This is a genomic window from Streptomyces sp. NPDC002896 (assembly GCF_040295225.1).
Taxonomy (GTDB): domain Bacteria; phylum Actinomycetota; class Actinomycetes; order Streptomycetales; family Streptomycetaceae; genus Streptomyces.
The window spans coordinates 55609-111761 of record NZ_JBEOVA010000024.1; the positions used below are offsets into that span (position 1 = coordinate 55609).

The following is a 56153-nucleotide window of genomic DNA, read 5'->3' on the forward strand; positions in this document are numbered from 1 at the left end:
CTGTTCGGATTATCCCGGTTGGTGTCCGCCAAACTCCCTTATGACAACCGTCAGCGTAACCGCCGCGGAGGAGTCGCCCCATACAAGGTCGTGTCTCGTGTCGTGATCCATTCGTCGTGGAGCTCGGCAAGGACCGCGTTAGCGAGGCGGACGACCGAGTCACGGTTCGGGAAGACCTGGACCACGTCGGTGCGGCGTTCACAGCAATCTAGCGGTCGGGCTGCGCGGTGAGGCCGAGCGGACACAGAAGCGGGCCCGGCCCGCACTCGGATGGGGATGCCGCGGGTACAGCCACTGGTGCTTCGAGCCTGCCTGCAAGCACACTGCTCTGCTCTTCGAGTACACGCCTGATGATGTGCGATCCGCATGGGAGAGCTCCCAGCCGCGGACGAGCGGCTGTCCGGTCAGATGACCTCGTGCTGCCCTTGATGGGGCTGCTCTAGCTGCTGCTCGCGTTTACGCTGCTCCACCCGCAGCGTCTCGACGTTTTCGGCCAGCCGCTCCAGATTCGCCGACTCCTCAGCCTGACTGTACGGCGCGATAGCAAGGTCGTAGGCGGTGACGTGCTGCTCGATTGCGTCGGCGGTCTGCTGGAGGTTGAACGCCCGCTCCCGGTACTTGAAGTAACCGGTCACGGCCGTGGTGAAGGAGACGAACGCGCCCAACCCGATCAGGATCGCCTTGCCAGGCTGCGGCGGGTCGTAGATCGCAGTCGGCGTTGCTCCCCGCGATCTTGCGAGCCTGCTGCTCGAAGGCTGCCTCCTTCTCCCTCCGGTTCTCCTCGTCGAGATGCCGAACCGACTCGCGCTTGCGCTCCTCCATACCGGCGTCACCGTCGAAGACCACATGGCAGGGCACGCCCATCGCCGAGAGGATCGCGTGGCTGAGCAGCAGGTTGTCCCTGCCGGTCACGTCGACGAAGGTGATTCCCTCGGCACCGAGGTTGACCCCGTTCCGCTCAGCACAGCCCTCGAGCAGCGCGCCATCGGTCGCTCCCTCGCCCAGCACCGCCGCATGGGCGAAGAACGCCTCGGCGAGTGAGCCCGCCATCGCGACCCCAGTGCGCCGCCGGACGGCCCCCTCCTTCACCAGCCCCTCCAGCGACCGGCACAGCTCGTCCTCCGTCACCTGCCTCACCCTGGTGACCGGGTGCTCGGCTCCGGCGTCACGAGTGAGCCGGCGGACCTGGTGGTAGCTGGCGGGGTCGATGAAGACCGGGCTGTGCGTCGCGTACATCACCTGCGTACGCCCCTGGGGAGACGAGGTCACTAGCTCGCGCAACACCTTCGCAAAGGTCCGCGCCTGCGGCGGATGCTGGAACAGCTCCGGCTCCTCGACCGCCAGGCACAGCGTCCGAGTCCCGCTCTCCGGCCGCCTGCGGTCGGCCAGATACTTCAGCGCCGCGATGATCAGTGCCCGCTGGAATCCGTGCCCCTGCCGGGACACGGAGGTCTCGGCCCCGCCGTCCTTGATGCTCACCTGGAACGCGGTCCTGGCCGGCCTCGGCGCCCGTACGGTCGGGGTCACGATGACCTGCCGTCCGGTGGTGAGCTTGGCGACCTCGGCGGAGAGTGCGGCGGAGACGTCCTTGAGGGCCGGTCCGTAGATGTTGTCGTGGACCAGCTGGCGGGCGCGCTGAGCGTTCTCCTCGATCTCGCCGAGCTGCGCGTCGGCCTCGGTGCGGTCGACGGCATGATCAAGGATGCGGGCGATGGCGGAGGCCTTCTGATCGTCGGCCTCCTCGTACGCGCGAAGGTCGGCGGAGACGAAGACGAAGTCGACGAGTTCCGCAAGCTTGCTCTGCCCGGCGAACCCGAAGAAGTGGGTGTCCTCGATCTTGGCCTCGGTGAGCTGGTCCCGATGGTCCCGCTCCCAAGCCAGCATGGCCTCATTCATGGCCTTCTCACTGCCAACGCTCGGTAGGCCGAGGCCGGGGTCGCTCACCTGAAGCGCGTTGTACGCCCTGCGCTTCGGCATAGCGCCACCGGCAACGCTCCGGATCTCCTCGAAGGGCGCGTACGCTAGGGCCTTGCCGGTGATCTTGTCCTCGCCGTTGTCCCAGGTACGCCAGATGCTGACGGTGCTAGCGTCGTCGGGGGCATACCGGCCAAGAGCGGTACGGTCGAATTCGGTCAGACCGTCGAACTCGACCTCGACCGAGATGCGCTCGCTGCCGTCGGCCGCCACCGCCGAGTGCATGTCCTCGGTGGTGAGGGCGACCGATTTTTCACCATTGAAGAACCAATCGAGTGCGCGGAGCACAGTGGACTTGCCCACGCCGGTCGGGCCAATGAACGAGGTGATCTCATCGAAGGCGATGTCCACCTTGTGCAGACAGCAGAAGTTCTCGATGCGTACGCGCTTGATCTTCACGGTCGTCCTGAAGCATGGTGCGGGCGGGCCCGTTGGGCTCGCTGTGACGAATCAAGGCTAGCGATGCGGGTGACGCCACATCAGATATTTTCTTGTTCACGGGAATTCACCAGATGATGGCGTCTGAGCAGATCGAGATCTGCCAGACGAAGACGACATGCTCGACGCCGAAAGGCGCCTCGCCGTCACGGCCACCTTCGGACAGACCTGGCCCGGCCTCGCGCCCAGCCGGCCAACGGCAACGAACCCCGACCATCTGGCCGCCGAGTCTGCGCAGGCGTTCCTCGCCGACTGCCCACAGACACGTCTGGGACTGGTCGCCGCAGCGTCCGGTGCCGAGGCGTTGACTGCCGCGGGCTGGACCGGACCTGCAACTACCAAAACGGCACAGCGAAGTTCTCCGCGGTCGTCCCCGACTGGGAACACCGGTTCGGCACCCGTGTCATCGCGGTCGGTTTTTCCACGCTGCACCTCAGCGTCGCCTCGCCACCGGCGAACGAGCATGAGCCTCTTCTGGAGCGGTTCTGCGCCGCCGGGTGCACCCATGACTGGCACCAGCCAGTCCGGAATCCGCCCGGTGGATTCGGGCTGAACCGCAGGGCGTCGAGCCGTAGACTTCGGCAGTCAACGCCGACGACGTCCGGCCGTTGCGTGCGCCTGCGGGGAGGAGATCGCATGCAGGATCCTTCGGACTCGATGGAGACCGCCGAGCCTGAGGAGAACGGCCGGAGCAGTACCACCGACTCACCTGTTGTGGACGATCCGACGTCCAACTCGGACATCGACTCGACGACGGCGTCGACGGTCCTGGTCGAGGTGCTCCCAGGGGTGGCTCTCGTCGCCGGTGAGGTCCCTCCGGAGCTGAAGCCCGACCTGATCGACTTCGGGATCGTGCCGGCGGCCGACCGCAAGCAGATCTCAGCGATCCTCGCCTCGATCGGGAACGCGGCGACGGTGGTCGGCAATCTCGGAAACGCGTTCGCCAGCGTGCAGGGGCTCTACAGGATCGGCGACACGGCACAGGCCCTGCTGAGGAGCGGCGCGACGCTCGCCGTCAAGGACGGCGGGAACCTCGGAGCGGTGATGGTTCCTGGCCGCATCCTGCATCAGGCCCGCTTCTACTCCGCGAATGCGGTGAGCAAGGCGCAGACCGCGGCCGCGCTCGGGCCGGCGCTGGCCATGGTCGCCCTTCAGATGATGCTGAGTGAGGTCTCGGGCCTCGTCAGGACCAACCTCGCGGTGACAAGTCAGGTCCTCACCACCATCCGCAAGGATCAGTGGGCCGAACTGACGGGGCTCGTCGCCGCCATCGATCGCGCGGTCGACCAGTCGCGAGAGATCGAATCGGTCCCGACGTCCTTGTGGGAGGACGTCGCGGGCAGTGGAGCGCTGCTGCAGAAGCAGCTTGAGCTCTACCAGGGGAACGTCCGCGACCACGTCAGGCAGATCGGTCGGCCCGACGCACGCAGCCACCGTGAGTATCTGCAGACGAACGCCGAGGCGATCGTCTTCGACGCCTACGCCCTCCTGTCCTCCGTCAAGGCATGGACCGGGTATCACGCGCTCCGCGCTGCAAGGGCGAGAGCCGCTGGACGCGAAGACGCCGCCGAGGCGCAGTACGCCGAGGTCATCGCGCGCGACACTCGCGCGGAGTTCGACTCCGCTCTCGCCGAGACGACGAGCCTCGTCGACGCGCTGACGCGGGAGCTGCGGATCATCGCCGAGCTCCCCGGACCCGACGCATGGCCGTTGCCGGGGAAGCGGAAGGACGTGAAGGCAGCCCGCGAAACCTCCGCCCGTCTTCTGGAGACGATCGAGCCTCTTGCCGATGCTCTCCATCCGCCGGCCCCTCCGCTCGAGGCTCCGGGCGTCGTCTGCGCACCCGAATCGCTGGATCTCGAGCCGTACCTTCGCATCCTGCGATGGCTCCTCGAGGACGGTGAGACCCTACGTGTCCTCGGCTTCCCCGATCAGCTCGATGCCCTCGGTCCCTTTTCTGCGATCCTCGGCGGAGCGAAGGAGAAGTTGGCGGCAGCAAGGGACAAGGCCGCGGTAAAGGCACTGGTCGCCGTCACGGATCGCCGCATCATCACGGCCAAGACGAACGCGTTCCTTGAGCAAGGCGAGATCGGTCAAGACATCCCGATCGACCGAGTGCGATACGTCCGAGCAGCGACCACACAGGACAGAAGTGCGCGCTTGGCGATCGACCTCATCACGCGCGACGAGAACATCCGGTGGCTCTTCCACGCTGACATCGACAACACTCAAGTGGACGCGCTCGCCGCCGTGCTTGCCGAGTCGATGACGATCCCGGACGTTGAACGCGATGAGCTGCAACGGCGGCGCTACGCCCCCATCGAGGCGGGCAAGAAGAGCGAGAGTACCGGCACGAGGTCTACAAAACCGACTGGATCCGAGGCCACGACCTGCGAGGCCGAATAGGCCCCGAGCCGATTGACAGTTCGTGGCCAGGGCCGATAGGGAAGCAGCCACCGCGTGATCATCAGAGGTTGCGTGGACTTCTGAAGATGGTGCGGTGGCCGTGGGCCAGCGCGCCTTGCGGCAGCTGGCGCACGCCGTGGCTCAGACGCGCCCCTGACCAAAGTCTACGAGGACTGTTCCTTTAGGGAAGTTGAGGCGTCGTACTCGGGGATTGCCTTCGTGACCAGGCCGGTTGGCAGTGCGTGGTGCCTCATCAGCGGCACCAGGAGGGAATCGGCCACTCCCCCGGCTGCTGGGGCGTCCGTATGAGACTCCGGCGCGGAATCGCGATCGCCGTCGTCGCCGCAGGCGGCGCTGTGACCACAATGCTGGTCGGGCTCGTCACGAACGCCGTGTCCGATGAGTCGATGGCCAGGCTGGCTGGGGTGGTTACAGGAGCACGCCTGGTTCTCGTTCGTCGTGTTGGGCGTGACGATGGCAGGGCTGACGGCCCTGCTCGCCGGGCTCTCCGAGACTCGGCCTCCCACCCCACCGGGGCGACCGGAGAGCGGCAGCCGGGCCGCCCACACGGGCTGGAAGCCAGCTCGCCCGCGGGGTACTTGCTGCAGGTAGGAGTCACCGAACGATCTCGATCGGATACTGCGGGTGCGATGACTGAGCGAGTTGCCGCCCTTGGTGAGGGTGGGGCCACGTCGGTGCTCGTGGAGGGGCCGGGGTGGAGCCGCCCGGGGCTGGACGTCGCCGCGGGCCGTTATCCGCTCTCGGTGGAGCGGCACGTGATGCGTATGGTCGACCATCTCGTGCCCGGGGTGTCGGTGTGAGGTCTCGAGAGATGCTTAACCATTCGTGCTACTGGACATAGTTGACGTGACGGGCTGATCGTTGGTCCTCGCTCACTGGCGAGGCTGGCACGTTCCGGTGGGCGCGATGGATCCGCAGCAGTTGGCCGAGTACCGCTACCGCGCTGTCCGTGAAGTGCTCGGCGGCTCACCGATCGGTGAAGTGGCTGCCCGGTACGGGACCTCCCGTCAGACACTGCACACCTGGCGTCGGCGGTTCGAGCAGGAGGGCATGCCCGGTCTGACGGACCGGCCTCGGCGGCCACGGACCAGTCCCACACGGCTGTCGGCCGAAGTCGAGACCATGATCTGCCAATTGCGTCGCAGCACCCCCGGTGGGGCGCCCGCCGCATCGCCCACGAGCTCGCCGGCCGCGGGCTGGATGCGGCGCCGTCCCGTGCGACGGTGCACCGGGTGTTGTCTCGCAATGGCCTGGTCCGCCCGCAGGAACAACAGCATCCGCGCCAGTACCGCCGCTTGCAGCGCCAGGCGCCCATGCACCTGTGTCAGCTGGACCTAGTGTCCTGCGCCTGAAATCGCAGGCTTAAGTCTGTAGCCTGTTTTCATGTCTCGGGGTCCTCGTGCTGTCGAAGTTGTGCTGTCCGATGAGGAGCGCGCCGAGTTGCTGCGCTGGGCGGGCGGGGCGGTGGCACCCCGTCTCGTCGAGCGGGCACGCATCGTCTTGGCGTGCGCGGACGGGAAGCCGAATACACGTGTGGCGGCGGAGTTCAAGGTAACCGCGGACACGGTGAGGAAGTGGCGCTCGCGGTTTACTGCTGGGCGGATGGCCGGACTTACGGATGAGCCGCGGTCGGGCCGGCGCAAGTCGGAGCTGGTGCTCAGCGATGACGAACGGGCTCTGCTGACGCGTTGGGCGAGGCGCGCGAAGACCGCGCAGTTCCTGGCTCTGCGCGCGAGGATCGTGCTGCGGTGCGCGGAGGGCGGGACGAATAAGCAGGTGGCGGCCGAACTCGGTGTGAGCGAGCGGTCGGTGAACCGCTGGCGAGCCCGGTTCGTCAAGCGGCGGCTGGACGGTCTGGTCGACGAGCCGCGGCCCGGTCGGCCGCCGTCCATCCTGCTCGACCAGGTTGAGGACGTTGTCGTCGCGACGCTGGAATCCACCCCGGGCCAGGACACGCACTGGTCGCGGGCCTCCATGGCCGCCCGCACCGGGCTGTCGAAGTCCACCATCGGGCGGATCTGGAAGAAGTTCGACCTCAAGCCGCACCTGCAGGATGCCTTCAAGCTCTCCACCGACCCGCAGTTCGTCGCAAAGGTCGTCGACGTCGTCGGCCTGTATCACAACCCGCCCGAGAAGGCCGTGGTGTTGTGCGTGGACGAGAAAAGCCAGATCCAGGCGCTGGACCGCTCCCAGCCGGTGCTGCCGATGATGCCCGGCATGCCCGAACGCCGCACCCACGACTACCTGCGGCACGGCATCACCAGCCTGTTCGCCGCGTTCAACATCGCCGACGGCACTGTCATCGGTGAACTGCACCGCCGCCACCGGGCGGTCGAGTTCAAGAAGTTTCTGCTCACGATAGACAAGGCGGTTCCCGCCGGGCTCGATGTGCACCTGGTGTGTGACAACTACGCCACCCACAACACCCCCGAGATCAAGACCTGGCTTGGCAAGCACCCCCGCTTCCATGTCCACTTCACTCCGACTGGCTCCTCCTGGATCAACCAGGTCGAGCGGTGGTTCGGCCTGCTGACCGACAAGCTCATTCGCCGCGGCGTCCACACCTCGGTGAAGGCGCTGGAGGACGACATCAGGGCCTGGATCGACTCGTGGAACGAGAACCCCAGGCCCTTCACCTGGACCAAGACCGCTGACGAGATCCTCAAATCCCTCGCCGACTACCTCACCAAGGTCACTCCACCAGCCACCCAGAATCAGCAAGAGACTTAAGCCTGCGATTTCAGGCGCAGGACACTAGTGCCGCATCAGGCAACGTTCGCCCTGTCGTGACGCATCGCTCGATTTGCTGCGCTGGGCGGTGTCGGACGGCCAGAATGATCACGTGGCTGAACGTGTGCGGGTCCGGGAGATTGACGACGACGAGGGCAGGCGGTTGCTGCGGATCATCCGAAGAGGCAGCGGTTCAGTGGTGACCTGGCGGCGGGCCCAGATGGTGCTGTTATCCGCCCAGGGCATGTCCGTGGCGAAGATCGCCGAGGTGACATTCACCAGCCCGGACCGCGTCCGGGACGTGCTCCACAACTTCAACGCCGACGGCTTCGACTCGCTCTACCCCAAGTACAAGGGTGGGCGGCCGAGAACCTTCACCCTCCCAGAACGTCGGGAGATCAAGAAGATCGCCAAGTCCAAGCCGGCCGAGCACGGCCTGCCGTTCTCGACCTGGAGCCTGGCCAAACTGGCCGACTTCCTGGTCGCCGAGGGGGTGGTCGACGACATCAGCCACGAGGGCCTTCGGGTCCTGCTCCGCGAGGAGGGCGTCTCCTTTCAACGCATAAAGACCTGGAAGACCTCACGCGACCCGGACTACGCGGCCAAGAAGGCCCGCGTCGAGCATCTCTACGCGATCGCCGACGGCGAGGTCATACCCGAGGAAGGCGAGCCCGAAGTCGTTTTCTGCATGGACGAGTTCGGGCCGCTCAACCTCCAGCCCCACCCCGGCCGGCAGTGGGCCGAGCGCGGCGGCCGGCACAAGGATCCCGACCGGGAACCCAGACCACGCCGGCGGGCGACCTACACCCGCCCGCATGGAGTCAGGCACTTGTTCGCCGCCTACGACCTGGGCAACGACAGGCTCTACGGCCACATCAAACCGAAGAAGAACAGGACGAAGTTCCTGGAATTCTGCCGCTACCTGCGCAGCCTCTACCCGCCCAAGATCCGCATCGCGATCGTGCTCGACAACTTCTCCCCGCACCTGACCACCAAGAAGGACACCCGGGTCGGCGACTGGGCCACAGGCAACAACGTCGAGTTCGCCTACACGCCGACCAACAGCTCCTGGCTGAACCGGATCGAGGCCCAGTTCACTGCCCTGCGCTACTTCGCGCTGGACGGCACCGACCACGCCAGCCACAAGGAGCAGGGAAGCATGATCCGCCGCTACATCATCTGGCGGAACAAGCACGCCGCCGACGAACGACTCCGCGAGATCGTGGACAGGGCGAACGTTGCCTGATGCGGCACTAGTCGGCGGGGTGCCGCTGGCCGACGCGGACGGGGAGCACCGTGGATGGCCGCTGGGTCCGGTGGCAGGCCCCCCGGGGTCCACTCGGGCGGCGTGCAGTTCGACGCCTTCGCTGCGCAGGTCCATCATGGGGTTCTGCCCACGTGGACGTTCTGGAGTGGCGGAGACGCCAGCAGCGCCAAGGGGCGCTCCTCTTCTGGCCGCATGCTGCCCCCTCCGCGTTGCAGGACGTGATCTTCGAGGTTTCCGATGGGCTCGCGCAGAAGGTGGTGACTGCCCTACGGCGGGGGCTGCATGCCGAGAGTCGTGCCGACATCCGCGCGTAGCTCGTACCACAAGCCGCTTCGGCGAAAACTCGTTGATCCCGGCACAAGACCGTGCCAGCCGAGCAGCCGGGGAGGCATCAGCGGGAAGGGGGCACACATACCTCAATCGACGACGGGCAGTGCAAGACGCCCGCGGGACAGGTGGCACAGCGATCAAAAGAGGGGGCTGCACAGCGCATCACTGAGCGATGATGTTCGCAGAGTGACCGAGTCGATCGGGGGATCTGGCATGCATCTGAGCCGTGTCGAGGTGAGCGGTCTGCGCGCGAGCGCAGAGACTCCAATGAGCTGCGACCTTCCCGGCAGATTCAGTGTGCTGATCGGTGCGAACGGCGCGGGCAAGACGACACTCACAGACGCGCTCTACCTCGCACACCCAGGGAGCCGGTTTCCCGTGCTACCGAGGCCGACTTCAGCTGTCCTGGCATCACCTGATGCCGGCATAGAGCGCAGCGTCGATATCACCTATGCGCTGGGAGACGACCTCGACGCGGAGGGGCGGCTTGGCCGCGAGCTTCACACCACGGGGCACCGGCGCCTCGGTGGAGACGCTGAATCCTGGAGTGTCTCCCTTCACCGACAACTGGGGACGGTCACCTCCCGCCTGACCAACAGCCACGGAGTTACGCGGAAGCTTGACCAGTTCAAACTGATCTACCTTCCCGCCTGGCGTCATCCGCTGGACGAACTGGCTCGACGCGAGGTACGCATCCTGGTCGAGCTGCTACGGGCGCGGCAGCAGGAACTCCACGGCAGCCGCAACCTGGTGGCTCTACGGGCCCGTGCCTCTCAGCTGTTGGAGGACCTTGCAAAAGATAGCTTGATCGACGCCGTCGAGGCACGGATCGGCGAACACTTGGGCAGGTTGTCTGCCGGAGTAAGTCGGCAATGGCCTTACGTCCGCGGCCAGGTCATCGACGACACCTACCTCGCGCGCGTCCTGGAAATTATGCTCGCCGTCATCGAAGGCCGCTCGGCAGCCCGTCCCCTGGAAGTTTCCGGGCTGGGGTATGTCAACCTCCTGCATACTGCGGTGACGTTGGCTGCAATACCCGACTCCAACGAAGTCCCCCTCGCTTCGCCGAACTCGCCGGAAGGAACCGGCGATCACGGGTCCCTCTCCGAGGAGGAGCAGGCGAGGCAAGCCTTCGAGAACCTGGCCCAAGCACAAGCCGAAGCGGCTTCCGAGGAAGACTCCTTCTTCTCCACGGCACCCTTCCACGCAACGGTCATCATCGAGGAGCCCGAGGCGCACCTCCACCCCCAGCTACAGCACTCACTGGTCCGCTACCTGCGCAGAACCGTCAAATCGCGACCCGAGCTGCAGGTGATCCTCACCAGTCACGCGACCGACATCATCACCGCCTGCGACCCTGCGGAGCTCGTCGTCGTGCGTCGCACCAGCCACGGAAGCATCAGTCGCTGCGTCAAGGACGTCGTCCCGCCCCAGCATCGCGATGCCACGCTGCGCATGGCCAGACTGCACCTCGACGCGAGCCGTTCATCGGCACTCTTCGCCGAGCGCCTGCTTTTGGTCGAAGGAGTGACGGAAGGCGCCGTGGTGCGAGAGTTCGGCCGCGCCTGGGCAGCCGACGACGAAGCGAAGCAAGCCTTTATTGATGCCCTGAGCATCGTCCCCGTGGGCACCAAGGTAGGCCAATGGGCCGCCCATCTCCTGGCTACACCGGGGGCGGAATTGTGCACGAAGCTGGCCATCCTCCGTGACAGCGACAGCGACCTCCCCTTCGACAGCGCGCGCGATACGCCCAAGTGGCTGGCCGAGCACGATGCCTCCGTTGTCCAAGCCTTCATCAGCCACCCCACCCTCGAGCCGGCGATCACTCCGGGCAACGAGCACCTCGTCGAGGAAGCCCAGCGAACAATTGACCCGAAGCCCTCTCTGACAGCCTCGGCTGAGACGCCCGCTTTGCCGGGTTAGGCTGGAAGGGCGAGACAGGAGTACACCCCGGCATGGCCAGCACCACCCCCCGTAGCTCCGGATCGGATCCGGCGCCCCGTCCGAAGCGGCGGACGTTCTCCGCGGAGTACAAACTGCGGATCGTCGCCGAGTACGACGCCGCCCCGACCGGGGAGAAGGGCGCGATCCTGCGGCGTGAGCGGCTGTACCACTCGCACGTGATCGAGTGGCGCCAGGCCCGCGAGGCCGGCGCCCTGGACGCCCTGACCGACCAGCGGACCTCTGTCGCCCGTCCGAAGAAGGCGGCCGAGCAGGCCGAGCTGGAACGGCTGCGCAAGAAGGTCGCCCAGTTGGAGAAGGACCTGGCCCGCCGCGACGCAGCCCTGGAAGTCATGGGAAAAGCCAACGCGCTCTTGGAACTGCTCTCCGAGAGCGCGGACTGAAGCACGCCGCCGCGCCGGTGATCGACGAGGCGTTCGCGGTTGTCCAGGGCCAGTTGGGGACCACGGCTGCCTGCCGGCTGACCGGTCGGTCGCGCGCCACCCACTACCGTCACCTCAACCCGAAGCCGAAGACCGCACCGTCCCCGAGAAACCGGCCGGAGTACGTCGACCTGCCGCCCGCCCAGGTGTGGGCGCGTGAGCTGGACGCGGGGAACTACTGGTGTTCGGAGCGGACGATGTACCGGATCCTGGCCGCTGCCGGGCAGAACGGTGAACGCCGCCGGCAGGCCACCCACCCGCCCAGGACGATTCCCGAGCTGGTCGCGAACGGGCCCTCGGAGGTGTTCACGTGGGACATCACGCGGCTGCCCGGCCCGGCCAAAGGCATCTGGTACCACGCCTACGTGATCATCGACATCTTCAGCCGCTACATCGTCGGGCACACCGTCGAACTGGTTGAAACGGCCGAGCGGGCCGAAGAGTTGATCCGCGAGACCATCGAGCGCAACGGCATCGTGCCCCACACCGTCCACGCGGACCGCGGCACGTCCATGACCAGCAAGAAGGTCTCCCAGCTGCTGATCGACCTCGGTGTCACCCGGAGTCATTCCCGTCCCCGGGTGAGCAACGACAACCCCTTCAGCGAAAGCCAGTTCCGCACCACCAAGTACGCACCCGACTACCCCGAACGCTTCGACTCCCTGGCGCACGCCCGGGAATGGATGGAGGCGTTCATCACCTACTACAACCACGACCACCGGCACTCCGGGATCGGCCTGCACACTCCCGCCTCGGTCCATTTCGGCACCGCCCAGGAGGTGAGGGACCAGCGGGCCGTCGCCCTCGCCGAGGCCTACGAACGCCGCCCCGAACGCTTCGCCCGACGACCGAAACCACCCGAGATACCCGGCCAGGTCTGGATCAACGACCCCAACAAACGAGCGCAACTCGAACCACAAAGCTCATAGCGATGTAAACGTCTCATTTGACTTGACAACTACCGTAGTCCTTGCACACAAATGGAAAACTCTGTGGGACTCCGATCCACACGTCCTTCCCCTCGCCATCAAGCCTCGCGTTGGTCAGGTCCAAGAGGCGATATGCACCCTGCTCCTCAACGAGATCACTCAGAATGCGCTCGGCCTGCAGGCAGTGTTCCTGCACGATGCTCTGGTCACACTCGGCCTGGAGAAGGAAAATCTAGCGACAACCCTCCGCCCCTGCCTGCAGGAAGCCGTCACTCACCTCAAAGGCGGCACCCCGCCATCGCTGGTGTGGGAAAGCCTGACAGACACCCTGGCCGACCGCATTCCGGCGGTCGCTGCGCAACAGCACGCGCGCAAGCCGCTCCGCGCACTGGCTCGTCTACAACTGCGGCTTGGAGATGACCAGCTAGTGCCTGGCCTGACCTGTCACCAATCCAAGGGGCGCGAGTGGAACACAGTAGGCATAAGGCTGAGCGGGGCAGACGCATCGGCCCTGGCGCTCGGCCTCGACCCTGCACAGGCCGACCATCGCGCCCTCTACGTCGCGCTCACGCGTGCTCGCCTCGACACGCTGGCCCTCATATGAGCAGCGTCTGCTGATAGGCACCGGGTCCGAATCCGGGAACGGCTGGACCTGGGTGCTCGCGCGGCGATGAGGACGCGCTTCCGGCGACCTTACGTGTTGATGCCGACGCAGGGCACTTCAACTGGCCGATCGGACACGGCGGGCACGCGCACCATTCATGTTCAAACACCAGGTCAACGTGCGCCTGCCGATTCCGAACTGGAGCATCGCTGCCTCAGGGCTGGTCCCACGCCTGACGATGGACCACTCCGCCTCGTTAGTGATGAAGAGATTACCGGCCAGCCAGTCGGCCTCTTCTTCGATCTCCCCGTCCCAGTGCCTGCAACCGCAGATCGCGCCGGGCCTGCTGATGCGCACAGGCAATGCCGAGGCTCTGGAGCGGGAGGCGGCGAAGCTGGAGCAGCTGCTCGGTGAGCCCGCCCAGGCCCCGCGGCGCGGATCGGCGACCGTGGGCGGGGAATTACGTAACACCCGTGGGACGGCGGACGGGCTGCGGGCGGAGGCGGCACGCCGCGTCGGCGAGGAGGAGCGGCTGCTGGAACTGCTCCGGAACCGGGAGCAGCAGGCGGCCGCGCTGGATCTGCCGCTGCCGCTCCTGGAAGGCGTCTGGGCGGCCGACGAGGACGGCGTGGGCGTCCTGGGGCGCTGGGAGGACAGGGCAAGGAAGGTGGCCCGGACCAGCTGGTGGCTGCTCGGCCCGTGGCGCCGGGGACGGGCACTCGGCGCGCTGGTCTCGGCCGGGGCTGATGTCCCGGACGGGGATCGGCCGTCGTGGCCGGCGTGGGCGACCGAGCGGCCGGTGCCGCCCGAGCTGCTGGAGTCGCTGGCGGACGCGGTGGCCGTGGAACAGGAGGTGCGGGAGCTCGTACCCCGGCACACGGGATAGGACGAGGACCGGCTGAGGCAGTCGCGGCTCGCGACGGCGGAAGCACTGTCCGAACTGTCGGCGGAGCTGTCCCGGGCAGTGTCGGCCGAGGCGTTGGCGAGGGCACGCGGGCTCATGGGCCAGCGGCTCCAGGCTTTGCGGGGACGCTCGGGCTACCAGCGGAGCCAGAGGAACCTGATGGCCCACATCAAGGGGTGGGCCATCAGCACCCATTCGGTGCGCCAGCTGGAACTCACGCCAAAACTCTTCGACCTCGTCGTCATCGACGAGGCGAGCCAGTGTTCCATCCCGTCCGTGCTGCCGCTGCTGTTCCGGGCGCGCCGAGCGCTGATTATCGGCGACCCCATGCAACTGGGGCACATCCCCGGCGTGTCACCGCAGCAGGAACAGCAGGCGCGGGTCAGGGCCGGGCTGAGCGCGGCACATCTGGAGGGCCACCGGCTCACGTACCACGTGTACTCCTCGTACCACGCAGCCGATCAGCACGGCGCCCCCGCGCTACCCAACACCACCAGCACGACCGCCGGATGATCGGCTACACCACGAGAAGGGACACGACCCGGTCCTGGCGCAACGCGGCGGAGGCGGAGGCCGTGCGGCGGGTGGTGGACGAACTGCTGGCGCGGCTGCCGCAGGACGCCACGGTGGGGGTGGTCACGCCGTTCCGGGCGCAGAAGGAGGCACTGGCGCGGATGTGGCGCGACGACGATCGGGTCCGGGTCGGATCGGTGCACGCCTTCCAGGGCGGGCCGCGCGACGTGATGGTGCTGAGCCCGGTGGCCACGCACAACACGCCGTCGAGGACGGCGCACTGGGTGGCGAGCCAGGTCAACCTGTGGAATGTGGCGGTCACCCGGGCCAAGTCGCAGCTGATCACCGTGGGCGGTCACGCGTTCTGGCAGGGGCAGAGCGGTCTGCCGACGCTGCTCGCGAGTCGCTTGATGCCGCTGGGGCGGACGGGTGAGGACGGCGTGCCGGTGGTGACGGCCACCTCGGTGACCGGGTTCCGCGAGGGGCTCGCCGACCGGCTCCAGCAGTACCTCGCCGCGCGCGGGATCACCGAAGTGGAACGGGCGGCGATGGTCGGCGGACACCCGGTGGACCTGCTGTTCACCGAGGCCGGGAAGAACACGGCGGTACTGATCGACCCCGGCCCGCCGCCCGGCGGTGACCCGGCACGGCACCTGCGGCTGATCCACACGCGAGGGGACCTGCTGATCGGGCTGTCGTCCGGCGGCTACGGGGCGAAGGCTGCCCGGTGGGCCGCACGGTGCGGGTGCCGGCGTGGCGGATCCTGGCGGGCGAGAAGATGCTGACGCTGCTGTTCGACTGAGCCCAGCCGTGCCCCGGCCGATTCAGCTGATGGGGAGGCACCGGACGACGTAAGTCATGTGCTGGACGTTGCCCGCCCAGAGCCACTCAGTGGGTCCGCCCGTGTCCTCTCCGGATGTGGCGGGCCCGTCCGCGCAAGCGCGCAGCCAGCACTCTCCGGCCCCGGCGGTCGCTCCCCTGAACTCGGGCAGGTCGAGGATCTGCCGGGCCGCCCGCCGGTTGACCGCGATCCGGTCGGCTCCCCGAGCCAGAACCTTGCAGAGAACGAAAGAGCGCTCGGTGGTGTAACGGAGAACGCCCCAGGGCGGGCCTCCTTTGCTGTCCGGCGTCGGTGCCTGGGTAAGAGCGCCGGCAGGCTGCACGCCGTAGTCGCCGTACCCGAGCAGCGGAAGGTAGGCGCGGCCGCTCGCCCGTACCTCGTGCCACATGTGCCAGTCGGTGCGAGGTTCTTCCCGCAAGCCGTGTTCCAGCATGTCGCCCGTGACGCGGGGGAATCCTCCTGCGAGAACGGAGACGGTCCGCCACGGTGTCAGGGGAACCAGCGCGTCGAGGGCGCGCAGTGCCTCCTTGCCCGCGTCGGGCCGGTCGCCGAGGACGCTGCTCATGTCCAGCAGCAGATCGACGGGCACGGCCGGATCTGCCCGGGCCAGGAGGCTGCGAACGGCTTCGGCGGTGTCACCGTCCCACTCCGTCGTGACGCGCACGCGGACGCCGACACCGTCGCAACTGCGGGCCGTCTCCAGGGCCGCGGTCTGCTGCGCCTCGGTCCGTTCCGGCCCCGTGACCGGGCGCAGCCGGCCCAGCTCGCTATAGACGAACAGGGCGTCGGCGAGCGAGGAGATCTGCGCGTCCTCGGCGAAGGGAGCGTCGATCCATCCGCCATGATGTCGATGGGCCCCGCTCACCGGGTCGACGAACTTCCGGACGGCGCGGTGTAGCCCTGCCGGCGCCACGGCAGGCAGTGGCGGAAGATTCCACAGTGGCATGAGCGCGGCCCGGACGTCCGGCCGCAGACGTCGATAGGCCTCGGCCGCATGCGGCCGAGCCGGCAGAACGGGAACATAGAGCGGTCCGGACATCGCGGCTCCCCTCGGCACTGCCCGCGCGCTTTTCCCTCCCTTTCAGGGTCCGCGAACGTGAGGGCGCGTGAAAAGAGAGCCCTTTCAGCCCGAATGGCCGAAGTGCGCAAGCGCCTGGCGACTTCCTGACCAGCTCTCGCCGATCCAACAAGGTTTTTTGATCGTGTGACTTGAGGATCGTGCGTGCATCGCGCGACGTGCGACTGGTGACGTATGTGCGGCGGACCAGAGCGGCGTAAAGGTTTGGCCGAGCTTCTGGCCCGCGCCGCCCAGGCCGAGGGCGCAGGCAGACGCCGTGGGGCCCGGGCCTCGCTCGGTCAGCAGCGAGACCAGTGCGAGATGAGAGCGGTGCGCGGGAGGATGCCGTCGCTGGCGCCGGCAATTGCGAGCTTCTGGTACTCGAGGCCCTCCGGTTTTGCGGCCCTCACCCGACGGCGCTGCGCGTCCGCGCGATCCTGGGCCGCCTGTGCCGAATAGGCACCCTGGCCTCCGTTGCGGGCCACCTCACGCGAGATCACCGACGGTTTACGTCCCAGCGCTGACCGTACGGGCGTTCGGTCGTCGCGGCACCGGTGGCCTGGAGGTTCGTATTGGCTCGGCGGCGAATCTTGAGCGTGTTCGGCCGCTGATCATGGCGGCCTTCGAGAGAGAGTGGCGTCTGCAAGGAAGAGGGCGGGCCACCGTGTTGTTGGTGGCCCGCCGTTCTGAAGTCTGGTGGTTGCCCAGTCAATCTGGACATCACGCCTCCGGTCCTGCGAGTTCGACGTCCTGCTGGGTGAGTTCGGCGCGCAGTCGTTCCTCGGCGATCTCGGCGTAGTGGTCCGAGAGTTCGATGCCGATGAAGTCGCGGCCTTCGCGGAGTGCAGCGATGCCGGTTGAGCCGCTGCCGGTGAACATGTCGAGGACGGTGCCGTCTTCGCGGCAGATCTGGACGAGCTGGCGCATGACGTCCATGGGTTTCTGGGTGATGTGGACGCGGTCCTTGCGGGGTTGGGAGGCGGTGAAGTCGCCGGGGAGGTAGAGGTCTCGAGCGTTGTCGAGGCGTCCCTTAGTGCCCCAGACGATAAATTCGGCGGACTGTTTGAAGCCTCCCTTGCGCGGGCGACTGGCCGGCTTGAGCCACGGGATCAGTCCCTGCCAAGTCCAACCGGCCATCTGGAGTGCGTCTGTTGTGGTGGGCAGCTGCCTCCAGTCCGTGAAAACGAGGGCGGGCGCGTGCTCGACGGAGGCCCGGTAGGACTCGGTGAGCAGGTCGGTGAGCCACGCTCGGTAGCTGCGCTGGTCGCGGTTCTCGCCGGGGAAGGAGGCGAGTTCGTGAGCGCTGTTGCTGGTGACGTACTTGTCCCGGGCGCTGCGGCTGGTGCGCTCGGCGCTGGTACGGCCTCCGGAGTTGTAGGGCGGGTCGGTGATGACGGCGTGGACGCTCGCGTCGGGGATGGTCTGCAGGACTGTTAGGGCGTCGCCGCGGTGCAGCGTGTAGCTCAAGAGCGCGGGCCTTTCTCCGGGGAGAGGGACGAACGCGCCGGACAGTAGCCGGTGATCACGGCCGTACCTAGTCCGACGGCGTTCGCGCTCCCCGGCTGGCGGCTGTGGTCATTTGGTGCGGCCGGAATGCGCGTCTACTGTCTCGCCCCGTCAGCCAGCCCGGCCAAGGAACCGGGCTCTGACCTGCATGTTCCACATTTCCTCACGCCGCCACGTCCACCGGGCCTGGCTCGTTTCTCTGGAGTCCCCATGCATCTCAAGAGATTACGAGCGCGGCTTGCTGCCGCGCTCGATCCCGACGTGGGGCCGGTGTTGCACCGGCTCCACGTCCCTCAGCCCACCCGTCGGCAGAGAACGGACGGCGCAGTGACGGCTGCCGCCCCTTCGGCCGCCTGCACCGCTCCGTCGCGCAGCACGTGGAGATTGCCATGCCTGAGATACCCCCGCACCTTCGCTCGGCGGCGACCCGGCAGGGCGACATCGGGCCGGTCTCTTGAAGAAGACCGGTGCGGCGATCGCTCTGCTGGCCTGCGGGCCGCTCCTGTTGACCGCGCCGGTGCTGTTCGCAGCGAGCGGTGTTGCCACGGCCGCCTGTCAGACCGGTGCCGCAGCGTCCATCGATACTGCGGCGGTCGCCGAGAAGGTGGAGGACATTCTGGGCGGTGGTTCCGGCTCCGACGCCTCGATGCCGGGGCTATCCTCGCCGGCCAAGCAGATTCCGAACGCCCGGGTCATCACGGCGACCGGGATCGCGATGAAGATACCGGCCCGCGGTCAGGTCGTCGCGCTGGCGACAGCCCTGCAGGAGAGCGGTCTGCGAAACCTGACCTATGGCGACCGGGATTCCGTCGGCCTGTTCCAGCAGCGTCCGTCGCAGGGCTGGGGCACGGTCGAGCAGATCCTCGATCCGGTGTACGCGTCGACCAAGTTCTACGAGCGCCTGCGCAAGGTCTCGGGTTGGGAGTCATTGACCGTCACCCAGGCCGCGCAGGCCGTGCAGCGCAGCAGCTTCCCGGACGCCTACGCGAAGTGGGAGCCGCTGGCGACCGCGCTCCAGCAGGCGCTGGCCCCGCTCCTTGACTCCGGAGAGGGGCATGTCGCCAGCCGGAACGGCTTCGCAGCAGCTTCTGCCTCGTGTGCCGGCGCGGACGGCTCGGCGTTCGGTCCGATCCCGGCAGGGGCGGTGCCCGACGGGTACGCGATCCCGCCCGACGCGTCGGCGAAGGCGAGGACTGCGATCCGCTGGGCGATGGGTCAACTCGGCACCGCGTACCAGTGGGGCGGGAGCTGTACTGACGCGCACAGTCAGGATCCGATGGGCCGGTGCGACTGCTCATCGCTGATGCAGCAGTCCTACCGAGCCGCCGGGGTGACGCTATCCCGCACGACCTATACGCAGGTCAAGGAGGGCAAGGCCGTATCGGTCAGTGCCCTCGAGCCTGGCGACCTGCTGTTCACCGGGGGCACGGCCGCCTCTCCCCAGCACGTCGGGATGTACATCGGCGAGGGCCTGGTCATCCATGCCCCCAGGACCGGCGACGTGGTCCGCATCGTCACGCTCGCGTCCTGGAAGAGCGAGATCCTCGCCGCACGCCGCGTCCTCTGATGAACCCCCTTCTCCGCCCTGAACCAGGCGGGCCTTCCACCAGCCGCAAACCGAACAGGAGCTCTTTTAATGCATGTATTCGACACGGTCGTGCAGCTTGCCTACGACCCCGGCGTCACCCCCAACGAGGGCGGCCTGCCGGGCCTGTCAGTGCTGAAGAAAGTCATGGGGTCGATCAACCTCTTCGGCATCATCGCCGTCGTCGGCTCCATGGCCATGTCCGCGGGCGTGTGGGCGTGGGGTCATCACAGCGGCGGCCATCAGGCGGAGGCCAATGGCAAGAAGGGTGTCCTGGTGTCGGCGGGCGCCGCCCTTCTGTTGGGCGCGGCCAACGGCATCGTCACCTTCTTCTCCGCGCTCGGGTCGCAGGTGCGCTGATGAAGGTACGTGTCCGTTCCTCTCCCGATGGCAGGTCCCCAGTGTGGCGGCGGACTCTGCTCGGCACCGCAGTGCTCGCCGTCCTGGTCGCCGTCGCCGGTCTGGTCAGTTATCTCGCCCACTCTGACGACGCCCCTGCCGCAGCGGCGTCGCCCCGTCTACCTGCCGCGGCAGAGCCGTCTCCGACCACCGGTTCCCAGACCGGCAACGCGAAGGACTCCCCGTCCGGCAGCGTGAAGGGGCCGCCGTCGACCCGCGATCCGCTGGCCTTCGCCAAGGCGGCAGCGGTGGCGCTGTGGTCGTACGACACGCGGGCCAGCACCCAGCCGCGTCATATCGCCCGGCTGCACCGTTGGTTGTCCGACGAGAAGAAGTTCACGGACAAGGACTCGGTCGACGCGTTGGTTCCCTCCCCTCTTCTGTGGGAGCAGATGGCGGAGCAGGGTCAGTACGCCACGGCCACGGCTGGTGAGGCTCACCTCCCCGATGTGTTCACGCGAGCGCTCCAGGACGACCCCGGCAAGATCACGACCGCGTACGTGTACGCGGTAACCGTCTCCGGCAAGCAGAAGGTCGCCTGGGACGGCTCCCCGAAGGGTGGTGCGGAGTCCCGGACCGTCACCCTCGCCGTGCAGTGCCGCCCTTCCCAGGACTGCGTCCTGGCCGGCGTTCTGCCCACCGTGGCCCCCTGAGCCCTCACTCGCCTTGATCAGAAAGGAGGTGCTCCTCCATGGCTGTATGTGACCTGCCGTTGATGGACAAGGTCTGCGGTGCGGTCGAGTTCGCCTCGAACCCGGCCGGATCGATCACCGACGGCATCGGTGCCTGGATTGCCAAGAGCGTCGGCGAACTCGCCGCCACTGCCGCTGAACTCGCGGCCGATGCGGTCGACTCCACGACCGCCATCGACCTCAACGCCGGATGGTTCCGCGACAACTATGAGCTGCTGCTGCCCATTGGGCTCGTGCTCACTGTCGGGACCTTCTGCCTCCAGCTCATCATGGCCGCCTGGCGGCGCGACGAACGCGCGCTGGCCCAGGCCGCCATCGGCACCATGACCGGTGTTCTGTTCAGCTTCTGCGCCGTCTCGTTCACCGCGGTGGCCGTCACCGTGGTCGACGCCTTGTCCGCCGGCCTGTTCGAGGCGGCGAACACCTCGATCGACGACGCCGTACGCCGCGTGATCAACGCAGCGAACATGGGACCGATGTTCTCACTGGGCTGGATCGTGGCGGCGATCGTGGGCCTGGGCAGCGCCATCGGCGCGTTCCTGTACTGGGGCGTGATGGTGGCCCGCAAGGTCGGTGTGCTGATCCTGGTCACCTTGGCGGTGTTCGCCGGAGCCGGCGGTGGTTGGGAGGTCGCCAAGCGGTGGCGGCGCAGCTGGATCGAGGCCACGGCCGCGCTGGTGGTCTCGAAGCTGCTGATGACCGTGGTGTTCCTCGTCGGTGTCTCCGCGATGGGCAAGGCCGATCCGAAGGACGGCATGGCTGCCCTGTCCGATGCCATGGCAGGCATCGTCGTGATGGTCCTGGTGCTGCTCTGCCCGTACGCGACGTACAAGTTCGTGCACTGGGCGGGTGACGGCGGCAGCGCCGGCGACCTGCACCGCACCGGTGCCGCCGGTATGGCTGTCGCGGCCGGGGCGGCGAAGACCGCTGCCGGAGCGGTGATGCGGGCGTCGGCTGGTGGCGCCGCGCCGCAGGGCCCCAGCTCGATTCCGGGGGCAGGCAGCGACGGCGTGGCCACCGGCATCGACCCGACCGGCGGCCGGTTCAGCAAAGAGGGCATCGACGGCGGCGAAGCGAAACCGCAGACGCGGTTCCGGTTCGGCGAAGACCCTTCCGCGCCGGGAGACAAGGGGACCCCGCTCATTCAGCGACCGGGTATCCCGCCTCTGATCAACCGTCCCTCCTCCGACGGGGCCTCCGGTACGGCACCGGGCGCGTCCCCCGCCATGGCGGCCCCTGCAGCGGGTCCCGTGGGTGAGGCTGCCAGCGCGGGACCCATCTCGACGGTTGCCAACAGCCCTGCCGGGCCTCCGCCGGCGAACGGCCAGGCGGATTCCTGGGATTTCCCGCGGCCACCTGAAGGCTCCTGACCTGACCGGGTTGGGTGGGCAGCGGACCTGCTGCCCACGCCTCCGGAGCCCCTGACCACCGATCACCTTCTCTTTCTCCTTGGGATCACCTTGCCCGAAACCCCAACCGTTCGGTTCCCGCACCGTAGCCGACGCGGCATTCTGCTCGGCCTGACCGCTCCGCAGCTCGTATTCGCCGGCCTCTCCGGCCTTCTGCTCCTGGCCGTCGTCCTGGCTGCCGGTGTCGTCGGCGCGCTGCAGCTTCTTCCACTGTGGGCACTGTTGGCCGCAGCGACCTTCCTCCGCTACCGCGGCCGGTCGCTGGCCGACTGGGCACCGATCGTCGCCCGCTACCTGATACGCCGTGCCCGCGGCCAGCTCGTCTGGCTGGTCCGGCCCTCCTCTCGACCTCGCCGCGAAGGGCTGCTGCACCTGCCCGGCCGTGCCGCCAGCCTGCGGGTCGTCAAGTCACCGCACCGCCGCTTCGCCGCCGTGCACGATCCGCATGCCGGAACCCTGACGGCCGTCGTCAAGGTGTCGGCCCGTGCCTTTGCGCTGCTCGACCCGGGCGCCCAGAACGCCAACGTGTCCGGCTGGGGCCGCGCGCTGGCCGCCCTCGCCCGCACCGGCCAGGTCGCCCGCCTCCAGGTCCTGGAGCGGACTGTCCCCGACTCCGGCGATGCTCTGCGCCGCTATTGGGAGGAGCACGGCAACCCGGACGCCACGCTGGCCGGCCCGCTATACGAGGAGTTGATCGAGAGCGCCGGACCGGCTGCCGCGCCCCACGAGGCGTACGTCGCTCTCGCGCTCGACATGAAGGCGGCCCGTCGGCTGATCTCCCAGGCCGGCGGCGGTCTGACCGGTGCCTTCGCAGTGCTCGGCCAGCTCACCGCGACATTCGAGCAGGCCGCCCGCACGGCCGGGCTCACCCCGCTCGGATGGCTGACTGCCGGAGAGATCGCCGCTGTGGCCCGCACCGCCTACGACCCCAAGGTGCTCTCCGCCCTGGACCGGTGGTCCGACTCCGGACGGCCGACGGCCGACCCTGCCTCTGCCGGACCGGTCGTGGTGGTCGAGAAGGCGGACCACATCACCACAGACACCGCCGTCCACACCACCTACTGGGTGGAGAACTGGCCGCGCACCGAGACCAGCGCCGGGTTCCTGCACCAGCTCCTCTTCACCGCCGGAGTGCGCCGCACCCTCAGCCTCACCTTCGAGCCCAAGGGTCTGGAAGCCGCGATGCGGGACGTGCAGCGCAAGAAGGCCAGCATCATCGCCGACGCCACCGAGCGTTCCCGGCGCGGCCAGGTCGACTCCGAGGCCGACTCCATCGAGTACCGGGACGTCAAGGAACGCGAGCGCCAGCTCATCGCCGGCCACGCCGACATCGCCCTCACCGGCCTCCTGACCGTCTCCGCCGACAGCGAGGAAGAACTCCGTGCCGCCTGCGCCACCGTGGAGACGGCCGCCGTGGCAGCCCAGTTGGACCTGCGCACGCTGACCTGGCAGCAGGCCGAGGCGTTCACCACCGCCGCCCTCCCCTTCGCACTCCGCTCCTGAGGCAACCAGCACCTTTATGCAGCGCCCCACCGAACCCGCCCAGGACTTCGTTCCATTCGCCACCGCAGCGATCGACTTCCACCAGGCCCTCAACCTCCCCGCCAGCCCGCTGGTGGCCAGTCGCAGCGAACTCGACTCCCTGCACGCCCACCTCACGTCGCTCCTCGCCCTGCTCGACGCGCATGCGCAGCGCGCGGGAAAGCTACTGCCCACCCTCGCCCGGCCGCTCGCCGCCGCCCGGCTGCGGGCCTGGCAGGTCACCGACCTGCTCCACACCGCCTTCCACGCGGCTCCGCATGACGGCGGCGAACCGGACCCGCCCAGCGACCTCCGGAGCGGGCTTCCCGAGGGGGCGCCAGAGCTGACCATCTGCCACCGCCACCAGCGTGCCTCCCGCCTCCTGCGCCGTCGCGCCACACCCACCGACCTGCGCCACGACCGGCCCTGACCACGACCGAAGGATCCCCCCATGCCCAGGACCCGTACCAGCGCGACGCCACTGTTCGTCCCCCGCAACGCCAGCCGTGCCGCGCAGAGGGCCGCCCGCAACGAGTACGCCCAGGCCCTCCGGCAGGCCCGCCGCGCCGAGGTCATCAGCAGTCCCCGCCGACATGAGGAACTCGATCCTCACCTCCAGCCGACCTACCCCGTCGCCGGCCGCCCGGGCCTAGCCTCCGCCCGCGGCGGGAAGCTCCGCCTCCCCGCCCACCGCATGACCACCGCCACCGTCTCCGGGGCCTACCCGTTCCTCGCCGAGGGCGGCCTCGGAGCCGAGGGGATCTTCATCGGCCGCGACGTCCACGCCGAAGCCGCCTTCTGCTACGACCCCTTCGCCCTCTATAACTCCGGCAAGATCGAAGGCTTCACCAACCCGAACGCCGTCCTCGCCGGGATCATCGGCATGGGCAAGTCCGCCCTCGCCAAGTCCATAGCTACCCGAGCAATCGCCCACGGCTACCGCGTCTACGTCCCCTGCGACCCCAAGGGCGAATGGACCCCGGTCGCCCAAGCCCTCGGCGGCACCACGATCGCTCTCGGCCCCGGCCTGCCCGGACGCCTCAACCCACTTGACGCTCCCGCCCGCCCGGCATCCGTCTCCCCGGACGACTGGGACGCCGAGGTCCGCAAGCGACGCCTGCTCCTGCTGGCCGGCCTCGCCCGCACCGTCCTCAAGCGCGACCTCCAGCCCGTCGAACACACCGCCCTCGACATCGCGCTCGACGTGGTGGTTGCCGACGCCGCCCGCAACGGCACCGTCCCGCTCCTGGGCGACATCGCTGCCATCCTCGGCACCCCGGCCCGGCTCGACGCCGCCCTCGACCACCAGGGCGGCACCATGCGCGTGGCCGCCGAAGACCTCGCCCATGCCCTGCGCCGCCTCGTCCACGGCGACCTCTCCGGCATGTTCGATGCCCCCAGCACCATCGCTTTCGACCCCACGACGCCGATGTTGACCATCGACCTCTCCCGCCTCGGCGGCACTGGCGACGACACCGCCCTTGTCCTCGCGATGACCTGCGCTTCCGCCTGGATGGAGTCCGCACTCGCCGACCCCGACGGGGGCCGCCGCTGGGTGATCTACGACGAAGCCTGGCGCGTCATGCGCCACGTCGGCCTGCTCGAACGCATGCAGTCCCAGTGGAAGCTCAGCCGCGGCCTTGGCATCGCCAATCTCATGGTCATCCACCGCCTCAGCGACCTGCTCTCCGCCGGCGACGCCGGCTCCCGCGGCCGCGTCCTCGCCGAAGGCCTCCTCGCCGACTGCTCCACCCGCATCATCTACCGCCAGGAACCCGACCAACTCGGAGCCGCCGCCTCCCTGCTCGGGTTGACGAGCGTGGAGACCCAGGCCATCTCCGCGCTGACCAGGGGCCGGGGGCTTTGGAAGGTCGCCGGCCGGTCCTTCATCACCCAGCACATCCTCCATCCAGCCGAACGCGCCTTGTTCGACACCGACTCCCGGATGTCGGGGGCCCGATGAGCCGGCCGCTCGCAGGAGAGCTGGGTCGGCCCATCACCCAACGGCTCAACCGGACCTCATCAGGCACTGACCTGCTGCTCGCTCTCCTCTTCGTTCTGCTTGGTGCCGCCGTCGCCTTCGGGTCGGCTGCCTGGCTGGTGGGCAACACGGCCAACGTCCTGGTGGGCGACGGCACCTGGGTCGCCTTCAATTCGGCCGAGGCCCTGCTTCGCCCCGACGCTGTCTGGCCCGGCCTCTCGTCGACCGCGCTCCTGGTCGGGGCTCGTCTCATCCCCGGTGTTCTCGTCCTGGCCCTGCTGGTCACGGTTGGTGTGGCCGTGATTCGCCGGCGCTCGCAGCTCAGCTTGGGCCTGGCTGGCCCGGCAGACGTACGCCCGCTGCTGGAGAAGCAGATCACGGCGAAGGCGCAGTCCCTGCGGCCGTGCCTCGCTGATCTCAAGCCTAAGAAGGTCGCCCCGGCGGATCGCGGCGTCCTCGTCGGGACGCTGTCTTCCGGCAGCAGCGAGGTGCGGGCGAGCTGGGAGGACGTGATGGTCGCCATCATGGCGCCGCGTTCCGGGAAGACTTCCGGCCTGGCGATTCCGGCGATCCTCTCCGCGCCGGGGCCGGTGCTCCTGACCAGTAACAAGGCGGCCAACGACGCGTTCACCGCGACGGTCGACGCGCGTGCCGAGGTCGGTACTGTGTGGACGCTGGATCCGCAGCAGATCGCTCATCACCCGCGGCAGATGTGGTGGGACATCCTTGCCGACGCCCGGGATCTGGCCGGGGCCAAGCGACTGGCCAGGCACTTCGTCGCCGCGTCCGTGGACGAGTCCTCGGGCTCCGACTTCTGGTCGACGGCCGCCGCCAACACACTCGGCGCGCTGTTCCTGGCGGCCGCATCGCACCGGAGGGCGATCACCGATGTGCTGGACTGGCTGGCGTCGCCGGCGGAGCGCACCCCGGTGGACCTGCTGTCCGACGCCGACCACCATGCGGTGGCCGCGCAGCTTCAGGGCACGGTCTCCGGAGCGGTGGAGACACGCGACGGCATCTACGAGACGGCCCGTCAGTACGCAAGTTGCCTCCTCGATCCGGAAATCGCGGCCTGGGTCACCCCCACCCCGGACCTGCCGGAGTTCAAGCCCGCCGAGTTCGCCCGCTCCCGGGACACGCTGTACCTGCTGTCGAAGGACGGCGGCGGCTCAGCCTCGGCGATCATCGCGGCTGCCGCCGATGCCGTGATGCGAGCCGCCGTCGTGGTGGCAGAACGTTCCGGCGGCCGACTCGACCCGCCCGCCCTGTGCGTGCTGGACGAGGCAGCCAACGTCTGCAAGATCAGCGACCTGCCCGACCTCTACTCCCACCTCGGTTCCCGGGGCATCACCCCGATCACCATCCTCCAGTCCTACCGGCAGGGCCAGAAGTGCTGGGGTGAGGCCGGCATGGACGCCCTGTGGTCGGCCGCCACGATCAAGGTTGTCGGTAGCGGCATCGACGACGCCGACTTCGCGGACAAGCTCTCCCGGATCATCGGCGACCACGAAGTTCAGACCACGACCGTCTCCACCTCGGAGAGCGGCAAGTCCACGTCGGTCTCAACGCGCACCGAACGGATCCTGCCGCCGGACGCAATCCGCGCTCTGCCCAAGGGGAAGGCGCTGTTGTTGGCCACCGGCATGCGCGTGGCCATGCTTGATCTCAAGCCCTGGTACAAGGAGCCGATCGCCAAGACCGTCGGCCCGGCATCCGAGCGCGCCACCAAGGCCATCACCGCCCGGGCGCTCGCCAAGTCTGACGCCTTCGGGACGGTCACGTGAACAGCCTCTGGAACACCCCGGCCGCGGAGTGCATCGCTGCCCTGCGCGAGCAGGCTGAGCAGTACGACGAGCCGTCCGCCGACCGCAGCTCTCGAGCATGCCCTCACGCCCATGCCTCGGAGTGGTCGGCCGACCGCTCCGACTACGGCCGGCGCCGCTTCGCCCAGTCAGCCGAGGAAGTACGCCGAGGTCGTGCCAAGGGTTTTCGTCTCCCGATGCAGCAGCCCGTGTTCGCGCGGCTGTTCACGGCCTCACCGCATCCCGGTCGTCCGGCCAACGCCCGCAGCGAAACGGCGACCGTCGCACTCGACCGCCCCGGACGCCGACGCTGAGTCCATCCCTGATCTGGAAGTGCCGATGATCCGTTACCTCTCCACCTGCCCGCTGTCGGTTCCCGAAGGCCAGGCGTGAATCCGCTGCTCCTCGCCGAGCGAGCAGTGCTGGGCGCGGTCCTGCTCGAGCCACGACAGCTCGAACGCCTCGGCTGGCTGCGTCCCGAGGACTTCGAACGCCCTGCTCACGCCGCTCTATTCGCCGCGTTCCGGCACCTCGCCGACATCGGCCATCCGGCCCTGGACCAAACCGACCGTCCGACCCCGCTGTCCTGGGTGAACGACTCCCTGGACGCCGCATCCCGCAAGGTTCGCGGACTGTCCCCGGCCTACTTGCATGCCTTGGCGGGATACTGCCCGCGGTCGGACCACGCGCCGGTCTACGGGCGGATGGTCCTGGACGGCGCGATCCGCCGCCACGTTCTCCAACACGCCAGGCGACTGCATCAGACGGCCCGTGCCGCCGCCCTGGTCGGGGATCCCTCAGAGGCGCTGCAGCAGACCAATGTCCTCGTCGGCACTCTCGACGACCTCGCACGTCGGTGGGGCATCACGCGTCGTCCGGCTTCACCGAGCCGCGCGGTGCCCGTTGTTCCTGTTCCGGCGGAGCTCACGGAGGGCGTGGAGGAGGACGAGCGGCTCCTCCTGGCCCGTCTGGCCGACCATCCCACGTCGTACGAAGAGGTGTCTCCGTGGCTCATATCGGAGGACTTCGCGGTCCCCCTCCACGGATCGCTCTACCGATGTCTTGGCGCCCTGATCCACCGTGCCGAGCCAGTCGACGGACTCACCCTGCTCTGGGAGGCTCAGCGGCGCGGCCTCCTGGACGAGCCGGGCGTCACCGAGTACGTGGCCGCGGTCTGCTCGGAACCGGGAGCGGCCAGTGCGGAGTGGCTGGGTGAACGGGTCCTGCGCGCTTCCCTCATCCGCACCACCGCCCAAGTGGCCCGTTCAATCCAGGAACTGGTCGACGACTCCCGACACTCCCCCGGCCACCTGATCGGGCTGACACTCACCGCCCTCGCCCCGGCCGAACACATCCGCAGCCGCTGGCACGCTGCCACGGGGCACGCCCGGCAGCCCAATGGCCCTCCCTCCCTCTCAACGACCGGTGTCACACGGGCTAATGGTGCCCTTGCACGCAGCCGTCTCGGCTCACACCGCCCGCACCGTGCCCCCACGCGTCCAACGTCGCCCACCGCCGACAGCGAGGACCGCACGCGGCGTCTCACTCGATAGTCCTTCCGTCACCTCAGGAGCAACACCTTCGTGCCCACCGCTTTCCCCCAGGAAGCCGCCGAACTCCGCCTGCTGGCGACCCGCTTCGATGCACACCGCGGCAAACTGCCCGACCTTTCCCATCCCCACCGCCAGCCCGATCTGCCACTACTCGCACGCCACTTCACCGAGCTCGGCGAGCTGGCGGCCGAACTCGGCCGCGACGTCCGCGATCAGCACGCCCGCCCAGTATCCGAGCGCTCCCGCATGCATCTCACCCACCTGGCCACCGCCGCACATGCGGCCGGCGAGGCAACAGCCCGCCTCGGCCGCGCCGTCACTCAGCTGGCGTTCCTTACCGACACCCAGCCACGACGCGAACATCCCGATCTCCTGGACGCGCGGGAATCCGCCCAAGCCGTGATCGCGGACGAACTGGCCGCGGCCCGCGTAGTCCTGGACGATGCGGCCAACACCTTGCACTCGCTCGCCTTCCACAGCTCACCACCTCCACTGACCACAGCCGCTGCCCGAAGCCGCTCCACCGTCACAGCCGGCGTTCCTCGTGCTGCCGTCACGGTCATGTCCGCCGGGATCCCGGCAGTCCGGGCTGGAGCTATTCATGGCCTACGGGGCCGCTGACATGCCGGCTGACGCCCCACGGCTGATCGGCTCGCTCTGCTCCGGCTATTGCGGCCCGAGCCTGGCCGTACAGGAGGTTCTCGGCGGCACAGTCGCCTGGCACGCGGACAACGACCCGGCCGACTTAACCCCGAGATCGTCAAATGCATGCAGGGCCTCCCCGCCGACTGGGTCACCGCCACCCCCGGCCTCGGCCGCCCCGCCCAACTCGCCGCCCTCGGCAACGGCGTCGTCCCCCCAGAAAGCAGCTTAGGCCCTCCGCTTCCTCGACCCGCCGCTCACCTGCGATCACGCCAGCCTGCCCGCCTGAACACCAGCCATCACCACCGGAGCAATCTCTTGGACAACCAGCCCGACGTCTCGATCGGCGTCCACACCACGTATGGCTTCACCGCCCGGCTCCGCAACGGCGCTGACTCCGACCTCCTGAGCAACACCGGCTTCGTACCGCTGCCCGGCCAGAACGTCTACACCCTCACCGGCACCCGCGCCGAACGCTTCGACACCGCCCGCCTCGCCCGCGCCGTCGAACTCCTCGACCAGGCACGCGCCACGGTCGCCATCCCGCCCGGCATCCTGCCTGGGGTCGCCCCCAGCCCGCGCCCCGAGCCGGATGTCTTGTTCGGCCGGCACCCCGAGCTGGGGATCACCGCCACCGTGACCGACGGCCTGCCCCGCGCGGAAGCCCTCCTCCTGGGCCACGGCTTTCAGTACCGGCCGCACGCCGACATCTTCGTCTTCCCGGCGGGTACCCCGGAGGGCACGGCGGTGGCCACGGCTGCGGTTGCCCTTCGCCATCTGCGAGCGGAGGGTCACATCGTGGCCGCAACTTCTGACATCACGCTCCGACGTTCTCAACCCTTGATGCCACAGTTCGGAACTGCGGCTCCTACTCCCGCCCTATCAGCCAACCAAGCCGAAACATCTGGGCACTCCAGCACCATGAACCGGTAATCCTCCGCTATCCCCTCCACGCTGAGGCTCAGTCCGAGCTGTCGCTGACGCGATTGGCAACCACTGCTGGCCCTGCATCGCACATCACCGCCGGTCGGTTCTGTCGCCTCAGTCACGTAGCAGATGCTCTCAGGTTGCCGGTGGTCCATAACTCCGATGCGCGGCCGTTCCAAATCGGCGCTGTTCCCCATCCTGTCGGCATGTCCCCCGCTCACAGATGGAGCACCCGACTATGCCTGACTTTCCCGAGGGCTCCTCCGAACCATTCCGACTGCCCGACGGCGATCTCGACGATCTCGCTTCCACGCTCGCCCGGACGGTCGCCGAGGTGCGCCAGCACGGCGCGCTTCTCGATCGACTCAGTTCCGAACCCGGCCAGCAGCCGCACGCGTCTGCCGCGAACGCCAGCGCACGGGGCGAACCGTCGTCCGTCTTCCTCATGGCCCTGGGCGGCGACGCCTACACCGCCGAGCTCCGCGCCCTGAGCGACTGGGTCAACTACCTGTTGCTGCCCGTCTATGGGCGGGAGATCAGCAGTGCGCGCCCTTGGTGCTTCCGGTGGCAGGAGCATCCCGAAGCCGTTGCCCGTCTTCATGGGCTTTGGCTGGCGTGGCAGCAGCTCACTGATGTCGAGGCCGGGCTCGCCGGTCCTGCGACGTGGCACCGCGATCACTTGGACCACACGATGGCACAGCTCCGCGCCCCGGACGGTCCCTTCGCTGCCTGCACCACGAACCCGACCCGTGCTGCTCATCGGCTTCTGCCCGCGCCTGGTTCTACGCCGGAGGCCGGTGCTTGAGGGGCGAAATCGATTTTCGGCTGGATGGTCTGGTTCCGGCGGATCCGGTCTCCGCTCGTTCTGTGCGCTCAGTGTTCTCTGGAGACCTTCATCCGGTCGTCGAGCATCACAACGGCGGCGACGACCAGTCCGAGAGCTATCTGCTGGCGTACGACGAGTCCGCGGCCTGGGGCGTCCCGGGCGAGCCGCAGCTTCGCGCAATCAAGATCACGCGTGACAGCCGCGACGGACTGTTCACGTTCGAGGCCGAGAGTCATGCTCTTGCCGCGCTGGGGATGAACTGGTTGATCGAGCGGGGCTGCCCGCTTGAAGTCATCATTCAGCCCGCCGAGGGGCTGCTGCGGCCAGCCGACGACGAGACTATGCAGCTGGAAGCGCGCCTGGCGGACTCCAAGGGGCGCTATCGCATACGCGACACCTGGACCGAGGACGGCGGCGACGCCGAGAGTCACGTCATCTCCGAGGATGTGCAGGCGATGGCGTTGCCAGTGCGAGTCTTCCTTGAGGAACCGGACTTCGGCGCCGGCACGTACCGCCTCCGGGAAGGGGCGTTCCCCAGCTTCGAGGCCGCAGGCAGCTGGCTCCGGGAACGCAACGGCCCTCTTCCGGCCGCCCCTGAGCAGGACCTCTCAGCACGTCGGGCTGCCCAGGCGAGGGGGCGCTCCACCGGTCTGCCCACCCTCCACGGTCTCGGATCTCATGACTGTCCGCCGCCCGAAGAGCCGCGATACTCCCCGCGGCGGGCTCGATGATGGCGGCGAGGTTCGGGTTCGCTGCGCACCCCGACGCGCTGACCGATCTCCGAGCGTTGCCCGCAACAGTCCGGGACCTGGCACTGCTGGAGTTGCAGGCGTTGGTGCGCGGCAGCGACGACTGCCTGCCGCTGGCGGGCCCGCTTGAGGGCTTCCACAAGGTCTACGTCGATCCCGAGGTCCGGTACCGCCTTGTCATTCAGTTCCGCGATGGCCCACCCGCTGCCGCTCATCGCCGGGAGATCTACCTCGTAGCCGCGGGCCCGCGCCGGGGTTACGCGGTCTACCGCGCCGCTCAGCACCGCATGGGGCGCCACAATCCGGCCGACCAGCCGTCACCGGCCCAAGTGGCGGCTGCCCGCGCCCGCTCGCCTCTGGCCGTACGCACCGCGACAGCTCTGGGGCCCGCTCCCGGATCCGCCCCCACCACCGCACACGCCCACGCCCACGCCCCGATCAAGAAGGTCCACCGATGACCACACCCACGCCGCAGAAAGCTCCTGCCCGCCACGATCTCGTCGAGCTGCTGACGGAGGCAGCCGAGGAAGTCGCCGGCATCCTCACCACGGAGTACCCCACTCCCCCGACTTGCTCGTACCTACACCCGGTCCTCGGACCCCTGGCCGCCGGTCCCCAGGCCACCGCGCGGCTCAGCGACCGTCTTGAGGCATTCGTCGGGACGTCGCCTGCCACGCCCGCCGAGCTGCTGGCGCTCGCCTCGCTGGCCTCCGCCTTGGGCTGGCTGACCGAGTCCCTGTCCGACCTGACAGGAGCGGTCGACGCCCTCTGCACGCAGGCCGGCCTCCCAGACGGAAACGAGCTGTCCAGTGCGGAGGACCCACTCACCGCTCAACACCCAGGAATACATGAGGAGATGGTGCTCAGCTCCCAGGAGTTGGCATCCATCCGCAGGGCCGCCGAGACCAGTGGTCTCACCCCCGGTCACTACGTCGAGGTTCTCTCAAGCGCGCAGCTGGCTGCGGCCCGGATCACGGAGGAGTGCGCCGAGATCAGCGAAGGGCTGCTGGAGGACGCTCGCCAGGTGGCCAAGGCCACGGCCAACGGCGTTCGCTGGGGCGACGGCCCCAATAGCCTGCCTCGCCTGGTGCGCACGCTGCTGGCCCGGCTGGAGGCCGGCCAATGACATTCCCCCATGACCCTGCCCAGCACCCCCGCGACGTGGACACCCGATGGCATGAGTACCGCGTCACCCCCCGTTACCTGGCTGGTTCCCTCGGCATCGGGGATCCCGGCTTTGCCCCCGTCCCCGCCGACTGGCCGCGCTATGAACCGGACGACCTCGGCTCGTTCGTGGTCACCTCGCCGGACCGCCGCATTCACATCGGCTGGAACGGCGACGACTACCTGCTGTGGCGTATCGGCGCCTACGACGGGACCCTCGGGGCACGGCACTGGCTGGCCACCGCCAATCATGCCACGCCGCCCGAGATCGTTGCCGGCCTGACGAGCGCGCTCGTACGCGACTACGGCACTGGCGAGGAGGCGTTCCTGGCGCGCCCCAGCCAGTCCTGGCGTCACGCGGCACAGCCCCTCCTGGACGCGGGATGGACCAGGCAGGCAGCCGAATACGGCACCGTCGAGATCGTGGCTCCGGACCAACTGGCCGGTCTCTCCGTGGATGTTCGTGACCATGGACCGGACTCAGAGGCGTACACCTTCTGGGCGGGACCTCCGGGCTGGGGAACCCGTGCCGAGATCACGCTCACCGCCCGCACCCCGGACCATCTCGTCGTAGCCACAGCCGCAGCGTTGGTCGACCCCCGGCCAGTCCTGCGCGAGCGGCAGCACATCCACCGCGACGTCGAGCACGCGGTCCAGCTGGAGCCGGTGGAAGCCGTCGGCCCAGCAACCGCCGTGCCGACTCCACAAGACGTGCGCCGCACCGCGGTATCCGCCGCCATGGCCCGTGCAGAGCAGGCGAGTTCTTCCATCCGTCGGGTCAGCGCAGCCCGCAGTCGCAGCGCGCCCCGAACCACCATGGACCTCCCCGCCACCACTACGGCTGCCACACCGCCGACGGACTCCGCCCGCCGCGCAGCCCGACGCTGACCTCCCACCGCCAACAGCGCCATGTCCCACGATCGCAGCAACGACCTGCTGGTCCACCAGCAGCGGCTCCACGCTCTCACTGCCCCAGGGACCAGCCTCTCCTTCGAGCTGGTCCGCATCAGCACCACGGCCACGGCGCTGCGCGGGCCTCCGCCGAGTGCCAGGTGGCACTCTGAATCGCCCCGGGTCGAATGGAGGCTCGATTCTCTGAGAGGATTGAGTCATGCCACGCCCTTCCCCCTACCCCGCTGAGCTGCGCAAGCGCGCTGTCCGCATGGTCGCCGAGGTGCGGCCCGAGTACGACACCGAGTGGGCCGCGATGAAGGCCGTTGCGTCCAAGCTCGGGATCGGGACGACCGAGACGGTGCGCAAGTGGGTCCGCCAGGACCAGATCGACAGCGGGACCCGGCCGGGGACAACGACGGAGGAATCGGCCCAGGTCAAGGCGCTGAAGAAGGAAGTTGCCGAGCTCAAGCGGGCGAACGAAATTTTGAAGGCCGCGGCGAGTTTCTTCGCGGCCGAGCTCGACCGGCCACTTCTGCGCTCGTAGCGTTCATCGACGAGTACCGGGACCGCTTCGGCGGTGTCGAGCCGATCTGTCGTGTGCTGTCCGAGCACGACTGCAGCATCGCCCCCTCCACCTACTACGCCCACAAGCAACGCCAGGCTTCCCCGTCTGCCCGTCAGGTTCGTGACGAGGAGCTGAAGGCCCTGATCAAGGAGGTGTTCGAGGCCAACTACCGTGTCTATGGCGCCAGAAAGGTCTGGCGGGAGCTGAACCGGCAGGGCCACCAAGTTGCCCGCTGCACCATCGAGCGGCTCATGCGCGAGCTGGGCATCGCCGGTGCGGTCCGCGGCAAGAAGGTGGTCACCACCGTGGCGGATCCGTCCGCCGAGCGGGCCCCGGACCTGGTCGACCGCGACTTCGTGGCCGACGCCCCCAATCGCACCTGGGTCGCCGACTTCACGCATGTGGCGGCCTGGGCCGGCACTGTCTACGTCGCTTTCGTCGTGGACACATTCTCCCGCCGCATCGTCGGCTGGGCCGCCGCCACCACCAAGCACACCGAACTCGTGCTGGCGGCCTTGGAGATGGCGCTGTGGCAGCGCGACCGGGCCGGCATCCCGCCCCAGCGAGGCGAGTTGACCCACCACTCGGATGCGGGTTCGCAGTACACCTCATTTAAGCTCGCCGAACACCTGGACCGCGAAGGCATCGCGGCCTCCATTGGCTCGGTCGGTGACGCGCTCGACAAGCACGTGTCATCACACTGCACCTCTTCTCCTATCGGGTTCGCTTTGAGGTCGTCGTTGCTGGTCGGCGGTGGTCGAGGCGTACGCCTTGCTGGACGCGGGGCGGGTTGGGTCCCGGCTGAGGGTAGAGACAGGCGTTCTTGTCGTTGTACTTCTCGCCCTCGAGCAGACCGGCACGGTGCCATTTCCAGACGGTGGGGACGCTGACTCCGAGGAGTTCGGCGAGTTCGTGGGCGGTCAGCAGGCCACGGTCCCGCAGCCGGTCGAAACGGCTTGTGAGCTGGTAGGTCTCGCGGATGTCGCGGACCAGGAGCCGGTGGAAGGGCAGGCCCTTGCCGCTGGTCAGGCCGCGCTGGTTGAGGATGTCGGCGATCTCCGCGTCGGTGTGGTCCTCGAGGAGGGTGTCGATGGCGGCGACGATGGGCTTCGGGGTCTGCCACAGTTTCCCGCCGCCCAGCGGGAGAGACAGGTCGAGAGTGTGGTGCTGGCCGCCGGACAACCGGACCTGGGCGGTGATCCGTGCGGCCTTGGTGAGGGTGACGTCCGTGATCAGCAGGCGGGCGATGCGTTTGCGTTCCCGCATCGGGGTGCCCGGATCGTGCCAGAGCCGGTGCACGTCGCCGGCGAGGTGGGCCAGTTTCTCCCGCAGCGCCTCGTTGACGGGTTCGGCTTCATTGCGGGCGCGTTCGATGTCCTTGCGGGCTGCGGCGACCTCGCGCAGGGCCGCGTTCCAGTCCGCTTCCAGGCTGTCGGCGACGAGACGGTTGTCCGGATCGACCGCGAGATAGCGGCGTTTGGCCAGGTCAGCGCGGTGCTGGGTGCGTTGGAGGTGGGTGGAGCGGAGTCGGTCGGCCTCGGCGGCCTGGGCGGCGAGGCGGTCGGTGACTTTTAAGGCGGCTTCGACGGCGAGCGGGGTCAGCTCGTCCAACAGCAGGGTGGCGATGGCCTGTTCGATGCCGGGGCCGGGGATGCGCTGGCAGACCTTGCCGCCGTTTTGGATGGCGTGGGTCATGCACCGGTAGTCGGAGACTTCGCGGCCTTGCCGCAGGTGATAGGCGATGGTCATGCGCCGGCCGCAGCGGCCGCAGATCACCAGGCCCTGCAGCAGCGCGGGCCCCTCGCGCGGTGCGGTCGCGGTCCGCTCGAGGCCGCGGGAGGCGGCCTGGGCGGCGAGTGCGGTCTGTGTCGTCTCCCACCGGGCGAAGGTCATATAGCCCTCGTGGTGATCTTGGATGAGGGTGTCCCACTGCTCGCGGGGCAGCAGCCGGATGTGGGTCCTGCCGTCCGGACTGCGCTCGACTTTGCGTCGTCCATAGCAGAACGCCCCTGCATAGAGAGGGTTGTGGAGGACGTTGAGGACCTGCCAGTGCTTGAGCGGGCCCCAGACCAGCTCGCCCTTGCGGGGACCGGTGCGGATACGGGAGGGGAAAGTGAGACGGTCGGCGGCGAAGGCCTTGACGACCTGGCGGGCCGAGCCGGTGGCCGCGAAGAGGTCCACAACGTGCTCGACGACGGCCCGCACCGAAGCGTCGGGGTCCTTGACGATCCGGTCGGCATAGTCGTGGACATAGCCGACCGGCAGGCCCTGCTTCAGCTCGCCGCGGCGGGCCTTGGCCAGCTGCCCGCCCCGCAACCGGGCTGCCAGCAGGTGGAGTTCGGCCTCCGACATGGTGCCTTTCATGCCCAGCACGAGCCGGTCGTTGAAAGACCGCGGATCGTATAGTCCGTCCTCGTCCAGGATCAGAGTCCCGGACAGCGCACAGATCTCCAGCAGCCGGTGCCAGTCGGTGTTGTTCCTGGCCAGGCGGGACACCTCGAGTCCCAGGACGATCCCGGCATGTCCGATGGAGACCTCGGCGACCAGGTGCTGGAAGCCGTCCCGGCCCGCCGTCGAGGACCCTGAGCGGCCCTGATCGGAGTCGATCACGATGATCTGGGAGTCCTCCCAGCCCAGCGCGACGGCCCGGCCGCGAAGAGCGTACTGCCGCTGGGTGGACTCGCTGTTGTTGACGACCTGCTTGAGCGAGGACTGGCGCACATACAGATACGCGTCCCGCCGCAGATGCTCCGCCGTGACCTTCCCGGTCTGCTCGATACTCACCGCACCCTCCTCGCCGCGTCGCTGTGGTTATCCGCTGCGGCAGCCCCCGGCCGCTGTCCATGCCATGCGCGCCAGCACCTCCACCAGCTCGCCCGCCGCCACCGGCTCGGGAGTCCGGTGGTGAACGGCCTTCGCCGGAACCGGGATCCGGACGACTGCCCTGATCCACGCGGCCATGCCGGAGCGGGCCAATACTGCCCAGCCGTGCCGCGAACCGTGATCCGGCCCGCCGAGGACCGCGGCCCGCAGATCCTCATAACGACGGGCCACCTCGGCCCCACCCACCCGGGCTGCTGGCTCGTCAGCGTCGATGGGCTTCCTCCGCAGTGCGTGGCTCGCGCCGCCTGGCCAGGGCTTTCTCCACCGACCGCGGATGGACAGTGATCCCGAACCGCATCTGGACCGCCTCGGACAGCCGGGCCGGCCGCACCAAAGCGTCCTCGGTGCGGAGCTGTTCGATGAACTCCATGACTTCGTCGGTGAGCTTGCGCGGCCCCTTCGGGCCAGGCTTGCCCGGCACAAGGGCGGCTGGCCCGCCCGCGTCCAGCGCGGCGGCGATCGCATAGAAGCTCTGCCGGCAGAACCCGAAGGCTGCCGCAGCACGGGCCACGGGCACCTTGTCCACCCTCACCCGTCGCACCATCTCGTACTTGACCTGCACCACATCGTCCGGGTCCAGGAACGGACAAGCGGCGAAGTCGTCGTCGGTCACGGCTTCGGGCCGCGGATTGAGCGCCCGGAACTCCTTCAATGCAGCCTTCTTGCCTGCCGGCTGGCTCATCGCGCCTCCCAGTCGATCCCGATGTCATCAGAATCAGACCGCCCACCACCGGGGCCAAGAGCGCGAAGACCGAGCAGAGAAGCGGAAGAAGCAGGTCACGGACCATCCCGAGCCTCCGCACGCCCCCAGTGGCACCTGCGAGCGCCCCCGGCAGCGGCCTCAATCCCACGACGATCACGGCGTCATCTCCCCGACACCGTCCTGGCCACCGGACAGCAGCCCGGCCACCAGATCCGCCAACTCGACCAGATCCCCGGTCCGATACGGACAACCGCCGCGGGCCGCCGCGACAAATGCATCCACCGGCGCCATATCGGTCCACTCCAGCGGGAACGAACACCTGCGGCCCTGCCCGTCCAGGACCAACACCACATCTCCGCGCCACGAGTTGAGCCGCTCGAGGAACTCGAAAGCCTCACCGCACCGGGGATGAAACGGATGGATCAACCGCACACGTCCATCGTCAACGCGGGAAACGAGCGCATTCGACAGTGAATGCCAACGCGCTGATGGAATCGGCGATCGGCCTGTACAAGACCGAGCTGATCAAACCGCAGAGGCCCTGGAAGACCCTGGCCGAGGTCGAGTTGGCCACCGCCGAATGGGCCGACTGGTACAACCACCGTCGCTTGCACGGTGAGATCGGCCACGTTCCGCCAGCCGAGTACGAAGCCGCCTACTACCTGACAGCCAAGAAACCACAGGTCACAACCGCAATCTAGAGTCTCCGACCTACCCGGGGCGATTCACTCCAAGCCGTCTGCCACCCGGTGTCGAGCCGGGAATCCCCCACGTCACCAACCGGTCCGCTGAACGCGTTCACGCCGCCATCACCCGCTTGGGACGGACCCCGGGTCCTCCCCGACCACGGTGTCCGCATCCCGGCCAGCTCCTCCGCCTCCGCCTTCCTCGCCTGCACCGAGGAGGTAGGGGCACCCCCTTCCTTGGTCCGCGCCGTCGCGCCCTCACGTGGGTCGGCGCGGGCCCTTCGTTCAGCATCCGCTCCAGATCACTGCCGACCCCAGTTCGCCCACGGCAGAGACATCACACCGGGAAACGACTACGCCCCTCGGCGCACCGCATGTCAACGTACAGGTGTCCGAAAACACCAGGTCAGAAAGGCCATGAGCCTCTCATGGAGCACCTCACTGCTGCCCTTCCCGTTCCCGTCCGCAACACCGCTTGGCAGGACTGGATATCCGCCGACCACACCGCCGAACCCGTCCTCACCCTGCTCGACTCGCTGGGCTGGTCGGCAGTCTCAACCCCCGAGGCCAAGGTGCACTGCACCAGCCCCGACGGCCACGCCTACGTCGGCTGGCTGCCCGAGGACCCGACCGCGTGGGAACGCGGCATCGTCTTCCGCGTCCGGGTGACCCCGACCGACGGCGGCACGCCCTGGGAGCAGGAGTTCAACACCGACACTCCGGCCGTCGCCGTTGGCGGGTTCCTGTCGGCCCTCATCTCCGCTCCTGCCCCCGCCTCCTGACATGTACGGGATCATTGCGTCCTGTGGCCCCTCCCTTCAGTAATCGGAGCACCTCGTGCGTCACACCGCTCGACTCGTCAACCACCACGCCGACGGCTCGAACTGCCCGCCGGAGCACCGTCATACGACCATCGGCAAGCCGCTCCACCCGGACTGCCCGGGTCGCGCGTACTCCTCCGCCAACTGCTCGTGCGGCGAATGGGAGATGAGCAATCCCGTCAAGGGCTACGTCAACGAGTGCCGCAAGAGGCACCTCGCCAGCCACACCGAGCCAATTCTCGGCCCGCGGGAACTGCTCCACCTGGACTAGCCGAGCCGTCCGTCACACCGCCCCATCGAACTAGGGAGTCCCATGCCCAACCACGTCACCGTCGCCGATCTCGTCCACCAACTCCAGGAGCTTCCGGGGGACCTTCAGGTCCGCCTCGCCGTCCAGCCGGACTGGCCCTTCGCCCACTACGTCGCTGCCCAGGTCGTCGAACGGGACGGCGTCGCTTACATCGCGGACGGCGGCCAGTTGGACTATCTCCCCCACTCGGTCGCCAGGGACCTGGCCTGGGCCTAGCTTCGCTGGGGACCGCGCCGCGCTCCCCTGCTGGAACGTCCAGCCCACCGGTGTCTGGCAACCGTCGAGGTCCTCCTTGTCTGTCCGGACCACCGCCCCCAGACCACTGGCCTGAGCTCGTCCGCATCACTTACGCGTGCGGTCCGAGGCGAGACTCGCGGTCCGGTTGATCGGCTGCGTTCCCGAGCCTGTGGGCTTCGCAGTCACAGTCCGGGGTGGACGAGTTGGACTCCAGGACCGGACCAATTCCGACTGCGAGGACGGGAGCCTCCTGCTGCTTGTGCTTAGACACGCCAGCTACGCAGGAGGCCCTCTTCATGCGTTCACGGTCCCCAACCCACTCGGCTCAGGACCTGCTCGATCAGAACGATGGTGCGCGCCGCATCTCGTTGTCGGCCTTCCGGGCAAACGGGACCGACCGGCCAGTCCGACACGTGCTCCCCCGCCTACGCGTGTGCCACCTGCTCGGCCCCCTTCCCTCCCGTCAGCCGGTCGAGCTGGACCACCACCCCCGTGTAGAACTTGTACACCGCCTCGTCGACGCTCCGGATGAACCCGGACTCCGTGTTCCCCCGGCTGCTGCCCATGCCCTTCAGGAGCGACAGCCGGAACCCGGTGATACTCGCTCCGCTCTTCGGCAGCATGTCCCCTGGCTCCGGCCTCAGCCGCTCCAGGGTGCCCCTCGGGCCGCCTGTCTCCCCTTCGACCAGGGTCTCGATGTGCAGGTCGGCCGGTGCTTCGGCCAGGTGCCGGACGATCCGCTTGGCCCAAGAGAGCGGATAGCCCTGCTCCGGCGCTGGGATCTCAATCGACGTGCGGATCTTCCCGGTCCGCAGGTCGGCCGTGACGGCGAGCACGCCCGGGACGCCCTCGATGCGCACCTCCGCCTGCAGCCTGCCGTCCTGGCACAGCTCGTCGGCCATGCGGGCCCGCCGGGCGGCGGCGTCCGTGCCACGCCGGGCGCGCTGCACGGGCAGCACCTTCTGCCCCAGCTCGCCGCCGAGCCCGAGGGACACTTGACGGATCAGCCGCTCCCAACTTTCCACGGCCTCCAGCGCCCGCGGGTCGCCCTGGCAGAGCGTCTCATCGTGGATCCCGTTACGCACGGGCACCCAGGCCGGGCCCATGTTTTGGAAGCCGTGGCAGCCGGAGTTCTCGTGGTGCAGGTAGTGGAGCAGTTCCTCCAGCAGCCAGGCGTGCGCTGGGTTGCCGACGCCCTCGTGTCGGAGCAGCATCTGCGCCTGGTGTGCGACTTCGGCCCAGGACAGGTGCCAGAGGCTAACCTTGTTCTTCCGTCGCCGGTCGATCTTCACCTCGACCAGCGGGCTGCCCTCGAGCGCGACGTCGTTGGAGAGCGTGATGACGGCCTCGTACCCGCGCCGGGCCGCGATGTCGGCGTAAGCCTGAACCTGTTCGGCCTTGAGCGGGTTGCCGTTGGTCTTGGTCTCGACGAGCGCCGTCCACAGCTTGCCCGCTCGCTCCACCCGGATGACGCCGTCCGGTCGCCGGGGCGAGTCGCCGTGGGGCAGCGACACCTCGGTGAAGGTTTCCATCCGCCCGGCGGGAGCACCGAACCCGGCGGTCAGTCGCCGGCCGAACTCCGGCACCTGCGCCATCACGGCCAGCAGCACGGACGTCGCCCGCATCTCCCGATCCCGGTCGCTCTTCAACGCGGACACTGGGAAGAGTCGCGCGCCCTTCCAGGACTCGTTCTCCGCGAGCGACTTCTTCCGCGCTTTGGGGAGCTTGACCTTCTTCTTCGACGTCCGGGGCCGCGCTGCCTTCTTCGCCGGTGCCGCCTCGTCGGCCGGCTTGCGCGGCGCCGGGACAGCCACCGCGGCTGTCGCCTCCGACTGCTCGGTGTTCGCCAGCAGCAACGAATGCTCCGGTACTACTGCGTTGTCTGCCGCGTCATCCTCGATGTCCACGCCATGCGCGGTCGCCAGCGCCGCGAACCCAGCCTCGTACCCCTGCCCGACGGCCCGAAATTTCCACTCATCGCTCCGCCGGTACAGCTCACCGAAGATCAAGGCGCTCACACCGCCGGCGTCGTCGATCGCATACCGCAGCAGCGGCTCGCCGGACGCATCGTTCAATGTCAGCCGCAGGTCCTCGAGTTCGTCGAACCGGGCCGACTCGTAGCGGCTCGCGGCAATGAGGATCGTCGCGACATCCTGCGGTATCGCCGTCAGATCGAAGCTGATCCGGTCCTCGCTGCCCTCCCCCACCGGGGTCTTGCCCAGCAGCTGCACGCTGCCGTCGAGCGCGCAGGCGTTGTTGTAAAAGTAGAAGTCGGCGTCGCTGCGCACTTTTTGGTTCTCATCGAGGAGCAGGACCGAGACATCCGCGTCGCCCTCCCCGGTTGGACTGACCCACCCCAGACTCACCACCACCGAATCGACGTCCCCGTCGGCCAGGCCCCCCAGCCCGACGTTGGCGCCCTTGACCATCTCGTACACCCGGCCTCCAAAACTGCTCACCCAGCACGAGGAGCCCCCCTCGCCTGTGCCGCACGCCGATATGTGCGTGCAGTGTGAATCTGACGTGAAGGAACGACTCTATCGATGGAAGGAAGGCAAGGTGTGCCGATGGGACGTAAGGCGACGGAATTCCAGCGGCCGGGCTCGCCGCCGCACACCGTGATCATCCCCAATACGAGCCACCGAAGATCCCATCGAATCCGAGATCGCGCATCGCTGCTGCAACAGTCGGGTAGTTCGCCCAGTTCGCTGACGTATAGAACAACAGTTCGTCGAAGTCGGCCCGTGTGATCTCGGGCTCCGCCCACTGGTGGCCGCAGCGGCATCGAATCCAGACGTGCCGACCTTGGTTGATGAACAGCCAGTCTCGTCGGGCGTTGCAGGCTGAGCAGAGCACCGGGATGCCGCTGAGCCTGTACTCGAGAGGACAGCCGAGGATGCGGACGACCGTGGGGCCGGTCGGTTCATGGCTGGCGTAGTGGGGTTGCGGAAGCGGGTCGCTGGAGGTCGGGAAGCCGCACACCGGCTGGGGCCCGGAAGTGTGGCGGGTTGCGAGAGTTCTCTGCATGGCTAGCTCCGTTCTCGGTTCGGTGATCATCGGCGATGCCAGGGGTCAGGGCGCTCTGCGGCTGCTCAGCGGCCGGGGCGCTGCTGTCGGGATCCATCGATCGTCGGCACGTTGATCCGTCCGGCCGCGTGATTCGGCGTGCGGCGTTCAGCCGTTCGGCCTCGGCGTTCCGCGTCGGTGGGAAGGTCGGCGAGGCGGTGTATGCGCCAGACCAGGACGTCTTCGATGTTCTTGACGGTGTCGAGTTCGCGTAGGTCCATGGCCTGTTGAAGGAGTTCTTGGGGGTCGTGGCCGGCGGCTGCGGCGGTGGCGAGGGTGGCGGCCAGGGCATTCATCGGGTGCTGCGGGTGGGGCTCTGTCGTGGCGTTCGGGAGGACGGTGCGGATGGTGGTGTGGTGGCGGCGACGGTCCGGGGTGGGGAGCTGCTGGCCTTCTCGGCGCAGGGCCTCCATGGGTGTGGCCCCAGCCTTGAGCGCGGCGGCTCGCAGGTGGTCGGCGGCCTGACGGGCGGCGGCTGCTTGTTGGGCGTGTCCGCGGGCGTTGTGCCAGCGGGCTGCGGCCAGGGTGGCGAGGACGAGGGTTGACAGGACGATGGCGGTGGTGCCGCCGTCCTCGCCGCGTCCCAAGGCGGTGCCGGCGCGGATGATGCCATGGGCTGCTGTGCGCAGGGCTCGACGCTCGGCGCGTTCGGCGTGGACGTGGCTGCGTGTCGCCCTCTCGAAGGTCCTTGCTGCGGTGAGGAGTTCGGCTCGCGTGGAGGGCGCCGACGTTGCGGCCAGGGCGTCGAGGACTTCGCCCATGCCGACGAGGTCGGCGGCAGCCTGGTCGTCGTCGCCGCGCAGGGCAGCGAGAGTCTCTTCGACGGCGGTGGCGGTACGACGGCGTTCGATGGCAGGCCGCGATGATCCGGCCGGGGCATCGATGGTGGCGGGCGGCGCGGCGGGGTCGTCGGGGTCAAGGCGGGCCCGCATCTTGGGGAGGGAGAGGTCGGGGGCAAGGGTGGAGCCGGAGAACCAGACCGGCTGGTGGTCGGCGGTGCGGTCTCCGGGGAGGGCGACGGCGTAGCCGAGGATGTCGCCGGAGGGGGCTTGGCGGAGCTTGACGCGCAGGCCGGCGTCGCGGAGGCGGCGGAGGAACTCGGTTTCGGTCTCGGCGCTGGCGAGGGCCTGGCGGACGGCGGTGCGCAGGGTGTCGCGGGGTGCTTCGGGGCGGCCGGTGCGTGCGGCCTTGCGGCGTTCGGCGGCGGTGGCGCGCTTGGCTGCGGTGCCGTCTCCCGGGTTGAGGCGGCGCAGGCCGAGCTGCTTCTCCAAGCTGCGGCAGGCGGCCTGGGCCTTGGGCCAGTCGCGGTCGATGCGGGCGCGGCGGAGGTCTCCGCGGACGAGGGTGGCGGCGATGTGGATGTGGTCGTCGGCGTGGCGGACGGCGACCCAGCGGCAGGTGTCGGGGTCGTTCTCTCGAGCGATGCCGACGTCGTGGAGGATGCGGCGGGCGACCAGGTTCCACTCCTCGTCGGTCAGGTGGCGGTCTTCGGGCGCGGTGCGCACGGAGCAGTGCCAGACGTGCTTGGTGGGGGCGCGGTCGCCGGCCTGCTTGACGCGTAGGTCGAGGACGGTGGCGAGGTGCTTGACGGTGGCCTCTGGGTCGCGGCCGGGGTCTGGGGCGAACCCGTCCCAGGACCCGACGAGGTGGGGGTCGGTGTGCTCGTTATGGCGGCCGGGGCCGTAGAGGTAGGCGAGGAGTCCGTAGGTCCGGCTGCCTCGGGTGATGTTGGGGTTCATGCGGGCCGCCGGGTGACAACGGCGTCGGCGGCCTGGTCGACGCGGCGCACGACCCGGCGCAGCCAGTCGAGAGTCCGGACCAGCTCGTCAGGGTGGGGGACGGCGCCGCTGTTGGCGGCTCGGGCGAGCTGGTTGAGATTGTTGCCGACCCGGGCGAGCTGGGCGCGCAGCGCGGCCAGTTCGTCCACCGCGGCGTCGCGCTGTTCGTTCGGTTCGAGATGCGTGGTGCCGCGTGCGGCAGCGAGGCCGGCTGCGGCGAGGAAGCGGGCTGTGGTGACGGCACGGACGCGGGCAGCCGAGGTGATCTCGGCGTGCTCGTCGTCGTTGACGCGGACGGTCAGGAATTGCGTGCGCTGACGAGGCTTCGGGACGCGGGTACGGCGTCGCGGCTGGCGCACGACGGAGACGCCGGCAGCGGGTTGCGGCATCTCCTCGGAGGTCGGCGCCCCCTGGTGCTGGCCTACCGGTGGTTCTTCGGGCGCCCTCGTCCGAAGAACCACCGGCCCGTCCTCGTCCCCTTGGGCGGGAACGGCTCCGTTCGTCGCTCCGTAGGAGTGTCGTACGGGATAGCTTGCTCGGCCGGTGGCCGTCGGAGGGTCAGGCGACAGGCCGTTGTTGGGTTGCGGTGGGGTCTGGCTGGTCATCGGTGGCTGCCGTGCTGGTGCTGGCCGGTCTCGCGAACGAGGCCTTCGATCCAGTCCATGGCGAGAACCGGTGCGTGCAGTGTCCAGGGGATCTGTCCTGGATGGCGCTGGACGGTCCAAGTGCCGTCGGGGTGGGCCTGGGCATGGTGGAGGTGTCCGTGGTGGTGGAGGACGGTGAGCCAGGCGTCGACCTCGGCTGCGGTGGCAGGGGTGGTGCGCATCGGGCTGCTCCATGTGAACTGGGTTGGCCGGTCAGGTTGTTGTCCGCGGGGTGGGTGGCCGGTCGCTCGGACAGTCGGCCGGGTGACCCGGTGACCGGGGCGGGTGGCCGGAGGCCAGGCGGACTGTCCTGTCCCGTGTCCGGCCGCCCACCGCGAGGCGCGGTCAGGACTGGTGGGTCTTGACCTGCTGTCCGTGCTGTTCGCGTAGCTGGATCATCAGGGCGGTCAGGGTGTCGTTGGACAGCGGTATCCGCTGACCGCGGATAGCGTCGGCGACCACGCGGCGAGTGAGTTTGTCCTCGGCTCGGACAGCCTCGCGGGCGATGCGGAGGAGTTCTTCGGTATCCCGGTCACCGCGCCGGTCGGCCGTGGTTCGCCGGGGCGTCGCGGTGTCCGCCGTGTCCTTGGCCGTCGACTTGTCCGAGTGTCCGCGCTGGTCAGCGAGCTGTCCGACGGCGAGACGGTGCCCGGCGGTGCCTGTCCTGTCCGGAGTGGTTCCGGCTTCCGTGGCCAAGGTGGCCGGGCCGACGTTATTCGAGTGCCCGGTCTCATTCTCCTGTCCGGGCTGCCTGCTGGGCGGTTCGGTTACCGGCAGGCTCTGTCCGCCAGTCGGGGTGTACTGTCCGGCGGATAGTCCTCCCAGGTGTCCCGGTCGGCCGACCGAGGAGCTGTCCTGACCACGGACGGCGTGTCCGGGGACGGTGTCCCGGGTGACCGTGACCGAGGCCGGCTGTCCGAGGTGTTCCGGCTGACCGGACAGGGTTGTCCGGCTGGTGGTCGGTGTCCGCTTGTCCGGATCGCGGGCGATCAGGATGTAGAGGTGGACGGCTCCGGCCAGAGCGAGCGGGGCGATGGTGGACAGGACGGCCACCACGGTGTCCCCGAGCTGGAGTCCGCCGTTCCAGGCCTGTTGGTTGAGGCGGACCGCGTGGAGTGCGTTGGCCCAGATGCTGGCGGCGGTCGCCGTACCGAAGAGGGTCCAGACGTAGAAGCGGGCTCGTAGGGGTGCGTCCTTGAGGACCAGGAGGGCGCGGACGCCGTACGCGATGAAGCCATCGATGACCAGGGGGAAGAGGTAGGTGAGCAGGCCCCGGACGTGGATGGCGACGGCCATCTGCTGCAGGGCGTCATAGGAGAGTGCGCAGCCCGCTCCGCCGAGGGCGACGACGACCGTCCGGTCCCAGCCGTTGATGCGTGCCGCGGTGAACGTGGTGGTGGCGGTGCTGGTCATGCCGCCCTCCTGAAGTCTCGCGCCTGGGCGGCCTTGTTCTGTAGCTTCTTCTGGCGCAGTTCGCGGTTGCGTTCGGCCCGGCGAGCTGCGCGGTAGAGCTTCTGGGCGTGCTCGTAGGTGACCTGGAAGATCCAGGCGAGCCGCTCCTCGGGGAGTCCCTGCTGGTAGGCGGCGCGGATCACGGCCCGGCGTTCGGCCTTGGTGAGGTGGATGTCCCGACCTGCAACCGCTTCGTTGACCCGGCTGTAGTCGAGGCGGGTGGCGATGTTCTCGTGCAGGTGCTGGCGTTCTTCTTCGGTGAGGCCGCCTCGGATGCCGAAGTTGTCTCCGGTCTCGAGGGCCGCGTCGAGGCAGGCGCGGCGGACCGGGCACTGGTTGCAGAGGGTCTTGGCCGCGGCGATCTTGCCGGTCTCGTCCGGGTCGGGGAAGAACCATTCCGGGTCGACGTCGTGGTGGTCGTTCGACTGGCAGGCTGCGTCGGCCTGCCAGGTCTGGTCTCCGCGGAGGCGGTGGCGGACGGGGATGTTCGTCGTGTGGTTCATGCGGGTGGTACTCCGGTTGCTCTCCGCGCGCGGGCAGGCGTCGGCGGAGATCGCGGTGGTCTGGGCGTTGGTGTGGGTGTGCGCGGGCGCTCGGTCAGGTGGTGGGAGGCTCGCGTCTGCGGTCGACGGTCTCGAAGACGACCCGGGTGGTCATCTCGGCGAGCCGGGAGGCAACGCGGTCGCCCAGGTGGCCGCGGAGGTCGCGCATGGCGAGGTTGGTGGTGATCAGCGTCGGGAGCATCAGGTTGTAGCGCTTGTTGATCAGCCGGTACGTGATCTCCTCGACCCACTCCGATGCCTTGGCCGCGCCGAGGTCGTCCAGGATGAAGAGCGGGTAGCGGCTGACCGCCGCCAGCTCCCGCTCGGTGTCGTGGCCGGGGCGGGGCCGCAGGTCCGCGTAGAGGTCGGCGGCCGTGGTGGCCAGCCAGCGGACGGCGATGCCGGCCTCGACCAGGGCGCGGACCGCTCCGTACGCCTGGTGGGTTTTACCGGCGCCGGTCACTCCGGCCATGAGCAGGCTGGGGCCGTTGGTGATCTGTCGGCGCGCGCCAGGGTTGGGTGCTGCGGCCTGCTCGGTCACGTCCCGGGCCCAGGCAAGGACTTCGGGGTGATCCGCTCGCGCCATCCGGTAGCGAGGCGGCATTCCGGCTTCCAGCAGACCCAGTGATGTGAGGGGATCCGGTTCTGCTGCGGTGTCCGGGAGGACCTTGGGGTTCATGCCCCGGGCGACGAGGATCCGCTCCAGTCGCTGGAGGGTGCCGTCACCGAGGGTCTGGGGCTCGCGGTTCATCAGAGCTCCTCGGCGTAGGCGGCGGCGTCGACCGGATTGGTCCACGCCTGGTGGGTCGTGCTGGGCCGGGACCCTGCGCGGGCCGGGACGCGGGCGTTCATGGCGTCGTTCACCAGGCTCGGCAGTCGGGAGGGATGTCCTTGGATCTCGGCGTAGCGAGCCAGCCCGGCGCGGACGTGCTCGACGTCGATGCCCTCGGCGAGGAGCTTCTTGACCACGCGGCCGAGGTGTCCGAGGACGTCGCCCGGCGGGCGCTGGGCACAGGAGCCGACGTACCCGGCGAGGAGATCTCCGGCGGTGACGGTTCCGGGCGCTGTGCGCCCCGTAGGTGAACACGATCCAGGATCCAAGATCCTGGATCCAGGCGCCGAGCCTTCAGAGAGGTTTCGGGGAGGGTTCGGCGAAGCCTCGGGGAACCGGCTGCGACCTGCGGCTTTCTCCTCGACTGTCCTGGTCGGCCCGGTGCTGGGAACCAGGGCTATCTGGCGGGCGTGCGTGGCCGGGGCGTTCTCCTCGCGGGGATTCGCGAGTTCTCCAGCGGCCCGGTCGAGCCCTCGCTGAGTGTCCGGCGAAGGTTCAGCGACGTCACCCCGAGTGCTCGCGTCGACGGCAGCGCAGGTTCCCTTGCAGGTGCCGCACCGCTTCTCGCCGTGGTGGTCGACGCAGACCGGGAGCCGAGACTGGCTGGGCTTGTCGATCTTTTGGTGCTCGTACCAGCCGGTGAGGTGGAGGTAACGCTTGCCGTCGCAGCCGGTGTACCGGCATATCAGCCCGGCGTCAGCGAGCTGCTGAAGGTCTTCCTCCACATGCACCGGGGTGTGTTCGGCGCGCAGCGGCCAGAGGAGGCCCGCGATGATCGCGGGGTTGTCCCGGTGCCGCCCATGGTCGTCGGACTGCGTGAACAAGCCGATGTAGGTGACCACTGCCGTGACCGAGCAGGCCGCTACCCGCTCGTTGATGAACAGGTCCGGCTTGACCGTTCGGATACGCGCCATGTCAGCGCTCCCGGCGGGCTCGGCGTAGCAGAAGCCGCTGCGCGCGGCTCCGCCCCGGAGCAGCCGGGATTCCCCTGTTGGGTGGGCGCATGTGATACTCCGTCCTCATGGACGGGGCTGCGCGGTTGTCGCCTGCAAGCTGACCACGCAGCCCCGGATCTTCAGCAGCCCTCGTCGAGGGCAGCCATCGAATGCCCGGGAGTTGCCTCTCCCGGGCATCGTCGTTTGGCCCCCGCCCCGGCGTGGACCGTTTTCATGGGTGGATGGCACGATGATCACACTAGACTCAGATGGAGCACCGTTGTCAACCGGCGAAAATGACGACGGAGCTGCCATTCACGTCAGTAAAGGCGCGACGCGACCGGAGGACGGCCACGATGGACCACCAAACCAACCCCCCTGCACGACAGGAGGGCAGCCGGGCCACGCTCGCCGACCGCTTGGACCGCCTGTTCACGACCGTGCACCCGAAGGGGCGCGGCCCGTACAGCTACGAGGAGGTGGCATCAGGCATCCGCCGACAGGGCGGCCCGACGATCTCCGCGAGCTACATCTGGCAACTACGGACAGGCGCCAAGGACAACCCGACCAAGCGCCACCTCGAAGCTCTCTCCGGCTTCTTCGGAGTCAAGCCCGCCTACTTCTTCGACGACGAGGAGTCGGAGAAGATCGCTGCCGAGCTCGACGCACTGGCCGCCATGCGAGACGCCGGCGTGAGATCGGTGGCCTTGCGCGCCTCCGGCCTCTCCGACAAGAGCCTCAAGATCATTTCTGAATTCATCGAGCGCGCTCGCGAGCTGGAAGGGCTCGCGGCAGCCGAAAACAATTCAAGCCTCAACGAAAATTCCAGTGGCAAAGATCACGACAGCGTGGACTGACGCCCATTTAGATACCTTTCATCACCCCTACCCATACAGATTTGTCCGGATTTGCATAGCCGGATGGATGACCCACCCAATGTGCGGCCGGAAAGCGTTCATATACTCGCCACCGGCGTCGCGGCAGCGAGGTCACACGTTCCACAAGCACCAAATTCGGAGGGCAGATGAGATCCGGTCGTTCGCGGCCCTCCCAAGATCACGGAACGCAGTTCGGGTCCGTCCTGGACGGCCTCGAACTCCCTGATCCCTTCGACGTGGAGGAACTCCTCGCCCGCGTATCCCAAAAGCGGGGCCGGCCGATCCACCTGCACACCTTCCCTGGGATCGCCGGCGAAGAGCTGCCCTGCGGGTCGTGGATCGCCACCGAGCAGGCGGACCACATCTTCGTCGAAGAGGCCACAAGCCCCCTCCACCGCGACCACATCGTGCTGCACGAGATCAGCCATATGCTGCTCGGGCACACGCCTCGCCAGACCCTCAGCCGGGCCTTCCGCCACCTTGACGCCGACCTTGTGAGTGGTGTCCTCGGACGCACCAGCTACGAAACCGAGGAGGAGCGGAGCGCGGAGACCCTGGCCGGCCTCATCGCGACGCGAGCTGCCCTACGCGGAACCAGCGACCGGACCACCCCCAGCACCTTGCGCCGGCTCAACGCCGTGCTCAGCGACTCCTGAGACCCTGAGAGATGATCGACGCAATACCCGCGGTCCTGCTCTGGGCCGTCACCTTCTGGCGTGCCCGTTCCGCCGTCCGGAGACCCGAGAGTCTCAGTCTGTGGCTAGCCTTCGCGACGCTCGCCCTGGCCATGACGGTTCGGCCGGTCGCCATAGCCTCTGCGGTTGACGAACAGTTGCACGTCACCAACCTGTCGTTCCTGATCAAGCACATCTGCGGAACCATCGCTGCGGCCTCGGTGCTGACCTTCGTGGCCGACATGGCCGAGTCGAAGACCGGCGTTCGCGCGTCCCGACTGCACAAGGCCATCCCCGCAGTCACGATCGTCCTTCTGGCGGTGTGCTTCTTCGCCACCCCGCAGCCACACCAGGCGGAGGACCTGCTCGCGGACTACGCCGATCACGCCACGATCCTCGCGTACGGCGTCGTGTGGACCTTCTACTTGGGCACCGCTTTGCTCAGTGCGACACTGCTGTGCTTCCGCTGGGGGCGCAGCCCTGACAGTGGACTCGTCGGCCGGGGCCTGATGCTCACCGGCGCCGGCACCGCTGTCGGCCTCGTCTACGCCGCCCACCGCATCGTGGCGCTGGTCCTCGAATACAACGAACAGCCCCTGCTCGGGGAAGAGACCGACCACGCGCTGAGCACCGGCCTGCTCTTCATGGCTCTGCTCCTCATCGTGCTGGGCAGCACCCTCCCGGCTCTGCCCCGGGTCATCGCCCGCGCTCAGGCCCACTGGCGGCTGGTCTGCCTGTACCCCCTGTGGCACACACTCACCGAGGCTGTTCCAGATACACGGCTCGACACCCCGCCAAGTCGCGTAGCCGACGCGGCCGATCCTCGGCGTACCCACGACCGTCTTTACCGGCGCACCATCGAGATCCGCGACGCGATCCTCACGCTCGCCGACCACGCGCCGGCCGAACTGCGCGGGCGCGCCTACGACTACGCCACCTCACTCGGCTTCATCGGGGCACACGCCGACATCACCGCCGAAGCCTGCTGGCTTGCCGTCGCCCGCGAGGAACGCCTCCGCGGCGCCGCCGGATCCGGAGAACCCGTTCCCCCGGCGAGCGGCGGACGCGACCTCGCCACGGAAATCCGCGCCCTGACCACCCTCAGCACCGCCTACCGCTCCCGCGCCACACAGGACTTCCTCCGCGCGCATGTCCAGGAGGTACCGGCATGACCGCCACCGCCGCACCGCTGCCGCCCAACACCACAACGGCGCCCCGGGAGCGACGCTCCGCCCGCCTCGTCACCGAGGTACTGGCACCGGCCAACCTGGTCATCGGCGTCCTGCTGGTGATCGGCTGGCACTCCACCAACTCCCTCCAGGGCGTCGGCTGGGGACTACTCGCCGGCGCCTTCTGCGGCGGCCTGCCGATCTCCTACATCGTCTACGGCGTCCGCCGGGGCCGCTGGACCGACAAGCACCTCAAGATCCGCTCCCAGCGGTGGGTGCCGCTGTTCGTCACCCTCGGCTCCGTACTCATCGGCACCGGCCTCCTACTCGCGCTGGACGCGCCCCGCGAGGTCATCGCCTTGGTTCTCTCCATGATCGCCGGGCTGCTGCTCACCATGGCGGTCACTGTCTGGTGGAAGGTCAGCGTCCACACCGCCGTCGCCTCCGGCGTTGCCGTCGTGCTCACGGTGGCGTACGGGTGGTGGGCCGCGCTGTTCTTCCTCGGCGTCGCCGCCGTCGGCTGGTCCCGCGTCTCGCTGCGGGACCACACCACGGCGCAGGTCATCGCGGGTGCGATCCTCGGCGGGGCAGCGGCGGCCGTGGTGTTCGCAGGGCTGCGCTGACCCTCATTGAGCTGCCGCCCCTTGGTACGCCACCGGAAGACGTTCTCTCTCCCGACGGCATGTGCCTCGCCCTGATCCCGTTCAGCCGCCCGGGCGTTCAGTTCGCTGTCCGGCTTCCTAGAGGCGCTCAGAGGTGAGCAGCTCGCTGAGGCCGCGCGTCGCCCTGTCGATGGTGGCCTCCGCGTCAATGCCCAGGACGTCAATGGCCGCAAGCCTTCCGCAGGTCCCGTGACACGCAGGCTTCGACGGGTAACCCCCCAAGTGCTGGATGAATGATGACCGCTGTGCGCCGGTCAACCTGGAGGATTCCTCGGCTCGGGCTTTCAGCAGCGCCGCACGCCTGGGGAAGTGACCGAACAGGGCGCACCGTACGGGCCCTGCGGCGCTCCCCCAACTGCGGGCACGGTACGGCTTCTTTCTTCGTCACCGGGAACCACGAGTACATCTCCGGCGCCGATCCGTGGGGCGAGAAGGTGGTGGGATCGGCTGCGCCGCTGGAGAACGCCCTCACGGAGCTGCCCGGCTTCGACCTGGCGGGCGTCGCTGACGTATGAATGTGCGATGCGCGGCTCGCTCGGTGATGGCGCCCTGACGGCGTTTCGGCATCGGAGGAGCCGAGGCGGTGCAGGGGCGAGCTGTGAGCTGGACGCAGATTTCTGTGCTGCGGGCGTCATGAGATGGCCCCACAGCCGCCTATAGCGCCCTACCCAGCGTCCGGCACGGACACACGGTCAGCGCAGCGCGTCGATAGCTTTCACAACGAGCGCCCGCGCCTCCGCTCCGTATACGGCCATGGTCCGCAGTTGCTCAAACGCCTTCAGATACAGGGCAATCTCGGAGGGCGTTGTGACTGTCACGCGGGCTGAGAGCAGTTCGACTGACACGAGCGTGTCGTCGTACATGTGGAATAGTTCCTGCGGCCACAGGGCCCGCTCCCGGGTTGCGTTGGGGATGATGCCGAGCGACACCGACGGGAGCGCACCGGCAGTCAGCAGGTATCCAAGCTGCGCGGCCATCGCGTCCGCATCGCCCAACTGGTAGTTCAGTACGCCCTCCTCGATGAGGAGGACGAACCGGTGGCCTGCCTCGTGGATGACCTTCGAGCGTTCCATACGTGCGGCCGCGGCCTGTGCGGCGTCGTCGGGGATGTCGAGGAGGCGGGCGTTAGCGCTCAGCAGTGCCCGCGCGTAGCCCTCGGTCTGGAGTAGCCCTGGCACCAGCGTGGGCGAGTAGACGCGGAAGAGGCTCGTCGACCGGTACAGCTGCACATAGCTGTCCTGCAGGTGACGCAGCCCCGCGCGAACCTTGCGCCGCCATTCGACGTACATCGACTCGGCGTTGTGGGACTGCGCGATGACGTCCGGTGCCTGGTCGTCGGCGCCGCATGCGGCGCACCAGCGGCGGATGTCCTCGGGTGTCGGAGGGGTTCGGGCGTTCTCGATGCGGTAGGTCTTCGGGTGGGACCAGCCGCAGCGCGAGGCCAGCTCACTCCCTGTGATTCCCGCGTCGGCGCGGAGTTCGCGCAGGCGCTGCGCGACTCGTTCGCGTGCTGCCTGGGCCGAAGAGGACGGGGAGACGGGCATGAGCTGACCTCTGGGCCTTTCGCACTAGCTGATCTTGTAGTCCTCGTGTGGGACGGCGCGCGCCCACACCGCTTCAAAGGCATCGGCGCAAAGCTTCGCCGTGGCCGGATCCTCGCTGATCTCCCCGCCCCCGGAGGTGCCGTCGCCGGTGAAGTGGTTCCACCGGATCAGGTGGCCGTCGACCAGCCAGAAGTCGTTGCCCGGAAGCGCGATGTCGGAGGCCCGGCGTCGCGCGAGCCACCGGACTCGTTCGCCAGCATGCAGGTTGACCGGCGTACCCGCGTGCTCGTAGCGGATGTAGTCACTCACAGGCTCCGAGACGATGCGCGCTCGCCGCACCGTCACGCCGCGGGCTACTGTGCGGCGGATCAGCTCCACCCATGGGCCCCAGTACGGCGAACCGGCGTCCATGTCGCGCTCGCCGGTGCTCTTCCATCGGGCGAAGTCCTCAGCTTCGCTGGCCACGCCGTAGGCGTCGCGCATCTCCAAATGCACGGCCGTGGACTGTGCCCCGTCCAGGAGTTCAGCGAAGCTCGGTACGTTCTGCGGCATCGCACGCCTTCCTCAAGATCGGCACCATGCGGGCCGGGATCCGGACTACCGCTTCATGCTCAGGGATCCCCAGCGCATGCCCCGGTACCTCGAACTTGGCGCATTCCGCCTCGAGTTCCGGACCGGGCTTCCATCCCTGGATGACCACCTCGTTCTTGCTGTCGTCGATCCACACGGTCGGGCTTTCTCCCGTGCCTGTGTTGGGATCGATCCCGATGAACCGTAGTGTCATCGTCGCCTCCGGCGCTGTCGGTGTGCACGGATGTACGTAACTCTCATTCGCACGTGGTAGTGGGTCAAGAGCGCGAATCCGCCAACGGGTTCCCACTCCGATTGTGGTGAACATCGGTGCACATTGCTGGAAGCGGTGCACATCACGTCCTTAGCGTCGTCACCAGCGACAGCGCCACCACGCCGCCCGTGCACATTGCCGTCGCGTTCGGCTGGGCGGATCACTCCAGCGGAGGCTTGTGGATGATGAGGAGCGAACGGGCAAGCGCGCCCATCGTGGAGCAACGGTGCACAGTGCCGCTGCCGAGCATGAACGGCCTTGCCGAAGCGCAGGTGCGCGGCGCCTCGTGCGTGTGGTGCGGCGTGGTACTGAGCAACGGGACGGCCGTCGACCTCGGCCCGCGGCAGATCCGATTCTTCAGCACCAAGGTGAACTGGTTCCCTCGCTGCTGCACCGCCTGCGCCAAGGGCCACGACATCCACCCGACAACCGAGGGAGGCACGTCGTGACCCGGGCAGGCGTGACAGCCGATCGATTCGACGAGACCTGGAGGGCCTGGCTACGCCACCTCGACGAGTGTAGGGGCTGCAGCACACAGACCAGACTTTGCCAGAGCGGCGAGCAGCTGAAGCAGGCATGGAAGGCGGCTCAGCGAATCTGCTGCCGCTGCCAAAAGGGCATCAATCTCGGCGAGCCCTACGAACGGCACGTCCACGACCGCCCTACCGCCGCGCCCTTCATTACCTTCAGCCACAAGGGAAGTTGCCACCGCCGCTGAGAGACTCCCGCTACTTCACAACTTGAAGGAAGACGTGACCATCCCGTTCGAGCACCCCGTGTTGACACGCCCACCGCATCGTCGGCGAACCGGGTTCCTCACCGCCGCCGCCAGCAGCTGGTCACTACCGCACCAGCAAGCCGGTCGGCTACGGGTGGGGTG

56 protein-coding genes and 6 pseudogenes are annotated in these 56153 nt (G+C 68.4%); 42 read left to right on the top strand and 20 right to left on the bottom strand.

The window, feature by feature from the left end:
• Positions 1–95: 95 nt before the first annotated feature.
• From ABT009_RS33595 to ABT009_RS33605, 3 genes and pseudogenes are all read right to left on the bottom strand, one after another.
• Positions 96–197: pseudogene (locus tag ABT009_RS33595) on the bottom strand (transposase); the annotation flags it as partial.
• A gap of 207 nt (positions 198–404) precedes the next feature.
• Positions 405–848 carry an SLATT domain-containing protein gene (locus ABT009_RS33600; protein WP_351303920.1) on the bottom strand — a complete coding sequence of 148 codons (444 nt, stop codon included), beginning with the start codon at positions 846–848 and terminating at the stop codon, positions 405–407.
• Positions 841–2373, bottom strand: a pseudogene (locus ABT009_RS33605) (ATP-dependent nuclease); the annotation flags it as partial. The pseudogene ABT009_RS33605 and the gene ABT009_RS33600, both read right to left, overlap by 8 nt.
• A 357-nt stretch (positions 2374–2730) precedes the next feature.
• On the opposite strand from ABT009_RS33605, the pseudogene ABT009_RS33610 reads away from it, so the two are divergent.
• The 13 genes and pseudogenes from ABT009_RS33610 to ABT009_RS33670 all read left to right on the top strand — a co-directional run.
• Positions 2731–2820: pseudogene (locus ABT009_RS33610) on the top strand (DUF4253 domain-containing protein); the annotation flags it as partial.
• A gap of 444 nt (positions 2821–3264) precedes the next feature.
• Positions 3265–4818 (top strand): hypothetical protein, encoded by a 1554-nt coding sequence (locus tag ABT009_RS33615; RefSeq protein ID WP_351303682.1) that lies wholly within the window; start codon positions 3265–3267, stop codon positions 4816–4818.
• 650 nt (positions 4819–5468) lie between these two features.
• The gene (locus ABT009_RS33620; protein WP_351303684.1) at positions 5469–5639 is read left to right on the top strand and encodes a hypothetical protein; all 171 of its coding nucleotides are present in this window, start codon (positions 5469–5471) and stop codon (positions 5637–5639) included.
• A gap of 106 nt (positions 5640–5745) precedes the next feature.
• Positions 5746–6177, top strand: a complete 432-nt coding sequence (locus ABT009_RS33625; RefSeq protein ID WP_351303687.1) for a helix-turn-helix domain-containing protein — start codon at positions 5746–5748, stop codon at positions 6175–6177.
• Between the two features lie 45 nt (positions 6178–6222).
• Positions 6223–7569 (top strand): IS630 family transposase, encoded by a 1347-nt coding sequence (locus ABT009_RS33630; RefSeq protein ID WP_351303689.1) that lies wholly within the window; start codon positions 6223–6225, stop codon positions 7567–7569.
• Positions 7570–7681: 112 nt separating this feature from the next.
• Complete coding sequence (locus tag ABT009_RS33635) at positions 7682–8815, top strand: IS630 family transposase (RefSeq protein ID WP_351303692.1); 1134 nt, start codon at positions 7682–7684, stop codon at positions 8813–8815.
• A gap of 537 nt (positions 8816–9352) precedes the next feature.
• Positions 9353–11089, top strand: coding sequence for an ATP-dependent nuclease (locus ABT009_RS33640; protein WP_351303695.1), 1737 nt, complete (start codon positions 9353–9355; stop codon positions 11087–11089).
• A 32-nt stretch (positions 11090–11121) separates the two neighbouring features.
• Positions 11122–11511, top strand: coding sequence for a transposase (locus tag ABT009_RS33645; protein ID WP_351303698.1), 390 nt, complete (start codon positions 11122–11124; stop codon positions 11509–11511).
• 17 nt (positions 11512–11528) lie between these two features.
• On the top strand, positions 11529–12479 hold the full coding sequence (locus ABT009_RS33650; RefSeq protein ID WP_351303701.1) for a DDE-type integrase/transposase/recombinase: 951 nt from the start codon (positions 11529–11531) through the stop codon (positions 12477–12479).
• A 22-nt stretch (positions 12480–12501) separates the two neighbouring features.
• The gene (locus tag ABT009_RS33655) at positions 12502–13083 is read left to right on the top strand and encodes a hypothetical protein (protein ID WP_351303703.1); all 582 of its coding nucleotides are present in this window, start codon (positions 12502–12504) and stop codon (positions 13081–13083) included.
• 262 nt (positions 13084–13345) lie between these two features.
• Positions 13346–13969 carry a hypothetical protein gene (locus ABT009_RS33660; protein ID WP_351303706.1) on the top strand — a complete coding sequence of 208 codons (624 nt, stop codon included), beginning with the start codon at positions 13346–13348 and terminating at the stop codon, positions 13967–13969.
• Between the two features lie 177 nt (positions 13970–14146).
• Positions 14147–14500 (top strand): AAA domain-containing protein, encoded by a 354-nt coding sequence (locus ABT009_RS33665; protein WP_351303709.1) that lies wholly within the window; start codon positions 14147–14149, stop codon positions 14498–14500.
• Entirely contained in the window at positions 14497–15285 is a 789-nt protein-coding gene (locus ABT009_RS33670) for a C-terminal helicase domain-containing protein (protein ID WP_351303711.1), read from the top strand. The genes ABT009_RS33665 and ABT009_RS33670 overlap by 4 nt, the downstream gene beginning before the upstream one ends.
• Positions 15286–15324: 39 nt before the next feature.
• Here the strand turns inward: ABT009_RS33670 and ABT009_RS33675 are convergent, their stop codons facing one another.
• Complete coding sequence (locus ABT009_RS33675; protein WP_351303714.1) at positions 15325–16380, bottom strand: beta family protein; 1056 nt, start codon at positions 16378–16380, stop codon at positions 15325–15327.
• Positions 16381–17118: 738 nt separating this feature from the next.
• Positions 17119–17865, bottom strand: coding sequence for a DNA-methyltransferase (locus tag ABT009_RS33685; protein ID WP_351303716.1), 747 nt, complete (start codon positions 17863–17865; stop codon positions 17119–17121).
• 493 nt (positions 17866–18358) lie between these two features.
• On the opposite strand from ABT009_RS33685, the gene ABT009_RS33690 reads away from it, so the two are divergent.
• The 19 genes and pseudogenes from ABT009_RS33690 to ABT009_RS33780 form a co-directional block, all read left to right on the top strand.
• Positions 18359–19471, top strand: a complete 1113-nt coding sequence (locus tag ABT009_RS33690; protein WP_351303719.1) for a C40 family peptidase — start codon at positions 18359–18361, stop codon at positions 19469–19471.
• A gap of 69 nt (positions 19472–19540) precedes the next feature.
• Positions 19541–19849: a DUF6112 family protein gene (locus tag ABT009_RS33695; protein ID WP_351303721.1), complete on the top strand. Its 309-nt coding sequence runs from the start codon at positions 19541–19543 to the stop codon at positions 19847–19849.
• Complete coding sequence (locus tag ABT009_RS33700) at positions 19849–20541, top strand: hypothetical protein (RefSeq protein WP_351303724.1); 693 nt, start codon at positions 19849–19851, stop codon at positions 20539–20541. Before ABT009_RS33695 ends, ABT009_RS33700 begins: the two co-directional genes overlap by 1 nt.
• A gap of 38 nt (positions 20542–20579) precedes the next feature.
• Complete coding sequence (locus ABT009_RS33705) at positions 20580–21950, top strand: SCO6881 family protein (protein ID WP_351303727.1); 1371 nt, start codon at positions 20580–20582, stop codon at positions 21948–21950.
• A 90-nt stretch (positions 21951–22040) separates the two neighbouring features.
• Positions 22041–23492 (top strand): SCO6880 family protein, encoded by a 1452-nt coding sequence (locus tag ABT009_RS33710; protein WP_351303730.1) that lies wholly within the window; start codon positions 22041–22043, stop codon positions 23490–23492.
• Between the two features lie 16 nt (positions 23493–23508).
• Positions 23509–23940 carry a DUF6238 family protein gene (locus ABT009_RS33715; protein WP_351303733.1) on the top strand — a complete coding sequence of 144 codons (432 nt, stop codon included), beginning with the start codon at positions 23509–23511 and terminating at the stop codon, positions 23938–23940.
• A gap of 21 nt (positions 23941–23961) precedes the next feature.
• On the top strand, positions 23962–25473 hold the full coding sequence (locus tag ABT009_RS33720; RefSeq protein WP_351303736.1) for a putative type IV secretion/conjugal transfer ATPase: 1512 nt from the start codon (positions 23962–23964) through the stop codon (positions 25471–25473).
• Positions 25470–27275, top strand: a complete 1806-nt coding sequence (locus ABT009_RS33725; RefSeq protein ID WP_351303738.1) for a type IV secretory system conjugative DNA transfer family protein — start codon at positions 25470–25472, stop codon at positions 27273–27275. Before ABT009_RS33720 ends, ABT009_RS33725 begins: the two co-directional genes overlap by 4 nt.
• Positions 27272–27607 carry a hypothetical protein gene (locus tag ABT009_RS33730; RefSeq protein WP_351303741.1) on the top strand — a complete coding sequence of 112 codons (336 nt, stop codon included), beginning with the start codon at positions 27272–27274 and terminating at the stop codon, positions 27605–27607. Before ABT009_RS33725 ends, ABT009_RS33730 begins: the two co-directional genes overlap by 4 nt.
• A 75-nt stretch (positions 27608–27682) precedes the next feature.
• The gene (locus ABT009_RS33735) at positions 27683–28846 is read left to right on the top strand and encodes a DnaB-like helicase N-terminal domain-containing protein (RefSeq protein ID WP_351303744.1); all 1164 of its coding nucleotides are present in this window, start codon (positions 27683–27685) and stop codon (positions 28844–28846) included.
• 30 nt (positions 28847–28876) lie between these two features.
• Entirely contained in the window at positions 28877–29467 is a 591-nt protein-coding gene (locus ABT009_RS33740) for a hypothetical protein (RefSeq protein ID WP_351303747.1), read from the top strand.
• Positions 29468–29806: 339 nt separating this feature from the next.
• The gene (locus tag ABT009_RS33745; protein WP_351303750.1) at positions 29807–30421 is read left to right on the top strand and encodes a hypothetical protein; all 615 of its coding nucleotides are present in this window, start codon (positions 29807–29809) and stop codon (positions 30419–30421) included.
• 217 nt (positions 30422–30638) lie between these two features.
• Positions 30639–31220, top strand: coding sequence for a DUF4913 domain-containing protein (locus tag ABT009_RS33750; RefSeq protein WP_502990016.1), 582 nt, complete (start codon positions 30639–30641; stop codon positions 31218–31220).
• Complete coding sequence (locus ABT009_RS33755; protein ID WP_351303755.1) at positions 31217–31972, top strand: glycosyl hydrolase; 756 nt, start codon at positions 31217–31219, stop codon at positions 31970–31972. Before ABT009_RS33750 ends, ABT009_RS33755 begins: the two co-directional genes overlap by 4 nt.
• Entirely contained in the window at positions 31969–32448 is a 480-nt protein-coding gene (locus ABT009_RS33760; protein ID WP_502990017.1) for a type II toxin-antitoxin system RelE family toxin, read from the top strand. The genes ABT009_RS33755 and ABT009_RS33760 overlap by 4 nt, the downstream gene beginning before the upstream one ends.
• A complete protein-coding gene (locus ABT009_RS33765; protein ID WP_351303760.1) occupies positions 32445–33116 on the top strand; it encodes a hypothetical protein in 672 nt (223 codons plus the stop codon). The genes ABT009_RS33760 and ABT009_RS33765 overlap by 4 nt, the downstream gene beginning before the upstream one ends.
• Positions 33113–34042, top strand: a complete 930-nt coding sequence (locus ABT009_RS33770) for an SPDY domain-containing protein (protein WP_351303762.1) — start codon at positions 33113–33115, stop codon at positions 34040–34042. Before ABT009_RS33765 ends, ABT009_RS33770 begins: the two co-directional genes overlap by 4 nt.
• Before the next feature lie 223 nt (positions 34043–34265).
• Positions 34266–34592 carry a transposase gene (locus ABT009_RS33775; RefSeq protein ID WP_351303764.1) on the top strand — a complete coding sequence of 109 codons (327 nt, stop codon included), beginning with the start codon at positions 34266–34268 and terminating at the stop codon, positions 34590–34592.
• Positions 34593–34597: 5 nt separating this feature from the next.
• Positions 34598–35275: pseudogene (locus ABT009_RS33780) on the top strand (IS3 family transposase); the annotation flags it as partial.
• A 52-nt stretch (positions 35276–35327) separates the two neighbouring features.
• Here ABT009_RS33780 and ABT009_RS33785 read toward each other — a convergent pair.
• The 4 genes from ABT009_RS33785 to ABT009_RS33800 all read right to left on the bottom strand — a co-directional run bounded on the left by ABT009_RS33785 (position 35328) and on the right by ABT009_RS33800 (position 38631).
• Positions 35328–37397, bottom strand: coding sequence for a recombinase family protein (locus tag ABT009_RS33785; RefSeq protein ID WP_351303767.1), 2070 nt, complete (start codon positions 37395–37397; stop codon positions 35328–35330).
• A 27-nt stretch (positions 37398–37424) separates the two neighbouring features.
• Complete coding sequence (locus ABT009_RS33790) at positions 37425–37667, bottom strand: hypothetical protein (protein WP_351303770.1); 243 nt, start codon at positions 37665–37667, stop codon at positions 37425–37427.
• 31 nt (positions 37668–37698) lie between these two features.
• Entirely contained in the window at positions 37699–38178 is a 480-nt protein-coding gene (locus ABT009_RS33795; protein ID WP_351303772.1) for a helix-turn-helix domain-containing protein, read from the bottom strand.
• Positions 38179–38352: 174 nt separating this feature from the next.
• On the bottom strand, positions 38353–38631 hold the full coding sequence (locus ABT009_RS33800; protein WP_351303775.1) for a DUF5372 family protein: 279 nt from the start codon (positions 38629–38631) through the stop codon (positions 38353–38355).
• A gap of 47 nt (positions 38632–38678) precedes the next feature.
• On the opposite strand from ABT009_RS33800, the pseudogene ABT009_RS33805 reads away from it, so the two are divergent.
• The 4 genes and pseudogenes from ABT009_RS33805 to ABT009_RS33820 all read left to right on the top strand — a co-directional run.
• Positions 38679–38900 (top strand): annotated as a pseudogene (locus ABT009_RS33805) (integrase core domain-containing protein); the annotation flags it as partial.
• A gap of 413 nt (positions 38901–39313) precedes the next feature.
• On the top strand, positions 39314–39667 hold the full coding sequence (locus ABT009_RS33810; protein ID WP_351303777.1) for an SPDY domain-containing protein: 354 nt from the start codon (positions 39314–39316) through the stop codon (positions 39665–39667).
• Between the two features lie 55 nt (positions 39668–39722).
• Positions 39723–39977, top strand: a complete 255-nt coding sequence (locus tag ABT009_RS33815; RefSeq protein ID WP_351303780.1) for a hypothetical protein — start codon at positions 39723–39725, stop codon at positions 39975–39977.
• Positions 39978–40019: 42 nt separating this feature from the next.
• Positions 40020–40232: a hypothetical protein gene (locus tag ABT009_RS33820; RefSeq protein WP_351303783.1), complete on the top strand. Its 213-nt coding sequence runs from the start codon at positions 40020–40022 to the stop codon at positions 40230–40232.
• Positions 40233–40678: 446 nt separating this feature from the next.
• Here the strand turns inward: ABT009_RS33820 and ABT009_RS33825 are convergent, their stop codons facing one another.
• From ABT009_RS33825 to ABT009_RS33860, 8 genes are all read right to left on the bottom strand, one after another.
• A complete protein-coding gene (locus ABT009_RS33825; protein ID WP_351303922.1) occupies positions 40679–42682 on the bottom strand; it encodes a TerD family protein in 2004 nt (667 codons plus the stop codon).
• Positions 42683–43345: 663 nt separating this feature from the next.
• Positions 43346–45058: a relaxase/mobilization nuclease domain-containing protein gene (locus tag ABT009_RS33830; protein ID WP_351303786.1), complete on the bottom strand. Its 1713-nt coding sequence runs from the start codon at positions 45056–45058 to the stop codon at positions 43346–43348.
• The gene (locus ABT009_RS33835) at positions 45055–45486 is read right to left on the bottom strand and encodes a MobC family plasmid mobilization relaxosome protein (protein ID WP_351303788.1); all 432 of its coding nucleotides are present in this window, start codon (positions 45484–45486) and stop codon (positions 45055–45057) included. The genes ABT009_RS33830 and ABT009_RS33835 overlap by 4 nt, the downstream gene beginning before the upstream one ends.
• A gap of 212 nt (positions 45487–45698) precedes the next feature.
• Entirely contained in the window at positions 45699–45923 is a 225-nt protein-coding gene (locus tag ABT009_RS33840) for a hypothetical protein (protein ID WP_351303791.1), read from the bottom strand.
• A gap of 163 nt (positions 45924–46086) precedes the next feature.
• Positions 46087–47154, bottom strand: coding sequence for a DUF2637 domain-containing protein (locus ABT009_RS33845; RefSeq protein ID WP_351303794.1), 1068 nt, complete (start codon positions 47152–47154; stop codon positions 46087–46089).
• On the bottom strand, positions 47151–47696 hold the full coding sequence (locus tag ABT009_RS33850) for a WhiB family transcriptional regulator (RefSeq protein WP_351303797.1): 546 nt from the start codon (positions 47694–47696) through the stop codon (positions 47151–47153). The genes ABT009_RS33845 and ABT009_RS33850 overlap by 4 nt, the downstream gene beginning before the upstream one ends.
• 94 nt (positions 47697–47790) lie before the next feature.
• Complete coding sequence (locus tag ABT009_RS33855; protein WP_351303800.1) at positions 47791–48486, bottom strand: ATP-binding protein; 696 nt, start codon at positions 48484–48486, stop codon at positions 47791–47793.
• A complete protein-coding gene (locus ABT009_RS33860; protein ID WP_351303803.1) occupies positions 48486–49481 on the bottom strand; it encodes a hypothetical protein in 996 nt (331 codons plus the stop codon). The genes ABT009_RS33855 and ABT009_RS33860 overlap by 1 nt, the downstream gene beginning before the upstream one ends.
• A gap of 377 nt (positions 49482–49858) precedes the next feature.
• Here ABT009_RS33860 and ABT009_RS33865 point away from each other — a divergent pair, with 377 nt between their 5' ends.
• The 5 genes and pseudogenes from ABT009_RS33865 to ABT009_RS33885 form a co-directional block, all read left to right on the top strand.
• A complete protein-coding gene (locus tag ABT009_RS33865; RefSeq protein ID WP_351303805.1) occupies positions 49859–50359 on the top strand; it encodes a helix-turn-helix domain-containing protein in 501 nt (166 codons plus the stop codon).
• 167 nt (positions 50360–50526) lie between these two features.
• Complete coding sequence (locus ABT009_RS33870; protein WP_351303808.1) at positions 50527–51036, top strand: hypothetical protein; 510 nt, start codon at positions 50527–50529, stop codon at positions 51034–51036.
• A gap of 11 nt (positions 51037–51047) precedes the next feature.
• Positions 51048–52226 (top strand): MAB_1171c family putative transporter, encoded by a 1179-nt coding sequence (locus tag ABT009_RS33875; RefSeq protein WP_351303810.1) that lies wholly within the window; start codon positions 51048–51050, stop codon positions 52224–52226.
• Positions 52223–52846: a hypothetical protein gene (locus tag ABT009_RS33880; protein WP_351303813.1), complete on the top strand. Its 624-nt coding sequence runs from the start codon at positions 52223–52225 to the stop codon at positions 52844–52846. Before ABT009_RS33875 ends, ABT009_RS33880 begins: the two co-directional genes overlap by 4 nt.
• Positions 52847–53219: 373 nt before the next feature.
• Positions 53220–53397 (top strand): annotated as a pseudogene (locus ABT009_RS33885) (metallophosphoesterase); the annotation flags it as partial.
• Positions 53398–53577: 180 nt separating this feature from the next.
• Here the strand turns inward: ABT009_RS33885 and ABT009_RS33890 are convergent.
• Genes ABT009_RS33890 through ABT009_RS33900 form a run of 3 tightly spaced genes read right to left on the bottom strand, consistent with a single transcriptional unit; the run spans position 53578 to position 55213 of the window.
• Positions 53578–54429, bottom strand: a complete 852-nt coding sequence (locus ABT009_RS33890; RefSeq protein WP_351303818.1) for a helix-turn-helix domain-containing protein — start codon at positions 54427–54429, stop codon at positions 53578–53580.
• Between the two features lie 24 nt (positions 54430–54453).
• Positions 54454–54981, bottom strand: coding sequence for a DUF6879 family protein (locus ABT009_RS33895; protein WP_351303821.1), 528 nt, complete (start codon positions 54979–54981; stop codon positions 54454–54456).
• A complete protein-coding gene (locus tag ABT009_RS33900) occupies positions 54953–55213 on the bottom strand; it encodes a hypothetical protein (protein ID WP_351303824.1) in 261 nt (86 codons plus the stop codon). Before ABT009_RS33900 ends, ABT009_RS33895 begins: the two co-directional genes overlap by 29 nt.
• Before the next feature lie 308 nt (positions 55214–55521).
• Between ABT009_RS33900 and ABT009_RS33905 the strand changes: the two genes are divergently transcribed.
• Entirely contained in the window at positions 55522–55722 is a 201-nt protein-coding gene (locus ABT009_RS33905) for a hypothetical protein (protein WP_351303827.1), read from the top strand.
• The last annotated feature ends 431 nt before the right edge of the window (positions 55723–56153 follow it).

Coding starts and splice junctions, on each gene's coding strand:
- ABT009_RS33850 (WP_351303797.1), bottom strand. CDS start 47,696: ATGAACCACACGACGAACATCCCCGTCCGCCACCGCCTCCGCGGAGAC.
- ABT009_RS33895 (WP_351303821.1), bottom strand. CDS start 54,981: ATGCCGCAGAACGTACCGAGCTTCGCTGAACTCCTGGACGGGGCACAG.
- ABT009_RS33750 (WP_502990016.1), top strand. CDS start 30,639: ATGGAGCACCCGACTATGCCTGACTTTCCCGAGGGCTCCTCCGAACCA.
- ABT009_RS33760 (WP_502990017.1), top strand. CDS start 31,969: ATGATGGCGGCGAGGTTCGGGTTCGCTGCGCACCCCGACGCGCTGACC.
- ABT009_RS33870 (WP_351303808.1), top strand. CDS start 50,527: ATGAGATCCGGTCGTTCGCGGCCCTCCCAAGATCACGGAACGCAGTTC.
- ABT009_RS33665 (WP_351303709.1), top strand. CDS start 14,147: ATGGCCCACATCAAGGGGTGGGCCATCAGCACCCATTCGGTGCGCCAG.
- ABT009_RS33820 (WP_351303783.1), top strand. CDS start 40,020: ATGCCCAACCACGTCACCGTCGCCGATCTCGTCCACCAACTCCAGGAG.
- ABT009_RS33725 (WP_351303738.1), top strand. CDS start 25,470: ATGAGCCGGCCGCTCGCAGGAGAGCTGGGTCGGCCCATCACCCAACGG.
- ABT009_RS33855 (WP_351303800.1), bottom strand. CDS start 48,486: ATGAACCGCGAGCCCCAGACCCTCGGTGACGGCACCCTCCAGCGACTG.
- ABT009_RS33770 (WP_351303762.1), top strand. CDS start 33,113: ATGACATTCCCCCATGACCCTGCCCAGCACCCCCGCGACGTGGACACC.
- ABT009_RS33660 (WP_351303706.1), top strand. CDS start 13,346: ATGAAGAGATTACCGGCCAGCCAGTCGGCCTCTTCTTCGATCTCCCCG.
- ABT009_RS33795 (WP_351303772.1), bottom strand. CDS start 38,178: ATGAGCCAGCCGGCAGGCAAGAAGGCTGCATTGAAGGAGTTCCGGGCG.
- ABT009_RS33720 (WP_351303736.1), top strand. CDS start 23,962: ATGCCCAGGACCCGTACCAGCGCGACGCCACTGTTCGTCCCCCGCAAC.
- ABT009_RS33835 (WP_351303788.1), bottom strand. CDS start 45,486: ATGCCGCAACCCGCTGCCGGCGTCTCCGTCGTGCGCCAGCCGCGACGC.
- ABT009_RS33775 (WP_351303764.1), top strand. CDS start 34,266: ATGCCACGCCCTTCCCCCTACCCCGCTGAGCTGCGCAAGCGCGCTGTC.
- ABT009_RS33905 (WP_351303827.1), top strand. CDS start 55,522: ATGAACGGCCTTGCCGAAGCGCAGGTGCGCGGCGCCTCGTGCGTGTGG.
- ABT009_RS33830 (WP_351303786.1), bottom strand. CDS start 45,058: ATGAACCCCAACATCACCCGAGGCAGCCGGACCTACGGACTCCTCGCC.
- ABT009_RS33625 (WP_351303687.1), top strand. CDS start 5,746: ATGGATCCGCAGCAGTTGGCCGAGTACCGCTACCGCGCTGTCCGTGAA.
- ABT009_RS33840 (WP_351303791.1), bottom strand. CDS start 45,923: ATGCGCACCACCCCTGCCACCGCAGCCGAGGTCGACGCCTGGCTCACC.
- ABT009_RS33765 (WP_351303760.1), top strand. CDS start 32,445: ATGACCACACCCACGCCGCAGAAAGCTCCTGCCCGCCACGATCTCGTC.
- ABT009_RS33810 (WP_351303777.1), top strand. CDS start 39,314: ATGGAGCACCTCACTGCTGCCCTTCCCGTTCCCGTCCGCAACACCGCT.
- ABT009_RS33825 (WP_351303922.1), bottom strand. CDS start 42,682: ATGGTCAAGGGCGCCAACGTCGGGCTGGGGGGCCTGGCCGACGGGGAC.
- ABT009_RS33890 (WP_351303818.1), bottom strand. CDS start 54,429: ATGCCCGTCTCCCCGTCCTCTTCGGCCCAGGCAGCACGCGAACGAGTC.
- ABT009_RS33705 (WP_351303727.1), top strand. CDS start 20,580: ATGGCTGTATGTGACCTGCCGTTGATGGACAAGGTCTGCGGTGCGGTC.
- ABT009_RS33880 (WP_351303813.1), top strand. CDS start 52,223: ATGACCGCCACCGCCGCACCGCTGCCGCCCAACACCACAACGGCGCCC.
- ABT009_RS33675 (WP_351303714.1), bottom strand. CDS start 16,380: ATGTCCGGACCGCTCTATGTTCCCGTTCTGCCGGCTCGGCCGCATGCG.
- ABT009_RS33630 (WP_351303689.1), top strand. CDS start 6,223: ATGTCTCGGGGTCCTCGTGCTGTCGAAGTTGTGCTGTCCGATGAGGAG.
- ABT009_RS33865 (WP_351303805.1), top strand. CDS start 49,859: ATGGACCACCAAACCAACCCCCCTGCACGACAGGAGGGCAGCCGGGCC.
- ABT009_RS33715 (WP_351303733.1), top strand. CDS start 23,509: ATGCAGCGCCCCACCGAACCCGCCCAGGACTTCGTTCCATTCGCCACC.
- ABT009_RS33875 (WP_351303810.1), top strand. CDS start 51,048: ATGATCGACGCAATACCCGCGGTCCTGCTCTGGGCCGTCACCTTCTGG.
- ABT009_RS33600 (WP_351303920.1), bottom strand. CDS start 848: ATGTGGTCTTCGACGGTGACGCCGGTATGGAGGAGCGCAAGCGCGAGT.
- ABT009_RS33620 (WP_351303684.1), top strand. CDS start 5,469: ATGACTGAGCGAGTTGCCGCCCTTGGTGAGGGTGGGGCCACGTCGGTG.
- ABT009_RS33700 (WP_351303724.1), top strand. CDS start 19,849: ATGAAGGTACGTGTCCGTTCCTCTCCCGATGGCAGGTCCCCAGTGTGG.
- ABT009_RS33860 (WP_351303803.1), bottom strand. CDS start 49,481: ATGGCGCGTATCCGAACGGTCAAGCCGGACCTGTTCATCAACGAGCGG.
- ABT009_RS33670 (WP_351303711.1), top strand. CDS start 14,497: ATGATCGGCTACACCACGAGAAGGGACACGACCCGGTCCTGGCGCAAC.
- ABT009_RS33900 (WP_351303824.1), bottom strand. CDS start 55,213: ATGACACTACGGTTCATCGGGATCGATCCCAACACAGGCACGGGAGAA.
- ABT009_RS33645 (WP_351303698.1), top strand. CDS start 11,122: ATGGCCAGCACCACCCCCCGTAGCTCCGGATCGGATCCGGCGCCCCGT.
- ABT009_RS33845 (WP_351303794.1), bottom strand. CDS start 47,154: ATGACCAGCACCGCCACCACCACGTTCACCGCGGCACGCATCAACGGC.
- ABT009_RS33695 (WP_351303721.1), top strand. CDS start 19,541: ATGCATGTATTCGACACGGTCGTGCAGCTTGCCTACGACCCCGGCGTC.